General features: G+C 50.3%; 66 protein-coding genes, 1 tRNA gene and 5 pseudogenes (1 of these 72 only partly in view). 48 read left to right on the top strand and 24 right to left on the bottom strand.

Annotated features, from left to right (window positions below):
- From CXB77_RS08140 to CXB77_RS23740, 8 genes are all read left to right on the top strand, one after another.
- Positions 1-187: hypothetical protein (locus tag CXB77_RS08140; protein WP_242445563.1), on the top strand; the 187-nt coding region annotated here is incomplete at its 5' end.
- A 25-nt stretch (positions 188-212) separates the two neighbouring features.
- Positions 213-488 carry a hypothetical protein gene (locus CXB77_RS23710; RefSeq protein ID WP_146108767.1) on the top strand — a complete coding sequence of 92 codons (276 nt, stop codon included), beginning with the start codon at positions 213-215 and terminating at the stop codon, positions 486-488.
- On the top strand, positions 440-712 hold the full coding sequence (locus CXB77_RS23715; RefSeq protein WP_347338085.1) for a cache domain-containing protein: 273 nt from the start codon (positions 440-442) through the stop codon (positions 710-712). Before CXB77_RS23710 ends, CXB77_RS23715 begins: the two co-directional genes overlap by 49 nt.
- Positions 709-930, top strand: a complete 222-nt coding sequence (locus CXB77_RS23720) for a hypothetical protein (protein WP_146108769.1) — start codon at positions 709-711, stop codon at positions 928-930. Before CXB77_RS23715 ends, CXB77_RS23720 begins: the two co-directional genes overlap by 4 nt.
- Entirely contained in the window at positions 911-1087 is a 177-nt protein-coding gene (locus CXB77_RS23725) for a hypothetical protein (RefSeq protein ID WP_347338086.1), read from the top strand. Before CXB77_RS23720 ends, CXB77_RS23725 begins: the two co-directional genes overlap by 20 nt.
- Positions 1088-1092: 5 nt before the next feature.
- Positions 1093-1413 (top strand): HAMP domain-containing protein, encoded by a 321-nt coding sequence (locus CXB77_RS23730; RefSeq protein WP_347338087.1) that lies wholly within the window; start codon positions 1093-1095, stop codon positions 1411-1413.
- A complete protein-coding gene (locus CXB77_RS23735; RefSeq protein ID WP_347338088.1) occupies positions 1362-1856 on the top strand; it encodes a methyl-accepting chemotaxis protein in 495 nt (164 codons plus the stop codon). The genes CXB77_RS23730 and CXB77_RS23735 overlap by 52 nt, the downstream gene beginning before the upstream one ends.
- A complete protein-coding gene (locus CXB77_RS23740; protein WP_347338089.1) occupies positions 1835-1996 on the top strand; it encodes a hypothetical protein in 162 nt (53 codons plus the stop codon). The genes CXB77_RS23735 and CXB77_RS23740 overlap by 22 nt, the downstream gene beginning before the upstream one ends.
- 112 nt (positions 1997-2108) lie before the next feature.
- Here CXB77_RS23740 and CXB77_RS08150 read toward each other — a convergent pair whose 3' ends face one another.
- The 12 genes from CXB77_RS08150 to CXB77_RS08205 all read right to left on the bottom strand — a co-directional run bounded on the left by CXB77_RS08150 (position 2109) and on the right by CXB77_RS08205 (position 13299).
- Positions 2109-3581: a glycogen synthase gene (locus CXB77_RS08150; protein WP_105073509.1), complete on the bottom strand. Its 1473-nt coding sequence runs from the start codon at positions 3579-3581 to the stop codon at positions 2109-2111.
- A 41-nt stretch (positions 3582-3622) separates the two neighbouring features.
- Positions 3623-3832 carry a hypothetical protein gene (locus CXB77_RS08155; protein WP_146108764.1) on the bottom strand — a complete coding sequence of 70 codons (210 nt, stop codon included), beginning with the start codon at positions 3830-3832 and terminating at the stop codon, positions 3623-3625.
- Positions 3811-4167, bottom strand: a complete 357-nt coding sequence (locus CXB77_RS08160; RefSeq protein ID WP_105073510.1) for a hypothetical protein — start codon at positions 4165-4167, stop codon at positions 3811-3813. The genes CXB77_RS08155 and CXB77_RS08160 overlap by 22 nt, the downstream gene beginning before the upstream one ends.
- Positions 4168-4253: 86 nt before the next feature.
- Positions 4254-4769, bottom strand: a complete 516-nt coding sequence (locus tag CXB77_RS08165) for a hypothetical protein (protein WP_146108663.1) — start codon at positions 4767-4769, stop codon at positions 4254-4256.
- A gap of 176 nt (positions 4770-4945) precedes the next feature.
- Positions 4946-5455 (bottom strand): LEA type 2 family protein, encoded by a 510-nt coding sequence (locus CXB77_RS08170; RefSeq protein WP_105072740.1) that lies wholly within the window; start codon positions 5453-5455, stop codon positions 4946-4948.
- On the bottom strand, positions 5455-6639 hold the full coding sequence (locus CXB77_RS08175; RefSeq protein WP_105073511.1) for a pyridoxal phosphate-dependent aminotransferase: 1185 nt from the start codon (positions 6637-6639) through the stop codon (positions 5455-5457). The genes CXB77_RS08170 and CXB77_RS08175 overlap by 1 nt, the downstream gene beginning before the upstream one ends.
- Positions 6640-6931: 292 nt before the next feature.
- On the bottom strand, positions 6932-7777 hold the full coding sequence (locus CXB77_RS08180) for a phage antirepressor N-terminal domain-containing protein (RefSeq protein WP_105073512.1): 846 nt from the start codon (positions 7775-7777) through the stop codon (positions 6932-6934).
- Between the two features lie 256 nt (positions 7778-8033).
- Positions 8034-8453: a hypothetical protein gene (locus CXB77_RS21590; RefSeq protein WP_105073513.1), complete on the bottom strand. Its 420-nt coding sequence runs from the start codon at positions 8451-8453 to the stop codon at positions 8034-8036.
- Positions 8440-9600 (bottom strand): DNA adenine methylase, encoded by a 1161-nt coding sequence (locus CXB77_RS08190; RefSeq protein WP_105073514.1) that lies wholly within the window; start codon positions 9598-9600, stop codon positions 8440-8442. The genes CXB77_RS21590 and CXB77_RS08190 overlap by 14 nt, the downstream gene beginning before the upstream one ends.
- A gap of 1 nt (position 9601) precedes the next feature.
- The gene (locus CXB77_RS08195) at positions 9602-10345 is read right to left on the bottom strand and encodes a hypothetical protein (protein ID WP_146108771.1); all 744 of its coding nucleotides are present in this window, start codon (positions 10343-10345) and stop codon (positions 9602-9604) included.
- A 132-nt stretch (positions 10346-10477) separates the two neighbouring features.
- The gene (locus CXB77_RS08200) at positions 10478-10888 is read right to left on the bottom strand and encodes a type IIL restriction-modification enzyme MmeI (RefSeq protein ID WP_197711030.1); all 411 of its coding nucleotides are present in this window, start codon (positions 10886-10888) and stop codon (positions 10478-10480) included.
- A gap of 194 nt (positions 10889-11082) precedes the next feature.
- Positions 11083-13299, bottom strand: a complete 2217-nt coding sequence (locus CXB77_RS08205; RefSeq protein ID WP_105073516.1) for a RelA/SpoT family protein — start codon at positions 13297-13299, stop codon at positions 11083-11085.
- Between the two features lie 110 nt (positions 13300-13409).
- Here CXB77_RS08205 and hypD point away from each other — a divergent pair, with 110 nt between their 5' ends.
- From hypD to CXB77_RS08220, 3 genes are all read left to right on the top strand, one after another.
- Positions 13410-14525: a hydrogenase formation protein HypD gene (gene hypD, locus CXB77_RS08210; protein WP_242445564.1), complete on the top strand. Its 1116-nt coding sequence runs from the start codon at positions 13410-13412 to the stop codon at positions 14523-14525.
- Positions 14526-14587: 62 nt separating this feature from the next.
- The gene (locus CXB77_RS08215; protein ID WP_105073517.1) at positions 14588-14827 is read left to right on the top strand and encodes a DUF4160 domain-containing protein; all 240 of its coding nucleotides are present in this window, start codon (positions 14588-14590) and stop codon (positions 14825-14827) included.
- Entirely contained in the window at positions 14787-15050 is a 264-nt protein-coding gene (locus tag CXB77_RS08220; RefSeq protein WP_105073518.1) for a DUF2442 domain-containing protein, read from the top strand. The genes CXB77_RS08215 and CXB77_RS08220 overlap by 41 nt, the downstream gene beginning before the upstream one ends.
- Before the next feature lie 100 nt (positions 15051-15150).
- Here CXB77_RS08220 and CXB77_RS08225 read toward each other — a convergent pair whose 3' ends face one another.
- From CXB77_RS08225 to CXB77_RS08235, 3 genes are read right to left on the bottom strand one after another with little or no spacing between them, the layout of a single operon-like run.
- On the bottom strand, positions 15151-16137 hold the full coding sequence (locus CXB77_RS08225) for a hypothetical protein (RefSeq protein WP_105073519.1): 987 nt from the start codon (positions 16135-16137) through the stop codon (positions 15151-15153).
- A 1-nt stretch (position 16138) separates the two neighbouring features.
- The gene (locus CXB77_RS08230) at positions 16139-17461 is read right to left on the bottom strand and encodes a GH1 family beta-glucosidase (protein WP_242445565.1); all 1323 of its coding nucleotides are present in this window, start codon (positions 17459-17461) and stop codon (positions 16139-16141) included.
- Entirely contained in the window at positions 17448-19256 is a 1809-nt protein-coding gene (locus CXB77_RS08235; RefSeq protein WP_172452599.1) for an ABC transporter ATP-binding protein/permease, read from the bottom strand. Before CXB77_RS08235 ends, CXB77_RS08230 begins: the two co-directional genes overlap by 14 nt.
- Before the next feature lie 335 nt (positions 19257-19591).
- Between CXB77_RS08235 and CXB77_RS19675 the strand changes: the two genes are divergently transcribed.
- The 9 genes from CXB77_RS19675 (at position 19592) to CXB77_RS08275 (ending at position 27227) form a co-directional block, all read left to right on the top strand.
- Positions 19592-19732, top strand: a complete 141-nt coding sequence (locus tag CXB77_RS19675; RefSeq protein ID WP_172452600.1) for a hypothetical protein — start codon at positions 19592-19594, stop codon at positions 19730-19732.
- A 128-nt stretch (positions 19733-19860) separates the two neighbouring features.
- Positions 19861-20775, top strand: coding sequence for a hypothetical protein (locus CXB77_RS08240; protein WP_105073521.1), 915 nt, complete (start codon positions 19861-19863; stop codon positions 20773-20775).
- A gap of 364 nt (positions 20776-21139) precedes the next feature.
- Positions 21140-21334 (top strand): ORF6N domain-containing protein, encoded by a 195-nt coding sequence (locus CXB77_RS24580; protein ID WP_105073522.1) that lies wholly within the window; start codon positions 21140-21142, stop codon positions 21332-21334.
- Between the two features lie 274 nt (positions 21335-21608).
- Positions 21609-22364: a KilA-N domain-containing protein gene (locus CXB77_RS08250; RefSeq protein WP_105073523.1), complete on the top strand. Its 756-nt coding sequence runs from the start codon at positions 21609-21611 to the stop codon at positions 22362-22364.
- A gap of 121 nt (positions 22365-22485) precedes the next feature.
- Complete coding sequence (locus CXB77_RS08255) at positions 22486-23811, top strand: protein kinase domain-containing protein (RefSeq protein ID WP_105073524.1); 1326 nt, start codon at positions 22486-22488, stop codon at positions 23809-23811.
- Positions 23812-23843: 32 nt separating this feature from the next.
- Positions 23844-24692: a DUF1566 domain-containing protein gene (locus CXB77_RS08260; protein WP_242445566.1), complete on the top strand. Its 849-nt coding sequence runs from the start codon at positions 23844-23846 to the stop codon at positions 24690-24692.
- Between the two features lie 43 nt (positions 24693-24735).
- Positions 24736-25437: a vWA domain-containing protein gene (locus CXB77_RS08265; protein WP_105073525.1), complete on the top strand. Its 702-nt coding sequence runs from the start codon at positions 24736-24738 to the stop codon at positions 25435-25437.
- A gap of 4 nt (positions 25438-25441) precedes the next feature.
- Entirely contained in the window at positions 25442-26320 is an 879-nt protein-coding gene (locus CXB77_RS08270; protein ID WP_172452601.1) for a PP2C family serine/threonine-protein phosphatase, read from the top strand.
- Between the two features lie 298 nt (positions 26321-26618).
- Positions 26619-27227: a GIY-YIG nuclease family protein gene (locus CXB77_RS08275; protein WP_105073527.1), complete on the top strand. Its 609-nt coding sequence runs from the start codon at positions 26619-26621 to the stop codon at positions 27225-27227.
- Between the two features lie 167 nt (positions 27228-27394).
- Here CXB77_RS08275 and rsmI read toward each other — a convergent pair whose 3' ends face one another.
- Entirely contained in the window at positions 27395-28309 is a 915-nt protein-coding gene (gene rsmI, locus CXB77_RS08280; protein ID WP_431520716.1) for a 16S rRNA (cytidine(1402)-2'-O)-methyltransferase, read from the bottom strand.
- 50 nt (positions 28310-28359) lie between these two features.
- On the opposite strand from rsmI, the gene CXB77_RS08285 reads away from it, so the two are divergent.
- The 9 genes from CXB77_RS08285 to CXB77_RS08310 are packed head-to-tail and all read left to right on the top strand — an operon-like array spanning position 28360 to position 36781.
- Positions 28360-29820, top strand: a complete 1461-nt coding sequence (locus CXB77_RS08285) for a penicillin-binding protein activator (protein ID WP_277949379.1) — start codon at positions 28360-28362, stop codon at positions 29818-29820.
- Complete coding sequence (locus tag CXB77_RS23035) at positions 29793-30167, top strand: penicillin-binding protein activator (RefSeq protein WP_277949395.1); 375 nt, start codon at positions 29793-29795, stop codon at positions 30165-30167. Before CXB77_RS08285 ends, CXB77_RS23035 begins: the two co-directional genes overlap by 28 nt.
- A gap of 51 nt (positions 30168-30218) precedes the next feature.
- Entirely contained in the window at positions 30219-31187 is a 969-nt protein-coding gene (locus tag CXB77_RS21595) for a PAS domain-containing protein (RefSeq protein WP_242445567.1), read from the top strand.
- The gene (locus CXB77_RS21600; RefSeq protein ID WP_242445568.1) at positions 31171-32295 is read left to right on the top strand and encodes a GAF domain-containing protein; all 1125 of its coding nucleotides are present in this window, start codon (positions 31171-31173) and stop codon (positions 32293-32295) included. Before CXB77_RS21595 ends, CXB77_RS21600 begins: the two co-directional genes overlap by 17 nt.
- Complete coding sequence (locus CXB77_RS21605) at positions 32280-33566, top strand: putative bifunctional diguanylate cyclase/phosphodiesterase (RefSeq protein WP_242445655.1); 1287 nt, start codon at positions 32280-32282, stop codon at positions 33564-33566. Before CXB77_RS21600 ends, CXB77_RS21605 begins: the two co-directional genes overlap by 16 nt.
- 22 nt (positions 33567-33588) lie before the next feature.
- Positions 33589-34428 (top strand): shikimate dehydrogenase, encoded by an 840-nt coding sequence (gene aroE / locus CXB77_RS08295; protein WP_105073528.1) that lies wholly within the window; start codon positions 33589-33591, stop codon positions 34426-34428.
- Complete coding sequence (locus tag CXB77_RS08300; RefSeq protein ID WP_105073529.1) at positions 34425-35297, top strand: NAD(P)-dependent oxidoreductase; 873 nt, start codon at positions 34425-34427, stop codon at positions 35295-35297. The genes aroE and CXB77_RS08300 overlap by 4 nt, the downstream gene beginning before the upstream one ends.
- Positions 35287-35664, top strand: a complete 378-nt coding sequence (locus CXB77_RS08305; protein ID WP_105073530.1) for an Hpt domain-containing protein — start codon at positions 35287-35289, stop codon at positions 35662-35664. Before CXB77_RS08300 ends, CXB77_RS08305 begins: the two co-directional genes overlap by 11 nt.
- Before the next feature lie 10 nt (positions 35665-35674).
- On the top strand, positions 35675-36781 hold the full coding sequence (locus tag CXB77_RS08310; protein WP_105073531.1) for a response regulator: 1107 nt from the start codon (positions 35675-35677) through the stop codon (positions 36779-36781).
- 23 nt (positions 36782-36804) lie between these two features.
- Here the strand turns inward: CXB77_RS08310 and orn are convergent, their stop codons facing one another.
- A complete protein-coding gene (orn, locus tag CXB77_RS08315) occupies positions 36805-37350 on the bottom strand; it encodes an oligoribonuclease (RefSeq protein ID WP_105072716.1) in 546 nt (181 codons plus the stop codon).
- 168 nt (positions 37351-37518) lie between these two features.
- Here orn and CXB77_RS08320 point away from each other — a divergent pair, with 168 nt between their 5' ends.
- From CXB77_RS08320 to CXB77_RS08355, 12 genes and pseudogenes are all read left to right on the top strand, one after another.
- Entirely contained in the window at positions 37519-37881 is a 363-nt protein-coding gene (locus CXB77_RS08320) for a gamma-butyrobetaine hydroxylase-like domain-containing protein (RefSeq protein WP_105073532.1), read from the top strand.
- Positions 37882-37944: 63 nt separating this feature from the next.
- A pseudogene (gene ubiE, locus CXB77_RS08325) lies at positions 37945-38692 on the top strand (bifunctional demethylmenaquinone methyltransferase/2-methoxy-6-polyprenyl-1,4-benzoquinol methylase UbiE).
- Positions 38689-39330, top strand: a complete 642-nt coding sequence (locus CXB77_RS08330) for a ubiquinone biosynthesis accessory factor UbiJ (RefSeq protein ID WP_105072719.1) — start codon at positions 38689-38691, stop codon at positions 39328-39330. The pseudogene ubiE and the gene CXB77_RS08330 overlap by 4 nt, the downstream one beginning before the upstream one ends.
- A 110-nt stretch (positions 39331-39440) precedes the next feature.
- Positions 39441-39827: pseudogene (locus CXB77_RS23040) on the top strand (AarF/UbiB family protein); the annotation flags it as partial.
- Between the two features lie 68 nt (positions 39828-39895).
- Positions 39896-40522, top strand: a complete 627-nt coding sequence (locus CXB77_RS23045) for an AarF/UbiB family protein (protein ID WP_277949380.1) — start codon at positions 39896-39898, stop codon at positions 40520-40522.
- A complete protein-coding gene (locus CXB77_RS21610; protein ID WP_242445569.1) occupies positions 40492-40899 on the top strand; it encodes a hypothetical protein in 408 nt (135 codons plus the stop codon). The genes CXB77_RS23045 and CXB77_RS21610 overlap by 31 nt, the downstream gene beginning before the upstream one ends.
- Before the next feature lie 125 nt (positions 40900-41024).
- Positions 41025-41294 (top strand): hypothetical protein, encoded by a 270-nt coding sequence (locus CXB77_RS19195; protein ID WP_146108772.1) that lies wholly within the window; start codon positions 41025-41027, stop codon positions 41292-41294.
- A pseudogene (locus tag CXB77_RS23745) lies at positions 41254-41852 on the top strand (histidine kinase dimerization/phospho-acceptor domain-containing protein). The gene CXB77_RS19195 and the pseudogene CXB77_RS23745 overlap by 41 nt, the downstream one beginning before the upstream one ends.
- A pseudogene (locus CXB77_RS08345) lies at positions 41779-42257 on the top strand (ATP-binding protein). The pseudogenes CXB77_RS23745 and CXB77_RS08345 overlap by 74 nt, the downstream one beginning before the upstream one ends.
- Positions 42247-42372 (top strand): hypothetical protein, encoded by a 126-nt coding sequence (locus tag CXB77_RS23050; RefSeq protein ID WP_277949381.1) that lies wholly within the window; start codon positions 42247-42249, stop codon positions 42370-42372. Before CXB77_RS08345 ends, CXB77_RS23050 begins: the two are co-directional and overlap by 11 nt.
- A 5-nt stretch (positions 42373-42377) precedes the next feature.
- Positions 42378-42893, top strand: coding sequence for a response regulator (locus CXB77_RS08350; protein ID WP_105073535.1), 516 nt, complete (start codon positions 42378-42380; stop codon positions 42891-42893).
- Positions 42881-43531, top strand: a complete 651-nt coding sequence (locus CXB77_RS08355; protein WP_105072721.1) for a response regulator transcription factor — start codon at positions 42881-42883, stop codon at positions 43529-43531. The genes CXB77_RS08350 and CXB77_RS08355 overlap by 13 nt, the downstream gene beginning before the upstream one ends.
- A 55-nt stretch (positions 43532-43586) precedes the next feature.
- Here CXB77_RS08355 and CXB77_RS08360 read toward each other — a convergent pair.
- The 6 genes and pseudogenes from CXB77_RS08360 to CXB77_RS23055 form a co-directional block, all read right to left on the bottom strand.
- A pseudogene (locus tag CXB77_RS08360) lies at positions 43587-44965 on the bottom strand (V-type ATP synthase subunit B).
- A 75-nt stretch (positions 44966-45040) separates the two neighbouring features.
- Positions 45041-45742, bottom strand: a complete 702-nt coding sequence (locus CXB77_RS08365) for an SDR family NAD(P)-dependent oxidoreductase (RefSeq protein WP_105073536.1) — start codon at positions 45740-45742, stop codon at positions 45041-45043.
- Complete coding sequence (locus tag CXB77_RS08370; protein WP_105073537.1) at positions 45739-46242, bottom strand: 6-pyruvoyl trahydropterin synthase family protein; 504 nt, start codon at positions 46240-46242, stop codon at positions 45739-45741. The genes CXB77_RS08365 and CXB77_RS08370 overlap by 4 nt, the downstream gene beginning before the upstream one ends.
- Positions 46243-46267: 25 nt before the next feature.
- Positions 46268-47653, bottom strand: coding sequence for a sodium:proton antiporter NhaD (nhaD, locus tag CXB77_RS08375; RefSeq protein WP_105073538.1), 1386 nt, complete (start codon positions 47651-47653; stop codon positions 46268-46270).
- Between the two features lie 30 nt (positions 47654-47683).
- Complete coding sequence (locus tag CXB77_RS08380) at positions 47684-48256, bottom strand: ankyrin repeat domain-containing protein (RefSeq protein ID WP_105073539.1); 573 nt, start codon at positions 48254-48256, stop codon at positions 47684-47686.
- A gap of 38 nt (positions 48257-48294) precedes the next feature.
- Entirely contained in the window at positions 48295-49410 is a 1116-nt protein-coding gene (locus tag CXB77_RS23055; RefSeq protein WP_146108774.1) for a hypothetical protein, read from the bottom strand.
- Positions 49411-49840: 430 nt separating this feature from the next.
- Between CXB77_RS23055 and CXB77_RS08395 the strand changes: the two genes are divergently transcribed.
- The 7 genes from CXB77_RS08395 (at position 49841) to CXB77_RS08425 (ending at position 56225) form a co-directional block, all read left to right on the top strand.
- Positions 49841-49916, top strand: a tRNA-Thr gene (locus tag CXB77_RS08395).
- 82 nt (positions 49917-49998) lie between these two features.
- Positions 49999-50493 (top strand): thermonuclease family protein, encoded by a 495-nt coding sequence (locus CXB77_RS08400; RefSeq protein ID WP_105072729.1) that lies wholly within the window; start codon positions 49999-50001, stop codon positions 50491-50493.
- A 4-nt stretch (positions 50494-50497) separates the two neighbouring features.
- Entirely contained in the window at positions 50498-50989 is a 492-nt protein-coding gene (gene tadA / locus CXB77_RS08405) for a tRNA adenosine(34) deaminase TadA (RefSeq protein WP_105072730.1), read from the top strand.
- Positions 50986-51510 (top strand): TRAP transporter small permease subunit, encoded by a 525-nt coding sequence (locus CXB77_RS08410; protein ID WP_105072731.1) that lies wholly within the window; start codon positions 50986-50988, stop codon positions 51508-51510. The genes tadA and CXB77_RS08410 overlap by 4 nt, the downstream gene beginning before the upstream one ends.
- Position 51511: 1 nt before the next feature.
- Complete coding sequence (locus CXB77_RS08415; protein ID WP_105073542.1) at positions 51512-52963, top strand: TRAP transporter large permease; 1452 nt, start codon at positions 51512-51514, stop codon at positions 52961-52963.
- A gap of 348 nt (positions 52964-53311) precedes the next feature.
- Complete coding sequence (locus CXB77_RS08420; RefSeq protein ID WP_172452602.1) at positions 53312-54523, top strand: O-antigen ligase family protein; 1212 nt, start codon at positions 53312-53314, stop codon at positions 54521-54523.
- Positions 54524-54554: 31 nt separating this feature from the next.
- Entirely contained in the window at positions 54555-56225 is a 1671-nt protein-coding gene (locus CXB77_RS08425; RefSeq protein ID WP_105073544.1) for a DNA methyltransferase, read from the top strand.
- 52 nt (positions 56226-56277) lie between these two features.
- On the opposite strand, the gene CXB77_RS08430 is transcribed toward CXB77_RS08425, so the two are convergent.
- Positions 56278-56526, bottom strand: partial view of a DUF2202 domain-containing protein gene (locus tag CXB77_RS08430; protein ID WP_105073545.1) — the 3' portion only. 480 nt of this gene lie beyond the right edge of the window; the window shows 249 of its 729 coding nt (coding positions 481-729); its start codon lies off the right edge, out of view; it ends in the stop codon at positions 56278-56280.

Genomic DNA, 56526 nt, shown 5'->3' on the forward strand with positions numbered 1-56526 from the left:
TCTGGAGATGCTGCGTAACGGCGCATTTTTAGAAGGTTTTTTTGATAAAGGGCGCATGACGCCATTGATGCAGCAAAATGCCAGTACGGGTTATTTTACAACCGCACACGCCATTGCTAGGCGCAGCCCGATTTGTTGCTGCGCAATAGGCGGAATCCGCCGTTTTATGCGGCAAAAATTAAATTAAAAAAGATGAGGAGATACAATTTAACATGCTGAAAAACTTAAAAATTGGGGCGAGAGTGCTCATTGGCTCAACCCTATTGCTGGTGCTCACCATTGGCATCAATTTGCCGCTCGTGTTATCGCAATTAACCACGCTGACTGACCATGCCGAACGTCGTCATCTTGACGATTTATATTTTTCTCTGAGCAATGCCATCATCGAACAGGGTGAACGCGCTCAAGCATTGAGTGCTGCGGTAGCGCAAATTCCAAAGTGCAACAAGCCTTTGCAGAAGGCGACCGCGCTCGCCTCGCCGAATTGACCCTGCCGATGTTCAAACACATGCGCGATCAAAATGGGGTGCGGCAATTCCAATTTCTCACTGCGCCAGCAACTTCCTTTTTGCGGGTGCACCTGCCGGAAAAATTTGGTGATGATCTGTCCGCGATTCGCCAAACCATCGTTGAAGCCAATCGCACTCACAAACCGGTGAGCGGTTTAGAAAATGGCGTTGCTGGGCTAGGTGTGCGCGGCGTGGAACGGTGAATTATCAAGGGCATCCGGTTGGCGTTGTGGAATTTGGCTTGTCGTTCGATCAAACCTTTTTCGAGCGGTTTAAACAGAATTTTAATGCCGATGTAGCACTGCAAGTGATTGATAAAAATGGCTTAAACCTTTTGCCGGAACGATTGACGGCGGTAGCGCGTTTACTGCGGAACAGTTGCAAAGCGGCATCACCGGCGAATGCTGCTGCGCCAGCTTGATTATCAGGGGCATCCGGCAGGTGCTTACGGGCGCGTCATCAATGATTTCTCTGGCAAACCGGTCGGCATTTTGGAACTGCTCATTGATCGCAGTGCGGCAGTAGCAGCGCACCAGCACACGCTGCTGTATATCCTCGGCACGGGCGGCTGCTGCTGATTGGATTGGCGCTGGCTGGGTTAATTGCTCGCACCATTACTGCGCCGATTCGTCTCACTGTGGCCAATTTGCAAGCGATTGCGCACGGCGATGGCGATTTAACGCGGCGCTTGGATGTTGATGGTCGCAATGAACTGGCTGAATTTGCCCGTGCGTTTAACTTGTTTGTCGACAAAATCCACCAGCTCGTGATTCAAACTGCTGGCGCAGCGGCACAGATGGCGCAGCAGCAGAAGAACTCGCAGTCAACAGCGCCGAAACTAATCGGCAAATCGTGGCAGAACAATCAGAAACGGATCAGGTTGCGACGGCGATTAATCAAATGACGGCGACGGTTGAAGAAGTAGCGCGTTACACCGCCACTGCCGCGCAAAAAGCCAAACAGACCGCGCAGGCAGCGGAGGCTGGCGATCACATGGCACAGCAAACCATCGTTGCGATTGAAATGCTGGCAGCAGAAATTGCGCAGGCTGGAATCGTCATCGCGCAGTTGTCGGATGACAGCCGCGAAATCGGTGCGGTGTTGGATGTCATTCGCGCCATCGCCGAGCAAACCAATTTGCTGGCGCTCAATGCAGCGATTGAAGCAGCGCGAGCTGGTGAACAGGGACGCGGTTTTGCAGTCGTTGCCGCAGAAGTGCGAATGCTTGCGAGCCGTACCCAATCATCCATTGCGGATATTCAAGCCAAAATTGAGCGGGTGCAAAGCGGCGCAGTAGGTGCAGTGGCACGATTGCGCGTAGTCAAATGCAGGTTGGTTGTGGCGTGAATCAAGCGCGTCAAGCGGGAACTTCTTTCAAAACCATTAGCGATTCAATCATTGAAATTAACGACTTAAATACGCAAATTGCCAGTGCCGCTGAAGAACAAACGGCAGTCGCTGAAGAAATCAATCGCAATATCCATTGATTTCTGGCACGGTCGATCAAACTGCTCACGGCTCAAAGCACATTGCTCAAGCCAGCGATGCGTTGACACGGCTGGCAGTTGAATTGCAAATCAGTATTGGACAATTTCGGATTTAAACGGTCGCTCGCAATTGCGCGTAAATCGCCAGATAACGCTGGGCAGGTCGTCGCCACGATAAATCACTACGCATTCCATTCACGCGCAATTGCCAAAAGTATTCCGGGTAGCCATGCCATAAACCCAGCGCCCGGCGCAGCGCACTTTCTAATCCGGCAGCAGTTAATTCATCAAAGACATAACCATTGCGCAGTTCAAACGGTTGATCCGAATAGTTCGCATCAAATACCGTATCCGCTAATCCACCTGCTCGCCGTACCACTGGAACCACGCCGTATTTCATGGCGATCATTTGGGTTAAACCGCAGGGTTCATAACGGCTGGGAATTAACATTAAATCCGCGCCAGCATAAATAAGATGCGCCAGCGTTTCGTCATAACCCAATTCGAGATGACAGTCTGGATTCGCCGCAGTGTCCTGTTTTAATTGTGCAAACTGCGCCGCAATTGCCGGATCAAGTGCCGTGCCCAAAAGCACAATTTGACCGCCGTGTGCCAGCGTGTCGTGAATTCCATGTGCAATTAAATCGACACCTTTTTGATAATCCAAACGGGTCACAATGGCCATGATGGGTTTGTCCACTGTTTGCAATCCCAGCCGACTGCGCAGTGCTTGTCGATTGAGTGCCTTGCGCGGCAGCGTTTCCACGCCGAAATTGGTCGGAATGAGCGGATCAAGTTCAGGATTCCAAATCTCTTCATCAATGCCGTTGAGCACGCCGCCGAATTTGTGCGCGTAGGTATTGAGCAATGGCTGCAAACCCATTCCCTGCTCGGTGTGCTGAATTTCCCACGCATAACGCGGCGATACCGTATTCACAAAATTGGAATAGACGATGCCGCCTTGCAGCAGATTTGCCAATCGTCCGTCTTGCGAATCGCGCAGCCGATCTGCGGTCATCACGCGCTGCGGATCAAGTCCGACTTGCCGCAAAATGGTTTCGCTGACGCGCCCTTGATAACCGAGATTGTGTAGCGTGTAGCAAACGCGAGTGCGATTCATACCAAGTGCTTGATAAACTTCATATAACAGCACTGGAATCAAGCCGGTTTGCCAGTCGTTGCAGTGCAAAATGTCCGGCTGTCGCCCAGATTGCAGCATGAATTCCAGCACTGCTCGCGCAAAAAAGGCGAACCGCTCGGCGTCATCTTGTTCGCCATAAATGCGGCGGCGCTGAAACAAGCCGTGCACTGATTGCGGGTCAATGAACAGGCAATTCACCTCGGTTAATTTGCCGCCAAACACACGGCAAGTAATCCATTCGTTGTGAAAAGGTACGCGCAATTGCTCATAAACTACTTGCAAATCAGCAAGCGGCGCTATGTCCAGCACGTCGTAATACGGCAGCACAATTTCTACGGTTTCGCCGCAGCGCACCAATTCTCGCGCCAGCCCCAGCACAAAATCGCCGAGGCCGCCAGCTTTGGCGATGGGAGCGCATTCGGCGCTAATCAGGGCGATGTACATGGTGTGAAATCCGCAATATGGCAATGAAAATGCGTGGTTAATCAGGAACGAGCGCAGGTTAATTCTGGTGGTGGATGCTGGCGCAGCATTTCCGCCAGTAATGCTGCGTCATCCACGCGCAGCAGCAGTTGAAAACGTCCGCCGGGTCCGATGCGATACCGCTGCCCGAACAGATCAATATCCGAATTGGGCGCACCCCAGCCGTGAATGCGCAATTCGGCTTCAATCATCACGCCTGCGCTCGGTGACACAGCGCGACCGTAGCGCAAAGTCGGAATAAGCGATGGTGCTGGCGCAGTGCTGGCGCTTGGTTCGGGATATGAATTGCTGGCGCAGTGGATAAATGCAGTTGTGAATCAACGGCGCTGCTGCTGTCGTCAGCAACCGCCAGCGGTGCGGCAATGATGGGCAACGGAAACGTTGGCGCGAGTGGCATCTGCGGCGCATCTAAACGCGGATCACCGGGCAGCGCAGTTGCCGTCGCAGTGATGAGGACAGGAATGGCTGAAATTGCGGCAGCGGTGCAGCATTGACCATGGCAACGGTGCACTTGGCGATGCTGCGCTTCCAAATGTGGCAACGGCATTTCCTGCGCGAGCGGTGGCGCAGTGCCCGCGCCGAGCAGTAGCCGATTGGAACGGGCGAGTAACAGCCAGCCACCAGTGGCGTTGGTTAAACCGAGTTCTGCTTCAAACTGCGCGTTTCGTTTCCCACCACAAAACTGCGATCACCGCTGCCTTGATGACTGGTCAGATGCACTGGCGCTTCGGCGGCAGCATCAGCGCCTCCATCAGCACGAACACGGCGCAGACGTAATACCGCTGCTGGCGCAGGGCTCGTCACCGCAAAGGCTTGACTTAAACCAATATAATCATCTGCTTCCACATGCCAATGCACCAATGCTTCGCCAGACGCGCCAGCTTCCAACACCAGTGCGGTGTCGTGAATCACCAGTGGAAATACGGAAATGAGTGGTTGTGATGGCGGCGCAAGATCGGGCGCAGTCAAGTCAGCGTTGAGCACTGGCAAAGCGAGCGCGTCTGATGACGCAGTAGCAGGACAGTCACACATCAAGACATCGGCGCAGTCTGAAATGCGATCCACTTGGCTGGTGATGGCAAAGTTCCTCGGTAAACAAATGCGGCAGCAGGTCGGTTTTAGTGGGCAGTTTTCAGTTGTCAGTAACAACGCTGTTTTTACCGACAATCGTCAACTGATAACTAATGACTTTTTTCAACTGCCTCGCTCCTCAAAGAATAATTTCTCAGCTTCCCATGAATTCATTTCAAGCAATAGACGTAACTTGAAAGCTGAATAGACTCAATCGCTTCTAGCGCAATACTAGAAGCGATTAAAATCCGTCGTTATAACGTTGGTTTAATTCCGGTGCGCAATTGCTGCGGATCAATTTTACCCGAATAGCGATAAGGCAGAGTGATTAAGCCGTCAGCAATGGTTACAGTGCCCGCAATGTTCCAATCAAGTGGACGGTTTTTCAGTGCCAATACCGGCAATTGCTGAATGAGCGTTAATAAACTGCCATTCACTTCCACGTCCACCGTTGCCGAGCCAAATGCCGGAATTTGTTGCGCCAGCGCCCCGCCACCTTCGGCTACATCCTGTCCTTCCAAACCGATGCGATAAGTCATCGCTTTGATCGGCAGGGTGCGGTCGTTGGGATTTTTGACGGCGAGCGTTGCGACCAATACCTGCCGCGTCAGTCCCAACGCTTTCGGTTGCAATTGCAGCAGCGCCACTTCCGGCGCAGTCCACGGGCGGGTGAGATTGGTCAAACCAGCGCAGCCCGCAAGCTGGCTCATCACCACTATCAACCCGACTAATCGCCATGCCGAAACCAGCGGGAGTGTGTTCATCAACCGACCATCCGCGCAATGCGTTCTAACGCTTGATCTAAATTGCTTTGACTGGTGGCGATGGAAATACGGATGTGACCGGATAAACCAAATTCAGTGCCGGGAACCAGCGCCACGCCCGCGTTTTCAATCAAATGCTCGGCTAATTCCACATCGTTATTGATGCCGGGCAATTGTTCGATCATGCCGTGAACGCTGGGAAACACATAAAACGTGCCGTCGGTGGGCAGGCAGTTGATGCCGGGAATTTGGTTGAGTCGCTCAACGACGACATCGTGACGCGCTTTGAATGCGGCAAGCATGACGCCGATGCAGTCTTGTGGACCTTGCAGCGCAGCGAGTGCGGCAACCTGAGAAATGGACGTGGGATTTGAGGTGCTCTGCGACTGGATTTTAGTCATCGCTTTGATGATGTCGGTCGGTCCCGCAGCGTAACCAATGCGCCAGCCGGTCATCGAATACGCTTTGGACACGCCGTTGAGTACCAAGGTGCGCGGCGTGAGATCAGGACACACATGCAGAATGTTGACAAATGGTTCCGTGCTCCAGCGAATGTGTTCGTACATGTCATCAGTGGCGATGATCACATTCGGATGTTCGCGCAGCACTGCGCCGAGCGCGGCGAGTTCGTCGCGGGTGTACGCCATGCCAGTCGGATTCGATGGGCTGTTGATAACAATCAATCGCGTTTTGGCGGTGATTGCTGCTTCTAATTGGTTCGGTGTGATTTTGAATGCTTGATCTGCGCCAGCGTGAATGAGCACGGGAATGGCGCTCGCCAATAGCACCATATCGGGATACGACACCCAATAAGGCGCAGGAATAATCACTTCATCGCCGGGATTGAGCAGTGCCTGCGCGAGATTGAAGAAACTTTGCTTACCGCCGCAGGAGACCAGAATTTGCTCGGCAGCGTAATCGAAACCATTCTCACGTTTGAATTTATCAATCACCGCTTGTTTGAGTTCGGGCGTGCCATCGACGGCAGTGTATTTGGTAAAACCTGCATTGATCGCAGCGATGGCAGCATCTTTGATGTGTTCTGGCGTATCAAAATCGGGTTCACCGGCTCCCAGTCCAATCACATCTTTTCCGGCAGCGCGAAGAGCTTTGGCGCGAGCGGTGATAGCGAGAGTGGCGGAGGGCTTGACGGCCTGAACGCGGGCAGCGAGTGTCGTGGTCATCGGCGATAATCTCTTGAAATTCCTAAAGGTGATTAGATGCGTGTTGTACGACTGACAATCATAGCGAAACCCTGAAATCTGAGCACGTTGATTGCGCGTTGCTGGCGATTTAAATCCCCCCTGCCCCCCTTTTTCAAAGGGGGGAAAAGAAAAGCCTTTTTCACAGAGTGAAATAATCGCCTGCATTTTCGCTAAAGAGAGAAATAAAAGCCCAGCGAAAAATGAGGAATAAAAGCCCATCAGAAAGCGGGGAAATAAAAGCCCCCCTTTGAAAAAGGGGGTTGGGGGGGATTTAAAGCGGCAAGGATTGTGGATTGATATACGCATCCAATCGCGCTAATAACTCAGGAAAACGCTCCACGAAAAACAGCGGCTGCGTCTCGCGGGGATTATTCGGACTGGTTTCATTGCGCCCGTATTTCAAACCCTCCTCGGTCAAACTCCAGAACCATTTAATCTTGTTGCCGGTGCTCTTGCGGGAAAGATGTTCCAGAATGCCCATTGCTTCTAATGCGGGATTCACAGTCTTGGCAACGTGATGACCGAGCGGACTCTCCATCTCTTTCAATAGCGGCGTAATTGCTCTGACCAGTGGTTCATCGACATAATCCGGTAAAAAAGCAGGTGAAATGTGTTCACTCTCAGCGATCTTCTTCAGCATCCGAATCTTACTCGTATCTGACATGCGCAACATTCGCGCCGCCGCTTCAGCAATATAAATCGCAATAGCCAGTTCTCTGCTAATGAAAGCGTGATCTGATGTTGTATTGCGTGGATTGATTGCCTGCCCCTGCGTCCAATAATCCCAGAGCGCATCATCACATTCATTCTGATAAGCAATGACGGTCTCACGAATGTCTGCCTTTACTTTATTCGAGTGAATGGTCATCAGCCAGCCGGGGAGCTTGCGGAGCGGAAGGCAAAACATCTCCTGTTGTCCACCTGACGTGGGTATCAAGATAATCTTGACACCCCATCGCCCTTTGTTTTCATTAAGTTTTTCATGCTGCCCTTGCCATGAAATTCCCATGCCCTCGACGATGGGTTTCATCGGTGTGTACGGAACGCCGTCGATGTCAACGAGGAAAAGGGTTGTATTGCGGAATGGAACGGGAATGAGAGTATTACTGGTTTCCATAACGGAACCTCTGTAATTGTTTCGACACAATGGTTTATCCAAAATGGCTTGGACTGCCGGGAGGGTCGAAACGGCTACAGAACCGTGTGGCTATTTCTGAGTTCTCAGTTATTTACCACACTCCCGACGTTCAAGAGCTTAAACTGAGAAGGTATAAAAAGTCGCTTATCTGACGAGTGCGAGTTCCGCTGCATGAAGTTTCGACACCTCTTAATAAAGAGCAAACCACGCCAACAAACCAATGTCAACCACTAAATCAAGCGCATTTCCCCCACGTCAGATTCAACGCCAATAACCGCTGCAAAATCTCCGCTTCATTCAATTCCGCTGCGTCATTTTCCCAGCCATAAGCTGCTGCGACCGATTGATCTAATTTGACATGTGCATTCACCAACCACGCCGGTTTTTTATTATACAAATTGGTCAGAGTGCGTTGTTTTAGTTGCGCAGCAAATGCGGGTTTAGCAATGATTCGATCAGGATAACCCGCCACCACTTCCGGCACTCGCTCAATCCATTCTGGCGGATTTAACCAATTCTCACGCAATTGATTGAGTTGAAATGCTGCCTCAGCAATAGCGATTGCATGATCTCGATATTCTGCTGCAACTGTCGGAATGATTGCGCCGCTGGTATCAATAAACGTTAATTTTATGTATATGCTACTTTGTCTCAATCAGAAACAAAAACTCCTTATTAGGAATCTCTGCATCTTTAACCCACTCATTTGTCCATCTCATATTAGCCATGACGTTTTTTTTGTAATCAATTTCCAAAAACTCGATGAGCTTTCCACTTTCAGAAATAACTGCGTTGAGCTCTTCGGCAGTAGCGCGACCACCAGAACTATAAGAAAGCAAAATGTGTTTTGCTTTTGTTTCTTTCAATAATTTTCTAATTGCTTCAACTGCAATTAGACGATCGTTTTTATCTCTTCTAAATTCCTCAAAAATTGAAGAGCCAATAACATCTGAAGTATCTACTCTACGTTTTGCTTTCCCAAATACTTCCGGTTGATCATTCAAACATACACTTGTCCAAACGTGGTAATAGGCTGAATAGCGAACACGTGAAGGAGGCATTTTTTCGTTATTTGAACCATAGGGCGGATCAAAATATGCTAAATCCACTTCGGTATCAGGCAGCAAATCAAATATATTTTTACGATGTACCTGATGTGGTGCAAGTTTGAATGAAATTGCTGGCAATTTTAGACGCAACGTTTTGTGTGATCGCGCTGACCATTCATTTAAATAAGAAGCAAAGTGCCCAAGCGTGTTATCAACCGCATCAAGTGCATGAATAAGACTTGTAACAAGCACTGCTTTCTCAATTGAAGATAGCCCCAAACAATCTATTTCATGCCTTATTGCATCAAGTCGCCGAGTATTTTTTCTTTGCCATGGTTTTTTAAGTCCGTCAGCTCCAATTGATGATTTTGCTTCAGGGTCTCCACCATAATTCTTGGTAAACCAACCATCTTCCGGCGGAAGATTATTGAGATGTTCAATAAGAGGGATATAGTGTAATTGCGGGTATTCATTAAGAAGATAGCAGATTGCAAAAACTTCTGACCACGCAGATATATCATTTGCAACAACGGTATAGCCCCTTTTAGCAAGTGCTTGAGAAACCCTCGTCGTTCCAGCAAAACCATCGAGAACTGTTCTTGGCTTGACTTTGCTAATTAAACTTAATATGTGCGGCAGAAGTTTTAGTTTCGATCCAGCATATTTAATACCCTCTGTTTGTGGCGTATTTAATCTCTGCGTATCCGTATTCTGAAAATCCAAATCATCGGCAAATAGCGAGAGTGTGTTCATATCAATAACGCACCGCTTTTTGCTTCTCAAGTTCAAGGTCTTTTTTTATTTCTTCTAGTGCCGCTGCGTGACCAACTGATGTGGCTATTAAAGCATGTGAAAAGAGCTTTAATAACACTAAATTATGTGCGTAGTTGACCCAGCCATCAGTGATACTATCGAAATATTTCAATCCATTTTTTGTATGCGTCCAAAGACCTCTTTGAAGCGCATTCGCAGTTCCGCTGCCATAGCGCACTTCACAGACATAATCGCCGTTATTGTCATAAAACCGATACACTGGATGCTTCCGACCTTTTCCCTTATTTTCATACACAACTTTCGTGATTTTCTGTTGCGCTCTCTCATGGTCAAATACGAGAATATTGCAGCATTGCTTTTTTTCGTTATAGATTAATGGTAGAACATTTAAACTGCTAAATTCAGCGAACACGGGATCATGCCAAAGTGCTGAGATGGATTGTTCACCTTCGATTAAATTTCCCATTTCTTGGAGTTTGGGAAACATTTGAAAATTTTTATCTGTAGAAAGTTGTAGCGGCCCATCCCCATAAGCCTTGAGACTTAGTGGAAATTCAATTTTTGTTATTTCATTGATGATCTTGATATCTTCTTCATGCTCTTTTGCGCGGTAGAGGTCTTTTCCAACGTGGATAGATTTGAAGTCATACATATACTGGTTAATAAATTCTGCTATGGCAATTTCTGCGAGGTCTCCATGAGTTTTATTACCAATGAGACGCATCGTGAAAATGTTGCTCAGAGTAGTCGTAATCAAATGAGGATTCTTACTAATTAATAATTTGAATCGTATTATAAACTCTTTATATGGCGTCATTTTAAATTCTCTACAGATGTGGATGAGTGATTATAGTGCTTAAACTAGGTGGAGTACAATTTTTGAAGTGTTACGAACCTTCTTAGATGGCACAATACCATTAAATGCGGTATGAATAATAATTCGTTCCATATCGGAAACAATTAACAACGGCGGATTTTCTAATGCTGGAGCGTAGCGATGCAGTTGGACAAAGGCTTCATTCAAGTTTTTGCGTTTGCCTTTGTATTCCCAACCAAAGCAATTGCGTTTCCACACATCCGCCCAGCCATCGCTACCCGTGGTTTTTTTCGCTCCGCGTTCAAAGCAATAACACGCGCCAACGGGATCAATTTCTGCTGGCGTTGGCTCATTTAATAATCGACACAAATCAATAAAATGCTCCTGTGAACCAGAGCGTTCTTTCAGGGTGGAGATTTGCCATTTGGCAATGAATTGTTCTGGCGTCATAGAAATAATGCTCTATTAGCAGATTGTAGGTTAGGTTAATGCAGTCAACCCAACATAACCAACCGCTGAGGCATGAAAAAACTGCCTTGATTGCTCAATGACAGTTCAATTTATTCGTATTGATGTTAGCGCAAGTTGTTGGGTTGCCAACAGCGGCAACCCAACCTACCGTTGTTCAAGAAAAAGTATCGGATTTAAGACCGCCGCACTTCCAATACATCTGGAATCTGCTGCAACCGATTGTTGAGTTGACCGAGCTGCTGCATATTCTTGATTTCAATGATGAAGTGCATCGTCGCGCAGGCAGTGCTCCGATCCGAATGGGTATTCACGCCCACCACGTCCACATCCGCATCCGAAAACACCGACGACACATCGCGCAATAACCCTTTGCGGTCGGCAGCAATCACAAATAAATCAACTGGATACAGCGCCTGCGTCGGCTGCGTTGCCCAGCGTACTTGCAACAATCGCTCGGCCTCGGCGGGCGGTAAGTGACGCAAATTGTGGCAGTTTTTCCGATGAATGGTGACGCCGCGCCCGCGAGTCACAAAGCCGATGATGTCGTCATAAGGAACCGGCTTGCAGCACTGCGCGATCTGCGTCATCAAATCATCAACGCCTTCTACCACCACATCGCCCGCGCCGGTTTTTCGCGCCGCGCCATTGGTTTTAGGTTTCGGCAGACGCGGTTCGAGGTCTTTCGACGGCTCTATTTTCGGTTCAAGCTGCCGCGCAATGTGCCCCGCTGCAACATCGCCGCTGCCAATTGCCGCTAATAATTCGTCACCGCGCCGATAGTTAGACCGCTGCGCCAGCGCATCCAAACGGGCTTTATCCGGCAACCCAGCGCGTCCCAATTCCAGCGCCAGCGCCGCTCGCCCATCCTGAACATGCTGATCGAAATGCTGCTGTTTGAACCACTGCCGCACCCGATTCCGCGCTCGCGCCGTGGTGAGATAACCGTGATGCGGACTGAGCCAATCGCGGCTGGGCGCGGCGTTTTTCTGGGTCAGAATCTCCACTTTATCGCCGCTATTCAGCGACTGATTGAGCGGCACAATCCGGTCATTGACCCGCGCACCTCGGCAGCGATTACCGATCTCAGAATGAATCGCGTAGGCAAAATCAAGCGGCGTCGCGTATTTCGGCAGCTCGATGACTTTGAATTGCGGCGTCAGCACGTAAATGTGCACCGGCTCGAATTCAGCCTTAAACCGATCCAGAATGCCGCTGGCGTTATCGCCTTCGTTCTTTAATTCCAACCAGTTACGCATCCACACCACGCGGCGCTGAAACGCAGCATCGTGACCTTTCGCCTCTTTGTATGCCCAGTGCGCAGCTACACCGAATTCCGCGTGGCGGTGCATGTCATAAGTGCGAATCTGCACCTCCAGCGGCTTGTCTTCAGGGCCAATGACTGCCGTGTGTAGCGATTGATAAAAATTGCCCTTCGGCGTGGCGATGTAATCGTCAAACTCTTTTGGAATGTGTTTCCAGCGCCCGTGCACCAGACCCAGCGCTGCATAACAATCGGCGACGGTCGGAACCAAAATGCGCACGGCGCGTAAATCAAAAATCTCCGCAATATCAACTGCTTTGCGGCGCATCTTTTTCCAAATGCTGTAAATATGTTTCGGACGTCCAGTGATTTCCGCCGTAATGCCAACTTCAGCAAACGCGGTGCGCAGCGTCTCAATCACGGCAGCGATGTAGTGCTCGCGCTCAGTGCGGCGCTCCACCAGTAAACTGGCAATGCGTTTGTATTCATCCGGTTGCAGATAACGCAGACTGAGGTCTTCCAATTCCCACTTGATTTGCCAAATGCCGAGCCGATTCGCCAGCGGCGCATACACGCGCTGGGTGTCGCGGGCGATTTTGAACCGCTGCTCCGGTTGTAAATGCTTGATTGCGCGCATTAAGTGCATCCGCTCGGCGAGCACGATCAACACCACGCGCACATCTTCGGCAATCCCGAGCAGCAGTCGCCGCAGATTTTCCTCGTGCTCTTCCTGATCTTTCGCCGCGATGATCGCGTTCACGTTGGCAAGCTGCCCAATCCGCGCCAGATCGCCGACCATGTGCGCAATTCCTGCACCGAAGCGCGTGGTCAATTGCGCAGTAGTCAGCTCGCTTTGATTCAGGCAACCGTTGAGCAATGCCGCAACCAGCGTTTCGGCGTCCATCTGCAATTGCACCAGAATGTCCGCCGTTGAAAGGATGTGGCGAATGTGAGTTTCGCCGGTCTCGATGCGCTGATTGCCGCGACACTGCGCCAGCGCGGAACAGGCAGCGGTGATTTGCGCCAATTCAGTGGTGGGATAATGCGCCGCCAGCCGCTCGAGCCAGTGCGCAATAGCAGCTTCATCGCTGGTCGTGGGTTCAGGTAAATTGCCGGTGGATTTGACCATTGGTTATTGAACCGTGAAACAAATCAGACATTTCATTATATTCATAATGGTGTAACCATACGTTTTAACAAAGCATTTTTATGTGCCAGCACCAAATTGGGGTGATGCGCGTGACACTCAAATTCCTTGACGAATTCCGCGATCCGGCGCTGGCGCAGCGGCTGGCAGCAGCGATTCATGCCGAAGTCGATCCCGCTCGCGCTTACCGATTGATGGAGTTTTGCGGCGGTCACACGCACGCCATTTTCCGTTATGGCATCGCGCAATTGCTGCCGCCGAATCTGCGTTTTATTCACGGCCCCGGCTGCCCAGTGTGCGTGTTGCCAATAGCACGACTTGATCACGCGCTGGCGCTGGCGACCGAGCACGATGTCACCTTGTGCAGTTATGGCGATTTGCTGCGCGTTCCAGCCAGTAAACGACGGAGCCTGTTGAAAATTAAAGCAGAAGGTGCGGATATTCGCGTCATCTATTCCACGCAAGATGCGCTGCAAATCGCTCGCGCCAATCCCGACCGCCAAATTGTTTTATTTGCTATTGGCTTTGAAACCACCACGCCACCAACTGCCGTGGCGCTGCATATTGCTCGCGCCGAACAACTGCGCAATTTCTCAGTATTTTGCAATCACGTTCTGACGCCGGCGGCGCTGCGCTGCATTCTTGGCGATGTTGCGCCCAATCGCGTGCAACTGGACGGTATTCTCGGCCCGTCGCACGTCAGCGCGGTGATTGGAACGCATCCCTATGATTTTGTTGCACAAGAATATCAGTTGCCGGTGGTGGTGACGGGATTTGAGCCGCTGGATGTGTTGCAAGCGGTGTTGATGCTGGTGCGGCAATGCAACGCCGGACGTTGCGCAGTTGAAAATCAATACACCCGCGCCGTGACTGCCGAAGGCAATCGCAAAGCGCAGGCATTGATGGCAGCAGCGTTTGACATCCGCGAAACATTTGCATGGCGCGGGCTGGGTGAATTACCGCGCAGCGGGCTGCAATTGGCAGCGGATTTTGCAGATTTTGATGCAGAACAACGGTTTGCAGTTACGCCCGGCGCAACCAAAGAAATCGCGGGCTGCGAATGTCCGGCGATTTTGCGCGGAATGAAACAACCGCCGGAGTGCAAATTGTTTGGTCGCGTGTGCCGACCAGAAAATCCGCTCGGTGCGTGCATGGTGTCATCGGAAGGAGCCTGCGCCGCGTATTGGCGTTATCGTCGATCAGAATGAGAATTGAATTTCGGAGATGAGTTGATGAATAGCGTATCTTACAATAATTCGCGGAGAATTGAATGAGTCCAACGGTATTCCAAGAAAATGGATTTCGCTTCTTTTTCTTTTCCCGCGAAGAACCGAGAATGCATGTACATGTTAATTGCGGGCATGGCGAAGCTAAGTATTGGATGGAACCAGACATCGAATTAGCAAAAAACTATGGTTTAACTAGCAAAGACCTGTACATTGTCCGACAACTCATAGAGGTACATGCAGATGCAATCCGCAATGCTTGGCAAAAACATTTCGGCAGTTGAGGTCACACATATTTCCCAACATGGGTTTTGGTTGTTGCTAGACAATAAAGAATTGTTTCTTCCTTTCATGGAATTTCCATGGTTCAAACATGCGCCATTATCAGCAGTGTTTAATATCGAACGACCACAGTCGCACCATCTCTACTGGCCTGATTTGGATGTTGATTTGACGATTGAATCTATTGAAAATCCACAACATTTTCCACTGGTTGCCAGCGAATAGCTTAAAAACTGTTTATCTAACTATTGTTGTCTTGTTGTCTGCAAAACCAACGACAGCAACCGCAGCACAGCATGAAAAAAACGTCTCGCTTTAACGACGATTACTGCGAACGAGATTTCAGCGGATCATCATCGCGTAGCGCCTCAAAAGCATCTTGATTCGGTGGAGATTGCAGTGGGTTTTGATTGCGCTTCTGTTCATCGACTTGGCGTTGATTATTATTACGCTGTTCATTAGAACGATCCCGATTTAACTCCGGCTGCGAATACGTTTGTGGTGGATTATTATTGCGATTTTGGTTCTGTCCATCAATTTGGCGTGGGCGATCATTGTGTTGCCGATTCGGGCGATCTTGATTCGGCGGAGAATAAGACTGCAACGGTGATTGATTGCGATTCTGCCCATCAAATCGGTGTTGGTTATTATTACGCCATTCATTAGAACGATCCCGATTCAAATCCGGCTGCGAATACGTTTGTGATGGATTGTTATTGCGATTTTGGTTCTGTCCATCAACTTGGCGTGGGCGATCATCGCGCTGCCGATTCGGGCGATCTTGATTCGGCGGAGAATAAGATTGTAGCGGATTTTGATTGCGATTCTGCCCATCAAATCGGCGTTGGTTATCATCGCGTGGTTTATCAAAACGTCCCCGATACCAATCTTGCCGCGAAGGAGATGATGGTGGATTTTGATTGCGCTTGTTTCCATCAAATTGGCGTGGTCGATCATCACGTCGCCAATCGTTATCACGCTTATTTCGATCATTAAAAAAATGATTATTATTGCGGCGATACCAATTGCGATAATCCGATTTATGATGACGCCAATGTTCGATATAACGAGCGCGAGCGTGATGCGGAACCCAATGTCTTACTCCACCGTATAAATAATATGGAATCCCACTATCAGCAAAATAAACCGTGTAGCCATTATAAAACAATGGACGATAATCCACTGCAACTGGTTGCGAATAAGTAACTGGAAATGCTGGTTCAGTAATGGTCATTAAACAGCCGGGTGTCGTTAACATCACAACTGCTAAAATACTGAGTATTGGTAGCGATTTAGTAATTTTTGTGTTCATCTTAAAATCCGCCGCGTTGAATAAACTCACGATACCAATGGGCGCTACGCTTGAATGTGCGTTTTCCATGATGCGAATCAATATGAATCATTCCGAAACGTTGCGCATAACCTTCCGCCCATTCAAAATTATCGAATAGCGACCACACGAAATAACCGCGTAAATCGACACCCTGCGCCAGCGCCATTTGCGCAGCGCGTAAATGCGTTTCTAAATAATTCACTCGCGCTGCATCGTTAATCACGCCAGCTTGTAAATCCGCATCAATAAATGCCGCGCCGTTTTCGGTGATATACAGCGGCACTTCGCCATAACGTTCGCGCAATCCCAGCAGCGTTTCCGTCAATCCCGCCGGATAAATTTCCCAGCCCATCGTCGTACACGGCGCATTCTGCGGTTTGATCCGGCGAGCGCCGAGCGTTTGCTCCGTTGCATCCGCTCGCACCAAACCGCGAGAGTAATAATTGACGCCGATGAAATCGGGAATGCCGTGAATTCGCGCCAGCTCATTGGCGGGAAAATTCGGCCAGTCCGCGCCGAAAATCTCCTGCAATTCCGGTGGATAGCTGCCAAGCAGCAGCGGGTCTAAAAACCAGCGGTTGATAAACGCATCACGGCGGCGGGCAGCAGTTTGATCGGCAGCGGACGCGCTGGCGGGAAATTGCGGTTCCAAATTGACCGCCAGCCCGATCTGATGGCGACCGAGTGCGCGATACACCGTCACTGCGGCGGCATGTGCCAGCAACAGATGATGTGCAACTCGCGGCGTGGCAGCGCGATTTTGCAACCCCGGCGCGTGTATTCCTTCCAAATGTCCGGGCACGGTCACGACCCACGGCTCGTTCAGCGTGATCCACAGCGGCACGCGATCATCGACGGCGCGAATCAGCACCTCGGCATAATCCGCAAACCACGCCGGACTGTCGGGATGTTGCCAGCCACCGCGCTCCTGCAACGCTTGCGGCAAATCCCAGTGATACAGCGTCAACATCGGCGTGATGCCGCGTTCGCACAGCGCGTCAATCAAACGCCGATAAAAATCCAAACCGGCTTGATTCACCGCGCCGCTGCCGTTTGGCAACACGCGCCCCCACGCCACGCTGAACCGATACGCGGTCAAACCCAGTTCCGCCATCAGCGCCACATCTTCTGCCCAGCGTCGGTAATGTCCGCAGGCAATGTCGCCGGTGTCGCCATTGGCGATGCGCCCTGGCTGATGCGCAAATTGATGCCAAATGCTCGCGCCCGCGCCAGCGGCGAGCGGATCGCCTTCGATTTGATAGGCGGAAGTTGCTGCGCCCCAGAGAAAATTAACGGGAAACATCAGTGGAATCCTTTTTGAATACAACAACATCTTCGCTGCGGCGGCTGGGTGTGGGCACGATGGACGGACGTTGGGCAATGCGCCGATCACCGGGCGGGCGCAATTGCCAACTGCCGTCGTCGGCGATGGTCAGCAAGCGGTCGTAAAAACGCGGGTCGTCCGCCACATCGCCGAGCGTGAGATAGGTAATGTCGTGATGACGCAGCAGGTTGAGCAATTCACCGACTGCGCATTCGCTGAGGCTGCGGCTAGGATGATCTAAAAACACGAATTGCGGCGCAGCCAGCAGCACTCGCGCAAATGCCAAACGCTGCTGCTCGCCGAGCGAGAGAAGATCGCTCCAGTTTTGTTCCACGTCGAGACCGCCAGCCTTCACCAGCGCGTGTTCCAAATTCAAACTGGCAAGGCTGTCGCAAATACGCCAATCGGGAACGCCGCGCTCCTGTCCGGTGCGCAACAGCACTTCGCGCAACGTGCCCGGCGGTAAATAGGGGCGCTCCGGCAGGAAAAAGATTTCATCGTGACCGGGATGCAAAATTCGCCCTTTGCCGTGCGACCACAAATCAGCCGTCGCACGAAACAGCGCCTTTTCTGCCGATTCACTGGTGGAGCGCACCAGCAAACACACGCCAGCCGGAATCGACAAACTGAGGTCTTGCACCAGCGAATGTCCGTCGCGGGGGGAATACAGCGTGAGTTGCTCAAATGCGACACTGCCGCCAGCCGGACTGAATTCCACCGTCGGCGAACTGCTCAGGCGCGGTTCCTTCATCGCATCGCGCAGCGCGTTGAGCCGAGAAACGACGGCGGTATAAGCGGAAATCGATTGGAACTGGGTGATGATGAGCGAGAACGCGCCGAGCAGATGCGCAAATGCAACAGCAGATTGGGTGATGACGCCAAAATCGGCATGTCCGGTGATAAACAGCGGCGCGACGATAAACGCCGGAATGAGTTGAATCAGGTAGTTATAGCCGGTGGTGAAAAATCCGAGATTGCGGTTAATCACGATGATGTGCTGAAAATTGGCAGTCAAATCATCGAGCCGGTCGCGCAGCCGTGCTTTTAAGCGCCCTTCGCGCCGCAGCAGCGCCACTGATTCGGCGTTTTCGCGGACGTGCACCAGCCGCGAGCGGAAATTGGCTTCGCGGTCGAGTTGGTCATAATTGAGCTTAACCAGAGGCTTGCCGAGATAAATCGCCAGCAATGAGCCGAGAATGGCGTAGGTCACGGCGACGAGAAACAGCAGCGGGCTGATGCTCCATAACACGCCGGAAAACGCGACCACCGTGAAGCTGGCGTTGAGAAACATCAGCGTGAATGACAGCGTGGTTGCAGTCAGGGCGCGAATGTCTTCAGAGATGCGTTGATCGGGATTGGATAGAGTTTCGTTGCTGTGCAATCGAAAATAGGTGCGGTCGCTGAGATAGCGGTCAATCGCGTGTTGCGTCAACCACTTGCGCCACAGTAGCGCGAGGCGTTCCTCGGCGTAGCGATACAACACTGCAACCACGGTGGCCACGGCAATCACACCGAGATAAAGCAGCGCATAAAACACAAAACTGTCCATGTTTTGATGTTCTATTGCGGTCATAAAATCGCGGTTGACGTAGCTGTTTAAGACGTTTAAGCCGTTAATTGAAAACATGAAAATAATTAACAGCACAAACAGCATTCGTGCTTTGCCGCCCACCTCGGAGCGGTTGAGATCGGCAAGCATCTGAAAAAAACGGTTCCAGACGGCGCGACTGATGGGAACGCCGAGTGTCTTCAAAAGGGACCAGAAATTAGGCATCGCGGGAATTCTGAGTCGGTGTGAAAAATAGGTTTAACGCAACAGGAACAAATTTGAGTACAGTAATAAATAAAAAACATAGTAATATATCTGCATTAAATAATCAAACTATAGCGCAGAATGAAGTCGCTTTAATGTGGGACTAATCCCTCATGCGAAAAACCTCATTTCAGAACGATTGTTATTGAACAAAAATGATAATCAAAACGTATAAGTATCGGATTTATCGGACTAAACAAAACTTTCGGTTGTGTGCGTGTGTGGAATCATCAGGTTGAAGCATTCAATTATTTCGATAAAAATAACTACTCATTAATAAAAAATTAGCACAAGAATTGAAGCGTGACTATCATGCTATTCAAGCGGATATTGCAGCACTATTGGCACTTGATTTAATCGCAAAAACGCCGGAAGGCGTAGCAGTTCCTTGGGATGCAGTTGAATGGCGCTTAACAACAATCGCTCAGGTAGATTGAACTTAAAATCAATTGATTCAGTATTCAATTATTGAAGATTTGATTGCCGTTGCAAAACGCTTTTTTCATTTAATCGCCGACATCTTTTTGGCGCTGCGCGATGAATACTTTGCCAATGGGTTTTCATCATGAATCATTCAAATGAGCAACCTGAAATCATCCAACACATTGACGTCTATTCAGACACGCAAAAACGCGATAAAGCAACGGTTGTGGGCAAAGCGGGTAGCGCAGCCATTGGCGGAACGCTGGGTTGGCTTGCCGCGCCGACGACGCCAGTGGGCAGCATCGCCATTTGTGCGGGACTCGGTTACAGCGTTTATCGGTTATCGCACAGCGGTGGTAAAAACGACGAGAAACGCTCGGTGCTCGGCAAGGGAATTCTTAATAAAATCCAAGCGTTATTCCAAGCCAAAGCGCAGCCTGTCGCCACGCAGCAACCGGCATCACTCGCCGATCAAACGGCGCAAGTTGAGGCGCTATTTCGGGAGTTGGGACAAGAAGGTGCTATTGCTGCCAATAAAGTTGATTATTTTGTTAATAACCTGCGCTCTGGACAATTACCCATTGATGATGCTATTGCCATTTTGCAGGAATACGGCAAGGAATTGAGCCATTCCACGCTCAATCCAGCGGCTCCCAATGCCAAGATCGCGTTGCAACAAGCTGCATCTGCTCGTGCTTTAACCGTCATGCACAAAGGCGTATTAAATCATCCCGATCAGCCCAACGAGAGTTTTTTAATACAAATGCAGCAACGGTTTGGAATTGACCGCGAACGCGCTGTGGAGTTATACCGCGATGCGCCGCTTGATTCCAATCCCACCGCAACAGCGCGGCAATTAGCCGATCTTTTCACCCAAGAGATCATGCGCGGCGCATTAACGGCATTAGAAGAAACGGCGCAGGATATGCAGCAAGGGCAAGCAGCATTTGTACGGTTTTTAGAAATTCAACAGACGTTACAACAGCAATTTAATACACAGATTGCGGAAATTGATCGTGCTGGTGAAGATGCAATGGCGGCAATTAACCGTATTTAATTCATCATCGCCACATCATTATTGAGAAAAAAGTTTGTTATTTTCAGCATTAAATAAAACTTGTTATATGCTCTAATGATAGTTTGAACACAAATAATTATCACTTGACACTACTGTCTAATTCGTGTTTTTATTTGTCGCAAGAGGCAACAAAACCTCGTCTAAGCGGAAACGCCCCCGACAGTCTGGCGCGTTTTTTTACCCGAACGGTTATGATCAACGGAGCCGATCGGGAGTGTGCGAATAACTAGTTTAAGCTAGAAATAACCACGCGGTGACTTAGAGCCGTTTTGTTCCTCCTGGTCGACCCAAGCCTTTATTTGGGGAATCCCTTTGCAACAAAGCAAATCTAAGAGACTCCATTATGGAAACCTGCAACACTCTATCCGCAGTTCGTGTCAACTCGATCGAAGTTAATCCAATCACCTATCGCGGTCAGCGCGTTTTAACACTCGCTCAGATTGATAAAATTTATGAGCGCCCCATAGGAACAGCCAGCCGCAACTTCCGAGAAAATAAATCTCGCATTTTATTAAGGTGCTGCTGCGTTTTTAATTAAATAAATGCTTAATTAAAATTATTATTTGACATCGCCGCTCAATTCGTGTTTTTATTTGTTGTAAGAGGTGTAAGACCCTCGACTACAGGCGGAAACGCCCCCGACAGACAGGCGGTATTTTTTTGCCCACCGGTTTTCGATTGCGCTGGTTGGGAGTGTGGTGAATATAAAACCGATGCAAATCGAGAATAGCCACACGGTACCTGTAGCCGTCTTACACTCCCGACCGGCGTAGTCTTTACGCCCTTTTGTAAGAAAAAGGCAGGTGAATACGATGGAAACTAACAACACGCTCCCCGTTATTGCCGGAGTAGAAATTCCGGTCGATTCTGAAGGTCGTTACAACCTCAACGCACTGCATCGCGCCAGCGGCGAAGGTCAGAATAAAGCACCCGGGCAATGGCTACGCACCAAACAAGCACAAGAGTTTGTTTCTGCTGTAGAAAAAGAAACTATGCAAATCTGCATAGTTTCCGTAGAAGGACGCAACGGTGGCACATTTGCCCACGAACTTGTCGCTGTTGAATACGCTGGTTGGATCAGCCCATCATTCCGCATTAAAGTCAATCAGACCTTCATTGACTATCGCAACGGCAAATTACAGCCCACCACGATCACCGATCCAATCATTGCTGCGCTGGTGCACGGTTTAATGGAGATTGACGGAATTAAACAGCAGCAGGTGGTGATTGTGCGCAAAACCGAGCAGCTTGAATCCCGCGTGGAACAGGTTGAATTGCAACATCGCAATGGTGTTCCGCAAGGTTATTTATCTCGATCTCAGGCGCATGTATTACACGGCATCGGTTTATCCTCAGAAGTATTTCATCTCGCGTTACATCAACTTGAAGTGCCGACCACGCCGTATATTCATCATGCTGAAGATGGCAATGACGTTGCGACTTTTGCTTATTTGGAGAGCGATATTGCCGATGCAGTGCGAACATTTCTGAATGATGCGATTCAGGTCACGCGCTGCATGTGTGAATCGCCATTATTGAATGGCAGACGCTTTCGCTATTCTAAATAGCCACTCACACACGCAACAGCATTAATAGGAATGGCGTTGATTTTGTGAAGCAACGCCATTTTTATTTGAGCTCGGTTGGGTTATTATTTACACATGTTCATTCATTTTGAGGTTATTACAGATGCACCAACTACTCAAACTCGGTTCCACTGTACACACGGTTTCTGGTCATGCCTGTACGATTAAAGATTTTATTGGCGGCGGCGGACAAGGCGAAGTATATCGCGCTGATTTAGATGGTAAAGAATTGGCGTTGAAATGGTATTTTTCCGAGCAGGCAACGCCCGCGCAGAAGATTAATTTAGAGGCGTTGATTCGCGCCGGTGCGCCCAGTGCGCAATTTCTTTGGCCGATGGATTTGGTGTTAGACAATTATGCTACTGCGTCCGGGTTTGGTTACATCATGCCGCTGCGCGAGCCGCGTTTTAAGGGCATTGTTGATTTAATGAAGCGACGGATTGAGCCTTCATTTTATGCGCTATCGACTGCCAGTTTGCAGTTGGCGCAGGCGTTTTTAGAACTCCACGCCAAAGGGTTATGTTATCGGGATATTTCCTTTGGAAATGTGTTTTTTGATCCCAATAGCGGCGATATTCAAATCTGTGATAATGATAATGTGGCAATTGATGACGGCATGGCGATCAGTGGCGTTTTAGGAACGCCGCGGTTTATTGCGCCAGAAATCGTGCGCGGTGCGGCAGTGCCGAGTACGCAAACGGATTTATTTTCGTTGTCGGTGTTGTTGTTTTATTTGCTGCATATTCATCATCCGCTTGAAGGTCAGCGCGAGGCAGATATTAAATGCTTTGATCTTCCGGCAATGACGCAGCTTTATGGCATCAATCCGTTGTTTATTTTCGATCCTACGAATAAAGCAAATTATCCGGTGCGCGGTATTCACGACAACGCTTTGGAATACTGGCCGATGTATCCGACTTTTTTACGCAATCGGTTTATTCAAGCGTTTACGGGTGGTTTGCACGATCCGCAGGCACGCATTCGGGAAAGTGAATGGCGGGCAACTTTAATGCAGATGCGCGATTCTATTCTGTATTGTGGCAGTTGTGGGGCGGAAAACTTTTATGATGTTGAGGCGTTGCGGAATAATAACGGGCAGCCGTATCCCTGTTGGTCTTGTCAGCGCAATTTAACGCTGCCATTTCGATTGCGTGTAGGGCGTGAGATTGTGATGTTGAATCACGATACCAAACTATTTCCGCATCATATTGATCCGCAACAGCGTTATGATTTATCGCAATCGGTGGCTGAAATGCAGCAGCATCCGCAACAGAAAAATGTTTGGGGATTAAAGAATCTGTCAGACGCAAAATGGGTGGTGACTATGCCAGATGGTGTCGTCCGCGATGTGGAGCCGGGGCGCAGTGTGTCATTGGTGAGCGGAGTAAAAATTCAGTTTGGTCATCAAGAAGGGGAGATTCGGTTTTAATAACGAGGAGAATTAACGAGGAGAATAAAACCATGCACGATGAACCCCGTAAAAAGCTCTGTGAATTGATCTTGAATTATGGACATCCTTTATGCAACGATTCGCAGCGTTGTGAGGCACTCTTAAAAGATTCTTGTGGTCAATATCGCAAAGAGATTTTTGTATTAACCACCGCTTTGAAGAATAAAGTTACGGATGAATTATTGAAAAATTCCGCTGGAATTCCGCCCACTTTATTATCAGCGCGTTTAATTAAACGGCTAGAAGATGATGCGGCGTTAAATTCAGAAGCAGCGCACTGGGCGGTAGAATCGTGGATGTTGGCGTTGGACATTATTACGCAACCTTTACCAAACACAACTTCAGCATCGCAAATTACTACTGCGGCTGTAGAGACAATTTTGTTGGGAAATCGTTATTTATACAACAATGATGCTACAGTAACCGATTTAATAACTGACTTACAATGGATGCGGTTTTCATTAGGGCAAAAATGGGAAAACGGAACTTGTGTTGGCGAAGCTAAAACATATACTTGGGAGGAAGCAAAACAAGCGGCAGAACTAATCAATAAACATGGTGGTTATGCCGGTTATCAAGATTGGCGACTACCAACAATTGATGAATTAAAATCGTTGGTTTATTGTTCCAGTGGTCAACCTAAAACTTGGAACGATACTGGCAAAGAATGTGAGGGCGATTATGCGAATCCAACCATCGATTCAGGAGCTTTTCCGAATACACCAAGTTCGTGGTTTTGGTCCGTTGCTTACGGCACGAACTACGCATGGCACGTGTATTTTTACGATGGCTACGCCCACTACATCAGTCGGTTCAGCAGCTACCCCCACCGCGTCCGGCTCGTCCGCAGCGGACAGTGATTTTGATCCTTTTGATTTTTAGTTTTTTATTCAGGAGTGTTGTATGGCAAAACGTCCCGGTGGTGAATTAGCAACCCGCCCGCTGCATTTCATTTGGATTGCGGATTGTTCTGGCTCAATGTCGATTGATGGCAAAATTCAGGCGCTCAATAATGCAATCCGCGAATCATTGCCGCACATGCGCAGCGTTGCCGATGAAAATCCCAATGCGGAAGTATTAGTACGCGCATTGGCATTTTCTAGCGGTGCGCAATGGCATGTCTCACAACCGACGCCAGTTGATGAATTCAAATGGAATAATTTAGCAGCCGATGGTGTGACTGATTTAGGACGCGCATTAACTATGTTGGCGGAACAATTGCGGATTCCACCAATGACTGATCGCGCTTTACCGCCGGTGCTGGTGCTTATTTCTGACGGTGAACCAACTGATGAGTTTACGCATGGGCTGCAAATGTTAATGGCAGAACCTTGGGGTAAAAAAGCGGTGCGCATTGCGATTGCAATTGGAGAAGATGCCAATCTCGACGTATTGCAAAAGTTCATTGGTCATTCTGAAATCAAACCGCTGCAAGCCAATAACCCCGAGGCGCTGGTGCGGCATATCAAATGGGTTTCGACAGCTGTGCTCAAATCCGCCTCCGCGCCCGCCAGCCAAGTCACCGGTTTGCCCCCTGATCAGAACGTGCCGATTCCCACGCCGCCGAGCGCCGCCTATCCGCAAGCGGCTGATGATGTGTGGTGATGTTGTGAGCGATTTTTGCGCCCCAGAGTGGCAGTTACTCCGCGCCAGCGTGCGGGGCGCTGCGCATCACCGCAGCGGTCAACCCAATCAAGACGCGGCGCGGCGCTTCCAGTTGGCGGGGCAGGCACAAATGCTCGCGCTGGCGGATGGGCACGGCAGCACCAAGAGCTTTCGCAGTCAATGCGGAGCGCGGTTGGCGGTGCTGGCGGCGCAACAGGTGTGCAAGCATCTGGTTGAATTTGAACATCTTTCGCAGTGCAAACACTGGGCGGAAGAGCAATTGCCGGTGGCGGTGGTGCGGCAGTGGCAGGAACGGGTGGAACGGCGGCTGGCGCGGCAACCGTTCACCGCTGCGGAATTGGCACCGCTCAATGATGCAGCGCGGCGGCAATTAGAAAACCAGCCATTGATTGCTTATGGTTCGACCTTATTGGCGGTGATTGTTGCGCCCAAATTTATTCTATATCTGCAATTGGGCGATGGGGATTTGCTCACGATGACAACAGAAGGAAACATCGTGCGCCCATTTGCTAAAGATGCGCGATTGATTGCGAATGAAACGACGTCGTTGTGCTCAGAAAAAGCGTGGAATGAAATGCAAATTTGCTTTCAACCCTTAGCTGGCGCTCCGCCGACATTGATTTTAATGGCGACCGATGGTTATGCGAACTCTTACCGCGACGAGGAGAGTTTTCAACAAGTGGCGCGAGAGTATTGGGAATTGTTGCGCGGCACAGATCAAGCAGCCGTGAAACCTTATTTGCGCGACTGGTTAAATGACATCTCACAGCATGGCAGCGGCGATGATATTAGTTTGGGGCTAATCTGGCGCGATGAAACGATGCAGTTTTTAATTGATATGCGTTCAGAATCGGGTTGTTAAAAATGCTGCTTCAATTCCTTAATTGAATTGCAGTAGGATTATCGCTTGACGCTGCTGCTCTATCTATGTTTTTATTTGTTGTAAGAGGCGTCGAACCCTCGTAAAGCGGATTCCGCACCCGTCAGACATGCGGTGTTTTTGCCCAACGGTTTCAAGATTTTTTAATCGCTGGGAGTGTGGTAAATATCTGAATAATCAGTAATAACCACGCGGTTCTTTACGCCGTTTCGACCCTCCCGACCGTCCAAGTCTTATTTGGATAAATCAATTGTGTCGAAGCAAATGTAAAGAGACCATCATGGAAACCAACAACACTCTCACCCTCACGCCAATCAACGGCGAACTCCGTATTCGTGACATTGATCTAGCCGAACGGCTTGGGTTCGCTGATCCGCGCATGATCCGTAAGCTCATTAAGAGCAACAAAGAAAAACTCAGTGAATTCAGTGTTCTTAAAGTCGCTACGAAAAACTTCGGCGACCAAGGTGGACGCCCTGCGACAGAATACTACTTGGATCAGAATCAGGCGATTTTCATCTGCATGAAATCAGAGACCGACAATGCAAAATCGGTCCAGATTGAAATTGTGAAGATATTTTCATCACATTTACAGTTGTTAGATGTCCTTCGTGCTTTAGATGAGTTTGAAGTCCCTGACGATTTGCCGAATATGTACGTTTATGCCATTAAGGAAAAGAGTACCGGAAACATCAAGCTAGGTATCAGCAGAGACCCTAAATCTAGGTTAAGACAACTACAAACAGGCAATTCCAGCGAGCTTGAACTAATAGCTTATCGTAAAGCTGAGAATAGATTTCAAGATGAGAAAGACCTTCAGCAATTGGCTACTGATTATCATATTCGTGGGGAATGGTTTTCTCCTTCTGCATTAGAAGTAATGCAATAAAAGGCAATGCTGGAACCGAGTAGATAATTTGACTAAAAGCGATATTGCCGAGGCAGTGCGAACATTTCTGGAGGATGCGATTCAGGTCACGCGCTGCATGTGTGAATCGCCATTATTGAATGGCAGACACTTTCGTTATTTTAAAGCGTAGATAACCCGGTGATCTCTTACTGATGTCGCGCCGCAGTGCGATTTTTATTACGGTGCTGCGGCGAGATAAAACGAGTACTGAATAAACTTTTATTCGTCCAATGCAAGTCCCAATTTATACAACAGATTCTTTTTAATTCCCGTGATTTGCACTGTTGCATCGACTGCCTGACGCAGCGGTAAATGCGCCAGCAAAATTTCAATACTCGCGCTGCTTCAATCATCTTGGCATCGTTCGCCGGCGCCCGACCTTCCATCACCATCACCAATTCGCCGCGCTGTTGATCGGGATCGCTCGCCACTCGCGCCCTCAGTTCCTCCGCCGATCCACTCAAAAACGTCTCAAACCGTTTCGTCATTTCCCGCGCCAGCACCACGCGCCGTTCGCCCAACACCGCACCAATATCTGCCAGCGTTTCCAGCACCCGTTTGGCGCTTTCATAAATAATCAGCGTTCCCGGCTCCTCGGCTACTGCGGCGAGCCACGTCCGCCGCTGCGCACTGGTGCGCGGCGGAAAACCCAAAAATAAAAACCGATCGGTCGGCAACCCAGCCGCTGACAGCGCACAAATTGCCGCACACGCACCCGGCACTGGAACTACCGCCAGCCCGCGTTCTCGCGCTGCGACCACAATGCGATACCCCGGATCACTCAACAACGGCGTTCCGGCATCAGACACCAGCGCCACCGTTTGCCCAGCTTCCAGCGCCGCGACCAAACGTGGCACTGCGCCAGCTTCATTGTGATCGTGATATGCCAACAATCGCGGCGCATTGATTCCGAAATGACTCAATAAATGGAGGGTTTCGCGGGTATCTTCCGCCGCAATCAGATCGACTTTTGCCAGCACCAATCGCGCCCGCTCCGTCATATCCGCCAGATTGCCGATTGGCGTTGCCACTACGTATAGTGTTCCGGGTTCCAGTGTCATTTTTTGCCTTCCGTTACTTACCCAACAGCCGCCACAGCGGAATAAAAATCATGTTAAAACATTATATTACTGCACGGCGTGCTGCCGTCGCTGTCTGGTTGAGCGCACTCTTAACCAGCGTCTTACTCACCGCTTGCAGCACCAATCCCAGCACACAACAGGCGCACTATCTCGCCCCCATTCCCGCAGCCAAACTCGAACGCGCTGCTGCCCTTGAAACACAAGGCAAATCCGCTGACGCAGCGGCGCTATATCTCAATTTAGCCAGCAAAGTGAGTGCGCCAGCGCGAACCCAATTACAACTCAACGCTGCTCGCGCCTATCTCAACGCCGGTCAAACCGCCGCTGCGCAGCAAACTCTCGACGCCATTGCTGCGCCTTCGCAGCTTCCCGCCGTGCAACAGGCACTGCTGCAACTCACGCAAGCAGATTTGGCGTTACTTGACGACCGCCCGCAAGACGCGATTGCGCTGCTTAAACGGCTAACAGTGTCGGCACTGTCGCCGGAACAGCAACGCCAGCGCCTCGGCAGTCTGGCGGCTGCGCAGCGTCTCAGTCATCAGCCGCTCGCAGCCGCGAAAACGTTAAGCGTTCTCAATCAACAACTTGATGATCCAAATGCGCGATTGCTCAATCAGGTATCGCTGATTTCCACGCTCAACCAACTCAGTGATGCCGAGCTGCAAAACATCGTTCACGACGGCGATGTGCGGCTAAAAGGCTGGGCAGAAATCGCCCAACTCGTCCGTGACGCTGGCGACAATCTTGCCGGATTGCCCAGCACCTATCGGCAATGGCGACAAACCCATCCGCGTCATGCGGCGCTGCCCGGGCTGGCGCGAGCTTACGTTGCCACACTTTCCGGCGGTTACGCACCCGGCGCTCAAGTCACCATCATGCTGCCGCGCAGTGGCTATTTTGCGGCGGCAGCTAAAGCCATTCGCGCTGGCATCACCGCTGCGTATCAAGCCGATGATCCGCAGCAGCGCCCAACGCTCACTTTTGTTGATAGCACGCAAGACAATCGTTTGCTCGCCATTCACGCCAAAGCCATTGCGGATGGCGTCGATTACGTCATCGGTCCGCTGCAAAAATCAGCGGTCGATGATTTGGCAGCGCAGCGCATGTTGACCGTGCCGACGCTGGCGCTCAATGAAACGACCCAAATTGATAAACGCGCCGACAATCTGTTTCAGTTTTCGCTGTCGCCCGAAAACGAAGCGGCAGAAATCGCCAATAAAGCCTACGCTCGTGGGCTGCGGCAGGCGCTGCTGTTGTATCCAAATGATGCGTGGGGCGAACGGCTGGCGCAGGCGTTTTTGCAAAAATGGGGCGCATTGGGTGGTGTCATGCGTGGGCAAGCGCGATATGCCACTGCCGAGCCTAACGCTGCGCCGCTCGGCAAATTGCTGGATGACAACGCCGCTGATCTGCTGTTTTTAGTGCGGCGACACCAGAAACAGCGCGTCAACTTTATCCCAGCATTCATCTTGCTGCGCCGCCGACACTGACGGTCATGGCGACTTCGCATGTTTACAGCGGGGATGCTGATCCGCAGCACAACGCCGCATTGGACGGACTCTGTTTTGTGGATATTCCGTGGATGCTGACCGCACATCAGAACGTCACGCATGGGCGAGTGGATGCGCTGGCGCGGCTGTATGCGATGGGCATAGATGCGTATCGACTGCTGCCGCGTTTGACGGGTTTGGCAAACAATCCCGGCGGCTATTATCCCGGACAAACCGGCGGACTGTCGGTTGATCAAGTGGGACGGATTCAGCGCCAGCTCCGCTCAATTGTTTCAGTGATGGCGGCGAGGTCATTCCCGCCCAATGATGCGATATTTCAGTCTTGAGAAAAGTTTAGCGATAATGTTTGGTTCTATTCACAACAGCCGCTGCCGCCTATGAATTTCCTCGACGCCATCGACATTCACAATACCCAGCAATTGGACGCGCTCTCTGGGGAACAACTGGATCAATTGCCATTTGGAAGTATTCGCGTCAATGCCGCTGGCGTCATTCTGTTTTACAGCCGCGCTCAAGCCAAACTGGTGAATCGAGAACCAACGGCAGTGCTCGGACGTAATTTTTTCTCCGAAGTTGCGCCCTGCACGGTAGTTCCAGAATTTTACGGACGCTTCCGCCAAGGAGTGCTCACCGGCAACTTGAATACAACGTTTGAATTCGTCTTTGATTTTGAAATGCACCCAGTGCAAGTGCGTATTCGTATGCGGGCATCGAATCGTGCTGGCGAATTTTGGATTCTCATTGAGCCGTTGCGCCAGCTCGCACCACGCAATGAAAACGTGGCTTATGAATTGATTGCTGGCAAATTCTGCGAATCAATTGCTGCGCTCTCCGCAGTTTCATTCGACTTTTCGCAATGCGATCGTGAGCCCATTGCCACCTGCGGCATGATTCAACCCTTTGGTTGTTTATTGGTACTTGATCCGCAAACCCTGTGCATTGATGCCTGCAGCGCCAATACCGCGATGTATTTGGGACAGGATCCCGGAACGCTGCTCGGTGCGCCAGTGAGCGAAGTTTTGACGGAATGTGATACTGATTTACACGCTTGTCTGAGCGCAACCGGCAGTGACGTTGATTTTTGTCCGTCATTTTTTCAAGCCGCCGCGACTGCCGATGCACAACTGCTGCTCGATGTTCGAGTGCACCGCTGGCGCGGACGCTTGCTGCTAGAAATGGAGCCGCATGGCGACATGGCGATGGATATCCGTCTGCGTGGTTTCGATGTGGAATCGTTCCAGCGCCGCCTGCGTACCAGCACCGATACGGCTGCCGTGTGTCACGAAGCAGTCACTGCGCTGCGTTATCTCACTGAATTTGAACGCGTCGTTGCTTATCGGTTTTGAACCGGAAGATGACGGCATCGTGATTGCGGAAAGTGTGTTGCCGGGCGCTTGGCCGCCAATTATCGGACTGCGCTATCCCGCCACCGATATTCCCCGTCAAGCGCGGGCGCTGTATCGGGAAACGCCGCTGCGTTATGCACCCAGCCGCGATCATCCAGACATACCGCTGTTGAGTCGCACTCTCGCCACTGACAGCATTGACATCGGCATCGCCCATTTACGTGCCCAGTCGCCAATTCATCGCAACTATTTGAAACGCTTCGCTGTGAACGGTTCGATGTCGCTGTCCATCATGGCGGAAGGGCGGTTGTGGGGATTGATTATCTTTCACCATCGCGCTCCGCATCCCGTGACGACCTACACGCGGCGGCGCTTAAACGAATTAGCGGGTTGTTTATCGGCGCGGCTGGCGCTGATCGAAGAACGCGACCGCAATCGTGCGACCGAGCAGGGCATGGCAGAAGTCAACGGCGTCGTCAGTGAAATCGACATCGAGCAGCCGTTTCCAGAGAATTTCATCGGCAAGGGGCAATTGCTGTGCGACCTCGTCGATGCCGACTTGGTGCAGATTTACCATCACAGCCAGCCGCTGTTTTTGGGACAAGACTGCAATTTGCCGGCTGAACATAACCAGAAACTGCTGGATTTTTTGCGCACTCATCCCGGTCCGCTGTGGTGCTCCGATTGTCTGTCCAGCGAGTTCGAGCCAGCGGCTGCCTATCCCGATCGGCTCGCTGGAGTCATGGCGATCTTCATCGACAATCGTCACGAAGATATTCTGCTGTTTGGGCGGCGGCGGATTAAATACACCGTCAACTGGGGCGCTGATCCTTCATCGCTGCCTTTTGCCAGCGACGACAACGAACCACAACCGTTTGGCTGGCCAAAACGCAATTTTCAAGTGTGGCAGGAAGAACGGACGCATCATGCTCGTCCGTGGTCGGCAGTCGCACAAGCCACTGGATTGGCACTGAAAAATCTGATTCAGCAGGTCATCGTCGCCAACGCTGCCATTTTGAGCGGTTGGCGCAATCGCTGGCGCGGCAACGCGATCAACTGCGTGATTCGCGTGAAGAAATGTGTCATCGCGCCATGCACGACAGCCTGACCGGATTGCCGAATCGGGCGCATTTCCGCGATGCACTGAATCACGCCATTGAAATCTGCCAGCGCGAAGGCACTGAATTTGCGGTGGCGCTGCTCGACATCGACCATTTCAAAACGATCAATGACACGCTCGGTCACGACAAAGGCGATGTGCTGTTGTGTGCGTTGGCGAATCGCATTACCGCCATTCTTCCGCAATCCGCGATGGTCGCTCGGTTGGGCGGCGATGAATTCGCGCTGATGCTGCCGCAACAGATGGACGTCGAACCACTCGATCAAGCCGAGCAATTGATCGAAGGCTTGCGGCGGTTGATCGTGATTGACGGCGATAATTTTTCCATTAGCTGCTCGCTCGGGCTGGCGCTGGGTTCCTGCGATTCCGAGCCCGGCGATCTACTGAAACAAGCCGATCTCGCGCTGTATCGCGCCAAAGAAGAAGGGCGCAATTGCGCTCGTCCGTTCGATAAACGTCTGGAATCACAGGCACATCAGCGATTGGAAATTGATCGCATTGTGCTGGGACGTTCGCCGATGGACGCGATTGAAATCGTGCTCCAGCCGCAAATCGCCATCTGCGCCGCACATCCGCATTGTCGTTTTGAAGTGTTATCGCGCTGGCGCACCAGTGATGGCGGTCTCATCATGCCCAACGATTTCATTCCCGCAGTGGAACGCAACGGCTTGATTCGTGCTGTCACTGCGGTTGTATTGCACCAATCTATTCGTCTGCTGCGCGAGCGACTTGAAAATCATGGTTCGGATATTCGGCTGGGCATCAATGTTTCCGCTGCCGATTTGGAAGAACGCAGCTTTGCACGGCGGCTGCTCGAAGACCTTCACGCTGCCGATGTGCCGCCAGATTTAATTGAAATTGAAATCACGGAGTCGATGCTGCTGCGCATGACCGCCAGCGTTAAAGCCTCGTTGAATACCTTGAATCGCGGCGGCATTCAGTTATCGCTGGATGATTTTGGGACGGGGTTTAGTTCGATGGTGTATCTGCGCGAGTTACCGATTTCCAGTTTGAAAATCGACCGTGATTTTATTCGTGGGATTGAAACGTCGCGTGATCGCAATCTCATTGCTGGAATGATTGCGATGGCACATTCCATTGGAAAAGAAGTGATTGCTGAGGGCATTGAAACACCGCAGCAGTTGGAATTGCTTAAAACGCTTGGTTGCGATTGGGGACAGGGTTATCTTTGGTCGCGTCCCATTCCACCCATACCGGCGTTGGCACAGTTTGCTGCGCCTATTCCTCCGCTGACATAAATCACACGACGCACCATTCATCATGCCTGATCGCTACGCCGTTATCGGCAACCCCATTTCTCACAGTAAATCGCCGCAAATTCACGCCGAATTTGCGCTGCAAACCTGTCAATCACTTGAATACAGCCGCTTGCTCGGTGATCTCACCAATTTTAATGGCGATGTGCGCCAGTTTTTTGCCAACGCAGGGCGCGGGCTGAATGTCACGGTTCCATTCAAAGCGCAGGCGTGGGCGCTCGCCGACGAACGCAGTCCACAAGCCGAACTTGCTGGCGCAGTCAATACGTTGACGCAATTGCCCAACGGTAGGTTGCGCGGCGATAACACCGACGGCGTGGGCTTGGTGCGCGATCTCAGTCGTAATCATGGGTTTGAGTTGCGCGGTGCACAGGTGCTGCTGCTCGGCGCGGGCGGCGCGGCGCGAGGCGTGATTCAACCGTTGCTGGAAGCGAGCGTGGCGCAGTTGGTCGTCGCCAACCGCACTGCGGTAAAAGCAGTTGAATTGGCAGCGCAATTTGCACCAATTGGCGCAGTGCGCGGGTGCGGATTAGAAGCGCTCGCTGGTCGCCAGTTCGATCTGATTATTAACGCCACTTCTGCCGGGTTGAGCGATGCAGTGCCCGCAATCCCAGCGGAATGTTTGACTGCCGGCGGGTGGATTTACGACATGCTCTACAGCGACCAATGCACTGCCTTTCAACGCTGGGGACAGACGCACGGCGCAGCGCGAGCACTGGATGGTTTGGGAATGTTGGTGGAACAGGCAGCGGAATCATTTTGGTTGTGGCGCGGAGTGCGCCCGGACACTGCGCCGATCATCACGCAATTGCGCGGCACAGCAGCAGCGGGGTCACGCGGATGAAAGTTGCAGTGCTGGGAATTGGGTTGCTGGGTGCGGAAATCGCGCTGCGGTTGCAACAGCAAGGACATGAAGTGATTGGCGTTAATCGCGGTTGTGAACGCCCGCGTTTTGACGCAGTGCGCCAGCGCGGATTGACCGTAACAGCGGACACCGCAGCGGCAGTGGCGAATGCCGAATTCATTCTGTTGCTGTTGAGCGATGCAGCGGCAATTCAAGAAATGCTGTTTGCTTCTGCAACACCAATCGAACTGCGCAAGCGTTTGGTGGTGCAAATGGGCACGATTGCGCCAGCGGAAAGTCGGGCATTGGCTGCGCAGATTGCCGCACTCGGCGGCGCGTATGTGGAAGCGCCAGTGCTCGGCAGTCTGCCGGAAGCGCGAGCTGGCACATTGATCGTGATGGCGGGCGGCGCGGGCGAATTGTTTGCGCGTTGCCAGCCGCTGTTGACGGCGCTGAGTCCACATCCGCAGCACATCGGCGCAGTCGGTCAGGCTTCCGCGCTGAAATTGGCGATGAATCAATTGATTGCCGGATTAACCGCCACTTTTGCGCTGAGTTTGGGATTGGTGCGGCACGAAGGAATTGCGGTGGAGCAGTTTATGGCGCTGCTGCGTTCCAGTGCGTTGTATGCGCCGACGTTTGATAAAAAACTGGACAACTATTTGACGCACGATTACAGCGGCGCGAACTTTCCGCTCAAGCATTTACACAAGGATGTGCGGCTATTTCAACAGGTTGCAGCGGAGAGCGGTTTGGATTCCAGTGTGCTCGCAGCGATTGCTGCCGGCTGCGTTCGTGCTGAATCCGCCGGATGTGCCGATCAAGATTATTCCGTACTTTATGAAGCACTGACCAACAATGACCACTGAAGAAATTGCTCCACCCCGCATTGCCGTAGATGTCGCAGTGCTGACGGCGCTGCTCGGCGACGATGATCCAGTATTGATACGGGAATTGCTCCAAGTGTTTGCGCGGAGTGCTGCCGCGATTGCGCCGGAATTGACTGCCGCCTGCATCGCGGGCAATGCCAAAGAGGTCGCAACGCTGGCGCATAAACTGAAATCCCCGGCGCGAACACTGGGCGCACTCGCGCTCGGCGACTGTTGCGCAGCGTTGGAAGCAGCGGGCGCTGCACATGCAGTGACTGAGTTTGAAACATTGCTGGCGCAGTTCGCAGTGGAAATGACAGCGGTTGAAACAACACTCGCTGAGTTAATGATGCAATCAACCGCTTGAGTCGCTTTTTGTGTCTGTACATCAATTCAATCTCGCAGCAATTTTAATTGCGACTGATGAAGTTGCCCGCGCTAATTTAGTTAGAAATATCCTGCTGGATGAATTCAAAACGGTGTCTGTGTCAATGGATCCGCAATTAATTGCGCAGGATTTCAAACAAGCGCGTCCGGCAGTGCTGGTGCTGGCGTTTGCGACACTGGAACAATCAGAACAGTATTTTCAAAAGCTCTATCGCACCTGCAAAAGCGCGTTGCAGCATCCACACCGTACGTTAATTTTGTGTGGTCACAACGATATTAAAACGGTTTATACGCTGTGCAAAAAAGGTTATTTCAACGATTACCTGCTGTTTTGGCCACGCCCAGATGATCCATTGCAATTTTGTATGTCGATTTATCACCTGCTGCGCGAATTGGAGGCAATGACTGATTACACGCCATCAGCCGCACGATTTGCGGCACTATCACGCGGATTAGGCGGACAAGAATCGCTGCTTGATGCGCAGTTAGCTAAATTAAATCAATATATTGCGCTGGTAGAGCGCACATTGGAACGCTCCGAGGAGGAATTGATTACCGACGTGGATCACACGCCAAACTCCGAAGCCTTGCGCGAGGGCATTACTGCGGAATTTCGCCGTATCAATAGCGCGTTATTACCATTACGGCGCTGGAGCGATGAGTTAAAGCGGGCGCTGACGCCATTAACGACGGTGATCCGCAACCTAAATGCGCTGGCAAAACAAGTGCAGCCGATGGTGTTAGTCGTTGATGATGATGAATTGCAGTGCAAAGTCATTGAAACGGTACTTAAAGAAGAAAATTACCGGCTGGTTTTTGCGGCGAGTGGTTTGGAAGCCTTATCACTGCTGCGCCAATTACGCCCGGATGTCGTATTGATGGATGTGCGAATGCCGGATATGGACGGAATTACGGCGACGCAGCGATTAAAAGCGTTGCCGCAATTTGCGCAATTGCCGGTGATTATGATTACCGGTCACAGTGAAAAAGCAGTGGTGGTTGATAGTTTGCGTGCTGGCGCGACGGGTTTTTTGGTTAAACCGTTTGGACGTGACACGTTAATCACTAAATTGCGCGAGGCATTGGGAGCGCCGTGATGTCATCGCGGCGCTCGTTTGGTTTAGTCGCGCAGCAGGTGGCGACGATAATGGCGCAGTTCGTTGATTGATTCGCGGATGTCTGCCAGCGCAAGATGTTGATTTTCTTTTTTAAAACTGTCGGCAACTACTGGCGCCCAGCGTTGCGCGAGAATTTTTAGCGTACTCACGTCGAGATTGCGGTAATGACAGTAAGCGTCAAATTTTGGCATCCAATGGGCGAGAAAACGCCGATCCTGACAGATGCTGTTTCCGCACAACGGCGAAGCGCCAGCCGGAACCCATTCCGCTAAAAACTCAAGTGTCGCTGCTTCGGCATCGCTGACGGTGAACGCACTGGCATTGACCCGCGCCAGCAAACCCGATGCGCCGTGATGGGTGCGATTCCATTCATCCATACCATCTAAAATTGCTGCTGGCTGGTGAATTGCGATGACCGGTCCTTCTGCCAAAATAGTTAATTCGCTATCGGTGACGATGGTGGCGATTTCTAAAATAGAATCCTGTGCTGGGTCTAATCCGGTCATTTCCAGATCAAGCCAAATCAAATGATTTGCGTGTTGTGTCATGGGTTTTTCATTCTCGTTTGATGATGTTAATACACAGATGCGCGACGTATTGATTCAATTTTCAAAGTAGGTGTTCACTGACCACTGATAACTTTTTTCAACAGACTAGAAAACGCGCTACAACACAACCATATTCATTGCCCTTATCAATCACACGAACCATTAATCATGCCAAAACCAACTGAACTCAATCTGCATCGTCAATCCCGCGTGTTAGAAATCCGGTATGAAGACGGCGCACATTTCACGCTGTCTTGTGAATATCTGCGGGTGTATTCGCCCTCCGCAGAAGTGCAGGGTCACGGTCCCGGACAGGGCGTGTTGCAACTCGGCAAGGAAGATGTCGGCATCGACCGTATCGAACCAGTCGGCAATTATGCCGTGTGTTTGCATTTTGACGACGAACACAACACCGGTATTTATTCTTGGGATTATCTCTATCGGCTCGGCACGGAGCACGAAATGCTGTGGCAGTCTTATCTCGCAGCGTTAGAACAAGCCGGACAACCGCGCAAAATCAAGCCATCCTGAGCGTTGATCGCTTTGATGTAACATTATCCTTTCCGCCATTTTAATCACGATCAGGGACGCAGCATGTCCAACGAAAAAACCACTCATTTTGGTTATCAACAGGTTCCCGTTGCGGAAAAAGCCGTGCGGGTGCGCGAAGTGTTCGATTCGGTCGCCTCGCGCTACGATTTGATGAACGATCTGATGTCGCTCGGCATTCATCGGCTGTGGAAACGCCATGCGATTGAATGGCGGGAGTGCGCCGAGGACAACGGGTGCTCGATTTAGCCTCTGGCACGGGCGATCTCGCCGACCGTTTTGCGGGCATCGTCGGCGCAGAAGGCTCAGTGGTGATGTCCGACATCAACGCTGCGATGCTCAACGAAGGGCGCGGGCGAATGCTCAACCGAGGGCGCGTCGGCAATCTGCACTACGCGCTGATTAACGCCGAGCAAATTCCGTTTGATGACAATCACTTTGATTGCGTCACCATCGGCTTTGGGCTGCGCAACGTCACCGATAAACAGGCAGCGATCAATGAAATGTATCGCGTGTTGCGTCCGGGCGGTCGGGCGTTGATTCTGGAATTCTCGCATCCAGTCAGCAAATCGTTGAGCAAAGTTTACGATCTGTATTCGTTCTCAGTGCTGCCGACGCTGGGGCGGTTGGTCGTCAATGATCCGAACAGTTATCGCTATTGGCCGAGTCGATTCGAATGCACCCGGATCAAGACACGCTGCGGTCGATGATGGAAACCGCTGGGTTTGAACGCTGCGAGTATTTCAATCACAGCGGTGGCATCGTCGCCATTCATCGGGGGTACAAACTGTGACCGAGGGCATTCAGATTCCAGACGCACTGCTGGCGGTGATCGAGCAGGCAGTGAATCGTTATATCGCGCTTGATGCGGCGCAGGGCGCAGGATTTGCCGCGCTCACCGGGCGCATGATTGCGATTGAACTCAAGGGTTTCGGGACTCGCGTCACCGTGATTCCGAACGCGCATGGCGTGCAACTGTTCGGTGATTATGACGCGCCGCCAGATTGTTTAATTCGTGGTACGCCGCTGGGTTTGGCACGCATGGCGATGACCGAGCGCAAGGAAACCCAATTGGTTTCTGGCGAAATCGAAATCAGTGGCGATACTGCGCTGGCGCAGGCATTTAACACCGCGCTGGCGAATCTCGATGTCGATTGGGAAGAGCAATTGGCGCAGATCATTGGCGATCCGTTTGCGCGACAAGTCGGCAAACAATGCCGCGAAGCCGAGCATTGGCAACAGCGCACTTCCGAATCCATGACCGCTTATTTGAAAACCTATTTGCAGGAGCAGCGCCGATTGGTGCCAACCCGCGACGAGGTGGAGGCGTTTTTAATGCAAGTGGATTTACTGCGCGATGACTGCGAACGGGTTGCAGCGCGCATTGAACGGCTGGCGCAACGGGCAGCAGCGGTTGGCGTCCATTTATGATGGGACCGCGACAAGCGTTGCGGCTGTTCCGCATCAATTGGGTGTTTCTGCGTCACGGTCTCGACGAAGTGGTTTTAGCGACCCATCTGTTTCGACCCCTGCGTTGGATCATGTATCTGCTGCCGTGGCATTGGGTGGAGCGCGATTTGCCAGCCTATCCAGTGCGGGTGCGGCAGGCGCTGGAAGATTTAGGACCGATTTTTGTCAAATTCGGACAGATTCTCTCCACCCGCCGCGATTTACTGCCCGACGATTTGGCGGTGGAGCTGGCGAAACTTCAGGATCAGGTTCCGCCTTTTGATGGCGCAGAAGCACGGGCACTCATTGAAAAGGCTTGGGGTTGTTCGTTGATAAGGTGCTGGATGAATTCAATCCAATTCCGCTGCTTCTGCTTCGATTGCGCAGGTGCACACCGGACGCTTAAAAATGGCACTGAAGTTGTCGTTAAAGTGCTGCGCCCCGGAATTGAACGCACCATTCGTCAAGATTTAGCCTTGATGTATACGCTGGCGTATTTCGCCGAACGCTATTGGAAAGAAGGTAAACGCCTGCGTCCAATTGAAGTGTGCGCGAATACGAAAAGACCGTTTGTGACGAATTGGATTTGCAACGCGAAGCCGCCAACGCTTCAAAAATTCGGCGCAATTGGCAGAACAGCGACATGCTGTATATTCCAGAAGTCTATTGGGATTGGACGCGCCCAACAGTCATGGTCATGGAGCGGATTTATGGCACACCAGTGAGTGATGTTGAAACGCTCAAAGCGCAAGGCGTGAGCATGAAATTATTGGGTGAACGCGGCGTTGAAATCTTTTTTACGCAGGTATTCCGCGATAACTTTTTTCATGCCGATATGCACCCCGGCAATATCTTTGTTGAACCGTCTGGGCGTTATATTTCAATTGATTTCGGAATTGTCGGAACGCTCACCACCGAAGATCAGCGTTATTTAGCCGAGAATTTGCTGGCGTTTTTTGAACGCGATTATCGGCGCGTTGCTGAATTGCACGTTGAATCGGGCTGGGTTCCACATGGCACTCGCGTTGATGAATTTGAAAGCGCAATCGTACCGTCAGCGAACCGATTTTTGAAAAGCCGCTGGCAGAGATTTCATTCGGGCATTTTCTGGTGCGGCTATTCCAAACCGCTCGGCGTTTCAATATGGAAATTCAACCGCAGTTGGTGTTGTTAGAAAAAACGCTGTTGAATATCGAAGGTTTGGGGCGAATGCTTTATCCAGAATTGGATTTATGGACAACCGCCAAACCGTATATGGAACGCTGGATGAAAGATCAGGTTGGCATTAAAGGCTTATTTGATCGCACCAAACGCAATATCTATTCCGTTGCCGATCAAACGCCAGAATTGCCGTTAATTGCGTATCGTATTCTCATGGCGTATGACAAACGGTTGCGCACGATTGAGCCAGTCAATAAACCAACCACTCAACCAGCGAGTGCGCCAGTGTTGAGTCAAATCATTAGCGGTGCAACGTTGTTAATTTGTGGAACGTTGGTGCTGTTATTTGGTCCCGGTCAATGGTGCCAGAAACAACAGGAATGGCGCTGATGATGAGTTGTTATATTGCTGGTGGGTTGCTGTTATTGCTCGCTGCGCGTCGTGCTTAATGAATAAAGCTGTTTCATTGTGATTGATTGTTTCAACAATTATTCTGAAATCTTGTATTGGACGCCATGCCTACAGCAGCTCCACTTGATCCTGATGCTGAATTCTGTTTGCGCCAAGCAGTGAAACACATTTTCACTCTAGCGCGAGACGGCATTGTGATTACTGATCGTATTCCGCGTATCACTGCGGTAATCCGTCTTTTACGCGCATTACCGGTTATACCGAAGCCGAAGCGCGTGGACAAAATCCCAGCATTCTCAAATCCGGTCATCATCCCCGGAGTTTTATCAAGAAATGTGGGACACGCTGGCGAAAACTGGATGCTGGCGCGGTGAAGTGTGGAATCGGCGCAAAACTGGTGAGGAATATCTGGAGCTGTTGAGCATTCAAGCCATTCGGAATAATGACGGCGAAACCGTTGGTTATCTTGGAGTTTTTGGTGATCTCAGCAGCGCAAAACGCGAAGAGGAATTAGAGATTGCGCGGCAAGCGGCTGAAGATGCCATGCGCATGAAAACGCAGTTTTTGGCGAATATGAGCCACGAAATTCGCACGCCATTGACTGCGATCATCGGCTTTGCGAAACCATGACCGACAGTCGGCAAACGCTCGCCGAACGCGCTCATGCGGTCGATACCATCATCCGTAACGGTCGGCATCTTCAGGCGTTACTCAATGATGTGCTTGATTTTTCAAAGATTCGCGCCAAACGCATCGAGCTGGAATATCTCCGAACTTCGCTGCCGGAGCTGTTAGCGGGAACGGTAGACTCGCGCGAGCGCAAACTGAGAAAAACAACTCGAATTTGGTGTGCATTTCATGCCGCCGCTGCCATTGCACATTTACACCGATCCTACGCGAGCACGGCAAATCATCTTCAATCTGCTCAGTAATGCGATCAAATTCACTGATGTAGGCGCAGTACGCTTGATTATCAGCTTTATATCGGAACAAGAGCTACTGGCAATTTCGGTACAGGACACCGGCTGTGGCATTGAAGATGAGCACATCGAGGCACTGTTTGAGCCTTTGCGCAAGCAGAGCGTTCCACCACGCGGCGTTTTGGTGGCACTGGCTTGGGGCTGTCGATTTCCAAAGAATTGGCGGAACAACTTGGCGGCGAAATTCAGGTCTCCAGCGCAGTCGATGTTGGTTCGTATTTACTGTCACGCTGGCAACTGGACCGATTGATACAGCAGATTTGGTGTGGGACCTGCACGAATTTAATCAATCATCTGGTGTTCGTCCGGTGCGCACCGTGCGCGCACCAACGCTATTCGGCACGTCTTGCTGGCTGACGATAATCGCGCCAATCAAGATTTAATTGCACTGTATTTGCGCCGCTGCGGGCTACAGGTGAAATTGCAAAAAATGGTCAGAAGCAGTGAAAAAGCACAACAAATTTCGATTTAGTCTTGATGGATATGCGAATGCCGGTAATGGGCGGATTAGATGCAACTGAATTATTGCGGTTGACTGGTTTTGACAAACCCATTGTGGCATTGAGTGCAAATGTTGAGCGCAGCGATATTGAAGCTGCGCTGGCAGTGGGTTGTGATACTTATTTACCCAAACCAATTCATTTGGATGCGTTTTATCAAATGCTGATGCACTATTTGCCACAGGGAGAACATGCGCATCACGCAGTGAAAATCAATTCGTTACAGCTTGAAAATGATCCTGAACTAGCGCAGTTGCAGCGCCAATTTCATGCTGAATTGCCGCAGCGTTTAGCGAGAATGCGTGCTGCGTATATCGCTGCGGATTGGGATGAATTACGTTCACAAGCACATCAAATTAAAGGTGTCGGAACCAACTTTGGAATGCCCGAATTAACGCGTTTAGCTGGCGCGATGGAATTTCAAGTGTTACGGGGTGATATAAGTGAGGTCGCCGATTTAATTGAGGATATGGCGCATTTATGGCAGCAATGACGTTAATGGCTCCAGCAATTGCACTCGACATCATAGCTGGCGAGCCAATGCCTTATAACCTGTATTTAGCTAACGGTGTTCCGCTTGTCAGTAAAGGACAGATTTTTGATGATGACGATCAATTGGAAATTCTGCGGCGGCAGGGCTGGCGAATGCTCAATGCGGATAATACGACGAACGTACCGCCTAATGCGGTCACGCCAGAAGACGCAGCGTTATTTATGGATCAACAGCAGCGTGTGCGCTTTCAATTCCGCCCGCGCATTCCATTAAAAGAAGCGATCGCGTTGGTTGCAGATGATATGTCATTATCATTGAAATTATTGGTGCGCCTATTACGCGAAAAACAGCTCAGTAAAATTATTGAAGCAGACAATGGACGGCAGGCATTGGTACAGTTTTTCCGGCAACGCCCATATTTAGTGTTTCTCGATATTGAAATGCCGGGTTTAGATGGTATGGATGTCTTAAAACAAATTAAATCGTGGTCGCCGGAAACTTTCGTGTGTTTGGTGAGTGGCAATGCGACGATGGTTAATGTGAAAACTGCAAAAACCTATGGCGTTGACGCTTTTCTGGTTAAGCCAATTAGCGGATTAAATCTACAGCGCGTGTTATCAATTTATATGCCGGAATGATATAGAAAAAGTTAAAGCTCGCTGCAAACAGCGAGCTTCAATGCTGTCAAAACTGCTATTCGGTTTCTCGATAATACTTCGCTAAATCAGTCTCTTTCATTCGCGTCAGCGTATCGCGGGGAAAATGGCTCATCAATTCCCACGCCAGATTTAATGTCCCTTCAATTGAACGATCTTCAGATTCACCCTGCCCGACAAATTGCGTATCAAACGCATCCGCAAAACTGAGATAACGTTGATCACGTTCGGATAATTCATCCGCACCCACAATTGAAGCTAAATTGCGCGTTTCCTGCGCCCGCGCATACAGTGCGTATAATTGAGCAGCGACTCGCGGATGATCTTCGCGGGTGTCGTCTTTACCAATGCCATCTTTCATTAACCGCGATAAACTCGGTGAAATATGCACCGGCGGATAAATGCCCTGATTGTGCAATTCCCGCGATAACACAATTTGCCCTTCGGTGATATAACCGGTTAAATCGGAATTGGATGCGTAATATCATCGGATGGCATCGACACCACCGGCATCATCGTAATTGACCCATGACGCTCGTGAATACGCCCGCAGCGTTCATAGATTTCCGCCAAATCTGAATAGAGATAACCGGGATAACCTTTGCGTGCTGGCACATCGCCTTTTGCGGTCGCTACTTCGCGCAATGCCTCGGCGTAATTGGTCATATCGGTTAATACGACGAGCACATGTCGATCTAAATCATAAGCCAGATATTCTGCCGCAGTTAATGCGGTGCGCGGTAAAGTTAATCGTTCCACTGGTGGATCATCAGCGAGATTGATAAACATCACCACATTGCGCAATACGCCGGAATTGGCGAATTCATCGCGGAAGAATTTAGCATCCGCATACGACACGCCCATTGCCGCAAACACAATTGAAAAACTCGATTCTTGATCGACCAATTTGGCTTGCCGCACGATTTGCGCAGCCAATCGGTTATGCGGTAATCCAGAGCCAGAAAAGATCGGTAATTTTTGCCCGCGCACCAAGCTATTCAATCCATCAATCGTGGAAATACCCGTTTGAATGAACTCACGCGGATAAGTCCGTGCTGCTGGGTTAATTGCCGCACCACTTACCGGACGGCGTAGGCTTGATAACACTGGCGGACGTCCGTCACGCGGAACGCCTAAACCGTTGAATTCGCGTCCTAAAATCTCTGGTGACAGCGCGATTTCGACCGGTTCATCCAGAAACCGAATCCACGTATTTTCGAGGTCGAGATCGTCAGTGCCCTCGAAAACGAGAATCAATACCTCGTTGTCGGCAGCGCGAATGACCTGCCCGTTGCGCATCTGACCGGCGTGATCTTCGATTTGCACACGGTCGCCAAACGCGACGCCGGGCGTATTTTTAACCACGAGCAAACCGCCACGGGCTTCAATTGCAGTGCGATATTCTTTGATACTCATAGGCTTATCATCAGTGCTGAATCGCGTTGGTTGAAATCAAAAGTATAGCGCGGCGCTGGCTGCTGCCGAATGTCGTTACCGCTCGCGCTGACCGAGATTGGCGTGAATCACTGCGCCGTTGAGCACTGGCGCTTGCGCAGCAAACGCGACTGCTGCGGCAATTTCTGTCGGCTCAATCAATCGGTTAAATGCCGACAGCGCGGTGAACGCCGCGAGCATGTCTGGATTGCTGGCAATCAAATCGCGTACTTGTCGAGTATCGGTCACGCCGGGGCAAATCATGCAGGTGTGAATGCCGCGTCCGGCTAAATCCTGACAGGTCGCTCGCATCATGCCGACCAGCGCGTGTTTGGCGATGACGTAACTAGCGACACCGGGCACGGCTTTTTCCGCCAGCGTGGAGCCGATATAAATCACGCTAGATTCCGGTTTTAGGTGCGGAATCACGAGTTGATTCAGCGTATTGGCGGCGACGAGGTTTAATTCCAACACGCGGCGCAAATCGGCAGACGGCAAGTTGTCAATCGGATGACACTGCATCACCGAGGCGTTGTGCACCAGACAAATCCGCGTTGCAGCAGTCAATTCTGGTTCCAACGCGGGCTGCAGCGCCAACACTGCATCCGGTTCCGCCAAATCACAGGGCAAATTGATGACCGCTGCTTCTGGACACGGGCTGCGCGAAATGTTGATGACGCGCCAGCCGTTGCCACTAAATTGCTGGGCAATCGCTAACCCAATGCCAGAACTCGCGCCGGTAATAATTAACAAATTCATGCGGTTTGCTGCTCCCAAGATGAAAACGCCCATTGTCCCAGCCCAGACGATACGCCGAGTTCAATGGCGCAAATCTCGTGAGCAGCTAAATCTGGATGCTCGCGCAGCCGCGCCAGCAACAGCGCCGACAATTCTTCGATGGTGACATTGCGCAGCGGTAGCGCCAGCACATCGCGGTGGAGAAAGGGAATCTGCTCATCGGCAAAATGCGCGAGCAGCATTCCGTCGCGCTGCTCCAGTCGTAAATACGGCGACTGCTGCGGCAGCAACACGCGCTCATCTAATTGATCGCACAAGGTTTTTAATACCCGTTTAAGCAACACATAATCAAACGCCAGCCCGTCTGCGCCAACGGTCGTTGTCACCGCTGCCTGCACTTGAAAATTATGCCCGTGAAGATTTTCGCGTTCGGTCGCAGAAAACAGCGTGAAATGACCGGCGCTGAAATTGAGATATTCCTTGCTAATTTCGATGCGAATCAATGGTTTTTGGTTTGGCATGAGCGCGATACTGCTTCTGAGTGATCTAACTATTCAACCACAGGTGCACGGCGATACTGGCGGCATAACCGAGCGCAATCGCTGGCATCCATTTGAGATGCCCGAAAAAGGTGTAAGCGCCGCGAGCCTGTCCCATCAGCGCCACGCCCGCTGCCGAGCCAATCGACAGCAATGAACCGCCCACGCCAGCCGTGAGCGTGACCAATAACCACTGCGTTTCGTCCATATTCGGATTCATGGTCAGCACCGCAAACATCACTGGAATGTTATCGACAATCGCCGACAGCAACCCGACGGTAATGTTGGCCAGCGTCGCGCCCCACTGGGAATAGATGACATCTGACGCCAGCGCCAGATAACCCAACTGCCCCAGCCCGCCGACGCACAAAATCACGCCGTAGAAAAACAGCAGCGTGTCCCATTCCGCCCGCGCCACCTGATTAAACACATCAAATGGCGTCATCTCGCCAACCAACGCGACTTGATGGGCATGTCCGCGTTGATGACTGCGACGCAGATAAAACCCGAACAGTTGCAGATAACCCAAACCGGTCAACATTCCCAACACTGGCGGCAGATGCAGGAAGTTGTGGAAACTCACTGCCGTGATAATCGTTAATAAAAACAACGCAATCATCCGCCGTGCACCGCGCTGCATCGGCACAATTTCAGTGCTCGCAGCGGGTTTGAGGTTCGGAATGGCGAAGTGCATCAGCAGTGCTGGAATCAAGAAATTCACGACCGCTGGCACGAACAGCTTGAAAAAAGTGAAAAAATCAACGATTCCGCGCTGCCACACCATCAGCGTGGTGATGTCACCAAACGGACTAAATGCACCGCCAGCATTCGCAGCGACCACGATATTGATGCAGGCCAGCATGACAAAACGCCGGTTGTCACCGCCGACTGCCAGTACCACCGCACACATCAATAGTGCCGTCGTCAAATTGTCGGCAATTGGCGAAATCAGAAATGCCAGCACTCCGGTCATCCAAAACAGCGCCCGAAAATCAAATCCTTTGCGAATCAACCAACTCCGCAGCGCATCGAACACCCGTCGCTCTTCAAGGGCGTTGATGTAGGTCATCGCCACCAGCAAAAACAGCATCAACTCCGAGTATTCCAGCAGGTTATGCCGCGCTGCTGCTTCGACCAACGCCGACTGACCGTTTTGGGCGTAAACATACGCAATCAGACACCAAATGACGCCGGCAGCGATGATGACCGGCTTGGATTTGCGCAAATGCACAAATTCTTCTGCCATGACAAATAGATACGCTAACGCAAAGATCACCAGTGCCAAATAACCCACTGGGTGCGCAGTCAAATCAGGTGCGCCGGTGAGCGTCGCGGCCACTGTGGTTAACGGCAATAAACACAATGCAATCAAACTGATAATGCAAGCAGTCATCGTTTTGAACCTCACCGGCTGAACTTCCATTCAACTCGCTTGCAGCAACGCCACGACTGCGGCATGACCGCCTTCAGTCGCCCACTGCAACGCAGTTTTGCCACCAAAATCTTTCAAAGTGCGATCCGCGTGATGACGCAGCAGCGTTTCTACTGTTTTGGTATGACCTTGTTTTGCCGACCAAATCAGCGCCGTCCAGCCTTCAGTGGATTCTTGATGATCGACCATCGCGCCGCGCTGCAACAGCAAATCCACAGCAGTCGCGTGATTGTTGGAAGCAGCCAACATCATCGCGGTGTAACCACCTTTATCCACTGCGTCAATTTTCGCGCCCGCATCGAGCAGCCGTGCTACGACTGGCGTGTGTCCGTACAGCGCCGCTTTCATCAAGGGCGTCCAGTTGCAACTATCGCGCACATCGGGCTGGCGCTGAGTCGAAAGCAGTTGATTAATTCCCGTTAAATCGCCCGCTGCTGCTAAATCAAGCATTTCTTCACTCGCATTCGCGTTAGTCGCTGTAGCGGTTTGCTCAGATTCCGAAGAGTTGCAGGCAACAAGACCGCTTATAAGAATGGCATAAGCGATGGTGTAAGAGATTTTCATGCGCGTTGTTTTCTCTAATGAAGACAAATGGATCACCGTTATAACAGGCTCTTACAGCTTCCCTTTTGACATTTCACAAGCACGCTATCGGTGCCAACACAGGGCACTTTATGGATTTCGCCATCTTTGCGCGATTCAATCAAATTGGTGCCTTTACTGCCGACTTTGCAACCGCGCTGCTTCGCGTATGCCTCAGCCTGCGCCGCAAAACTGACCGAGCTGGTGAGTGCTGATTTTGGTTTAGGCAGTTCCATCATGTTGTTGGCTTTGGCAACGGGTTTAGTCACGACAGGTGCGGGTTTTGCTGCTGGTTTCGATGTTGTTGATTTATCTGGTGATTTAGCAGAGGCAGTCGCTGCAACTTTGGCAACTGGCGCGGGCGCAGGTTTTGCTGCGGCAACTGGTTTTGCGGACGGTGCTGTTTTTGCCACAGTTTTTGATGATGCAGGTACGGGTTTTGGAGCAGATGACGCAGCAGTTGCTGCGAGTTTAGGTGCGGGTTTTGCCGCAGGCGGAGTCACGACCGTTGTCGCTGGCGCGGATTTTGTCGCAACGACTGGCTTTGCGGGCGCTGGAGTCACTTTTGCCACGCTCGGCGGAGTCGCTGATTTAACAACCGCAGCAGGCGGTAGATTCGGTTTAGGAGCCGGTGGCGGTGCAACTTGCATCACTGGTGCTGGCGGCGACACAGGACGCACTGGCGGTCGGGCAACTGGAGTCATGTCCGGTTCAACCGTTTCATCAGACTCCGCAGATGCTTCGTCTGCGGTAGCCACTGAGGAAACAACGGGCTGGGCTGGCTGACTGGGTTCTCGAATCGTGCGACTTTCGACTGGCGGCGCATCCTTTGCCCACGCATCTTTGAATCCTTCCGCAGGTGGAGTGGCGCGAGCCAATCGACTGCGATTTTCTGCCCAAGATTCACGCAGTGACGACAGCGATTCGGTCAACGCAGCGTGAAGATTTTCAGTGTAATCAGTGCGCTGGGCGGGTTTGTCGCTGATCGCAGGAGCGACTAATTCGGCTTTGGTCGCCACCTTAGTTCCGCCACCCTGTTCCACAAAATAAGACGTGATTTCAAGCACTGCGCCGGGTTTGAATTTGGCATCTGCTGCAAGATCAGCAAGCGCATTAGCATCGAGCTGGCGCTGCACGATGAAACGATCTTCCGTTGAACGACTGATGACCAGCCTTTGCTGCGTGCCGCACCCATCGCGACCGATTTCGCTTCAGCGCGGGGCGCATTCGACAGCACAATTTGCGGAAATGCCTCAAGATTCATCGCCTCGGCAGCAATCTCATCTGTGCGCACATTTTTGGCATTCCCCGCACAGCCGCTCAGATTTGCGCCAAGTAGTGCCAAACCACAAATCACGGCAAGTAAACGCACATTCACCCCAAATTCCTCATCCCAGTTCATCATCAAAAATCAGCGACGCATCGCAGCAGGTCGCGCCCAGAAAAGTCTTCAGTTGCTGAATGTTAGCATAGCCATTTGCGTTCAATTCTGGCAGAGGCAGCGCAGTGCGCAGCAACGATCACTTGAGGATAACGCCAACAACCTTTACAATTCCGCGCTTATTCGCCGATGTAGCTCAGTTGGTAGAGCAACGCATTCGTAATGCGTAGGTCTGGGGTTCGAATCCCCATCTCGGCTCCAACATGAAAAGGCGGTTATGGTTGTTACCATAACCGCCTTTTTTTCGTCTCGTATTTCTCTCACCAACGCAGGTCATGTCTCCATGTCACGCAAAACATTACTTATTTTTTTAAGTTTATTCGTTTGCAGTACGGTCGCGTATTGGAACAACAGCGCTTCCCAGCGCCAGCGATGCCAACTCGAAAAGGTGGTCGATGGCGACACGCTGCGCGTGAACTGTCGCGGAAAATCAATCAGCGTTCGTCTGCATTGCATTGATGCACCTGAAAAAAGCCAAACACCGTGGGGCGCACGTTCCACTGCGGCGCTGCGGCGGCTCGCGCCATCACAGTTGGAACTCGACATCACCGATACCGACCGTTACGGACGCACCGTCGCGGATGTGTACATGGGCGGCGCCGATCATCGAATGCTCAATTTAGAACAAGTGAGAAGCGGCAACGCTGCCGTTTATGCCCGTTATTGCGACGATGATCGCTTTGTGCGTGCCGAACGTGAGGCGAAATTGGCGCGGCGCGGCATCTGGAGTCGCGCTGGCGACCAACAAACGCCGTGGTCATATCGGCATCAGCGTTAATGCCATGACCGACGCAGACTGGATGAAATTGGCGCTGGCGCTCGCCGAACGCGCCGCGAATCTCGGCGAAGTGCCGGTTGGCGCAGTGCTGGTGCGCAACGATGAGCTCATCGGCGAGGGCTGGAATTGCCCGATTGCGCATCACGACGCCAGCGCCCACGCCGAAATTCAGGCGCTGCGCGATGCTGGGCAGCGCGTCAGCAATTATCGCCTGCCGAATACGCGGCTTTACGTCACCTTAGAACCGTGCGTCATGTGCGCTGGCGCGATGATTCACGCCAGAATTGACACCGTTATTTTTGGCGCATTTGATCCGAAAGCTGGCGCTTGCGGCAGCGTATTTAATCTATTGCCATCTGATGCGCGTTTTAATCATCGTACTGCCTGTTATGGCGGTATTCTTACTATTGAATGCGCGGAAATGCTGCGCCAGTTTTTTCGAGCACGGCGTCTGCGTTCTCATCAACCAATGTATTCGGAATCAATTGCACCATGAACCGCTTATTACAGTTCGCGCATTTCATTGATTTATGCAACCGCCAAATAGGTCGCGCCAGCGTTTGGCTCATTCTCGGCGCAGTGCTTCTCAGCGCACTTGCTGCAACATTGCGTTATCTTTTCGATTGGGGCTCAAACGCGATGATTGAAGCGCAGTGGTTTTTATTTGGACTGGTGTTTTTATTATGCGCACCGTGGACGCTGCAAGAACAAGGACATGTTCGCGTTGATATTATTTATACCCGCTTATCAACCCGCTGGCGAGCAATCGTTGACATCGTTGGCGGACTGCTTTTTTTATTACCAGTGTGCATTTTAATTTCAGTGAACGCTTGGGATTATTTTCTGTTGTCATTTCAGCAAAATGAATCTTCAATGAATCCCGGCGGATTACTCTGGTGGCCAATGAAACTCGCCATTCCCATTGCCTTTAGCCTGCTCGCAGCGCAGGGCGTTGCAGAAATCATTAAAGCGGTTGCCGTATTACGCAATCAGTCTGCTTCAAAACACGGAGATTGAAATGGAAACTTGGGTCATTGCAAATCTTGCCCCGATGATGTTTACCGCATTGGTGCTGTTTTTACTCATTGGTTATCCAGTCGCTTTTTCATTGGCAGCAGTCGGAATACTCTTCGGATGGATCGGCATTGAATTTGGCTTATTAACACCAGCACTATTGCAAGCATTACCCGATCGTGTATTCGGCATCATGCGCAACGAAATTCTATTAGCCATTCCTTTTTTTACGTTTATGGGCTTGATTTTAGAACGCAGCGGAATGGCAGAAGAATTACTCGACACTGTGGGGCAAATGTTCGGCAGTATTCGCGGCGGTTTAGCGTATGCCGTGATTATTGTTGGCGCATTGCTGGCAGCAACTACCGGCGTCGTTGCGGCATCAGTCATCGCAATGGGTTTAATTTCATTGCCAATTATGTTGCGCTACGGCTATCACGCACCGTTTGCAACCGGCGTTATTACCGCCAGCGGCACGCTCGCGCAAATCATTCCACCATCATTAGTATTAATTGTGATGGCCGACGTATTGGGGCGCTCAGTCGGTGCGATGTATCAGGGCGCATTATTGCCCGGATTGCTGTTAACTGCGTGTTATTTAATTTATGTTTTTGGCGTGACGGTATGGCGACCAAATCACGCACCAGCATTGCCATTAGCAGCACGAACGCTGCATGGTTGGGCGCTGGCAGTGCGCGTATTAATTGCGTTAATACCGCCGTTAGCCCTGATTTTTCTCGTATTAGGAACAATTTTCATTGGCTGGGCAACACCAACTGAAGGCGGCGCAATGGGTGCAGTGGGTGCATTGTTATTAGCGATCATTAAACGACGACTCAATTTAGAAGTTTTAATTCAATCATTGACGGCGACTGCAAAAATCACCAGCTTTGTCGTGTTTATTTTAATTGGATCAAGTGTGTTTAGTCTGACTTTTCGCGGGATTAACGGCGATTTATGGGTTGAGCAATTATTGACTGGCTTGCCGGGTGGTGCGCTGGGTTTTTTAATTGTCGTGAATCTGTTGGTTTTTGTGCTTGCATTCTTTCTCGATTTCTTTGAGATTGCATTTATTATTCTGCCACTGCTCGCGCCCGTTGCCGCTAAATTGGGCATTGATTTAGTGTGGTTTGGCGTGTTATTGGGTGTGAATATGCAAACCAGTTTCATGCACCCACCATTTGGATTTGCACTATTTTATTTGCGCTCAGTTGCACCGCCGCAGGTGCGTACTGTAGATATTTATTGGGGCGCAGTGCCTTTCCTCGTCATTCAAATCATCATGGTTATTCTCATCATTACTTTTCCGCAAATCGTGAGTTGGGGTTTAGATGCTTCAACCACAATGACTACACCAGTTGAAATCACCGTGCCGGAGCAAAGCGGATCAACGTTATTGAATAGCGATGATTTTGGCAATTTGTTTAGTCCGCCAGAACAACCAACACAGCAGTAATGTGCAATGAAGAAAAATAAATTGGCTAGAAACGCATCGCCAAAACGTGATGCGTTAACAACATTTCAACCGTTAAGCGGCAAGGTTAATCAACAATTACCAAATGCGTTTGCAGTGCTGCCACTGTTAATTGCAATGGGGATTGTGCCGCTGATTGTCTTGTTAAAAGTGATTCCAATTCCGCCGGATTACCAACAATTTTGGATCACGGAATACGTTTTCGATTTCTTTTCATATTATAAAGCGCAAATAATCATTTTTTGCGCAGGGTTTATTTTAGTCAATGCGTTAATAATAAATCATTTGGGTCAATTACCGCGCCGACAGTTCAGACTTAAAATTCCGCTCATGATTTACGCAATGATGATCGTGTTCAGCACACTATTTTCTGCGCATCATCCAATTGCATTTAGCGGTTTTTTTGAACGTTATGAAGGTATGTGGGTTTTGCTATCCTATTTGATTTTAATGCTCGGAGCCTATCTTTTTATCAGCACACTAAAACAACTGTGGTTAATTCTCGGAGTATGGTTAGCAGCACTCTGTATTATTTCTATCATTGGCTTATTCCAATTCATTGGCGTTGACATTTTTCAAACCACTGCGGGGCGGTTTTTAATTTTGCCCAGCCAATACCAGAGTATTGCAAATAGTTTAGATTTTAATTTTCCAAAGTATTGGATTTACGCAACGCTCTATAATCCCAATAATGTCGCCAGCATGATGGCGCTTGCTTTGCCAATGACTGCCGTCTGTTTTTTTCTTTCTCAATCGAAAATTCGCCGCATTGGATTTGGTGTATTAACAGGATTATTTGCGCTGGTGCTGGCAGGCACTCATGCGCGAGGCGGATGGATTGCTGTCATTTGTGCTGCGCTTTTATTGTTTGGCGTTTTCATGCGGCATGACTTATTGCGCTATTGGAAATGGTTGAGCGCATTGAGTTTGGTTGCAGTGATAGCGTTTGCAGTGCTGATTTTCTGGGGAGTGCAGCGGGCAAATACTGTCACCTTAGATCAACATCATGCTGATTATTCAATACAAGTTGCGCCAGAACATTTGAGTGAACGCCTCATTCGTCATTATGGAACGCTGGGATCGGGAAGGCTGTATATTTGGATTAGATCACTGCAAATGGCGAGAGAAACTGTTTTATTGGGACGCGGACCAGATACCTTTGCGCTGTATTTTCCAAATCAGGATAGCTATAAACGCTTTTTTAATCAGCCAGAGGCTTTTGTTGATAAGCCTCACAATCTGTATATTCAAACATGGTTAAATCTCGGTGGTTTGGCAACCTGCGCATTTTTGGCAATGATTATTTTACACGCAGTGCGCACTTTTCAGTTATTAACTAAGGCGCAGCCAAGCGGTGAATTTTATATGTTATCATCTGGACTGTATGCAGGTTGGTTTGCCTATCTTGTTGCAGCGATGTTTTATGATAGCGTGGTATCAGTTGCGCCTGCATTTTGGATTATTTTCGGTTTGAGTTTGGCAGTTAATCATCAATTAGACAGCGCGATCAAGTCAGAGAATCCCGCTGCACTTTCCATCTAACAATGTATTCACCATTAACCGGGCATTAAATATGAATAACGAACTCTATTATGGCGATAATCTGGAAGTGCTGCGCAACAAGATTGAAAAAAACAGCATTGATTTGTGTTATATCGATCCGCCGTTTAATTCTAAACGCAATTATTTCCAGATTTATACCAATGTCGGTAAGGAAGATCAGGCGCAAGCACAGGCATTTATTGATACTTGGACGTGGAACATGCTGGCAGAACAAGCCTTGCGTGAAATTAGCTGCAATGAAAATGGGCGCTATACCACGCAAACGGTTGATTTAATGAAAGGGCTTCATGCGGTATTGGGCACTGGCGGTTTGCTGTCTTATTTACTCAGCATGACGCAGCGGGTGAATGAAATTCAGCGCGTATTGAAACCGACCGGCAGCTTTTATTTACACTGCGATCCCACTGCATCGCATTATTTGAAATTGATTTTAGATAGCGTGTTTTGTCCGCGTGGTGGGGATTATGTGAATGAAATTAGTTGGAGAAGAACAAATACGAAGAACGACTACAAACAGGGTGCGCAAAATTGGGGTAGAGTTAGAGATGTTATTTTTACCTATACTAAAAACGCGAATTTGAAAAGAACTTTTAACCAACAATTTACCAAATATAGTGATGACTATTTAGAGAAATTTTATAAACACCAAGATGTAGATGGAAGACGATATACGCTTAGTGATCTTGCTGCTCCTGGTGCTGGGAGTCGTGGACATCCAAGTTATGAATTTATGGGAGTCACTAGATTCTGGCGATATAACAAGGAAAAAATGGAGCTGCTGTTACAAGAGGGAAGAATCATTCAGAGCAAACACGGAGCTGTGCCTAGATATAAACGCTACTTGGATGAAATGAGTGGTGTATCTATTTGTGATGACTGGGGCGATATACCTTCAATTCAAGCTCAATCTAAAGAACGCCTCGGTTATCCCACGCAAAAACCAGAAGCATTATTAGAGCGCATTATTCAAGCCAGCAGCAATGAAGGCGATGTGATTTTAGATGCTTATTGCGGTTGCGGCACGACCGTTGCCGTTGCGCAGCGATTAAAACGCCAATGGATTGGTATTGATATTACTTACCAAAGCATTGCCGTTATTCTTAAACGAATGACAGAAAAGTTTGGCGCTGAAATCGCAGATGCAATCACGTTATCTGGTATTCCGAAAGATATGGCATCGGCGCAGGCGTTGGCACTCAAAAAAGATGATCGACTGCGCAAAGAATTCGAGAAGTGGGCGGTGTTGACCTATACCAATAATCAGGCAGCGATCAATGAAAAGAAGGGCGCAGATAAAGGAATTGACGGCGTTGCTTATATTATCACTGGAAATCATAGCAGTGAAAAAGTCGTGTTTCAGGTGAAATCAGGCAAGGTGGGGCGTGGTGATATTGCTAAATTGAGAGGCGATCAAGCGCGAGAACAGGCAGTGATGGCATTTTTAATTACGCTCAATGATCCAACCAAAGATATGCTTGATGAAGCATTAGCGGCTGGCATTTATCATTATCCATTGCTACGTCGTGATTATCCCTGTATTCAAATTGTCACCATCCGCGATATGCTTGAACAAAAACAGTTGTTTGATTTTCCGCATAAGCACGATGTTTTGAAAACATCAGATTTGGTCATTGAAGATACGCAAAAAGAATTATCGTTAGATGAAAGCGACGAGGAATAAAAAACGCTGGCGGTTTATTAACCGCCAGCGTGATTATTTCATTCGTTCTGCATTAACGCCGCGAGCCATTTGCTCCATGAGCGCCAGCACCTGTGCCATTACCCGCGCCAGCTCCATCGCGTGGACCGCCGCGTTCCATCGGTGCGCTGACAATCTCATCCACTGCGTCCTGCGTCAGGTGTTGCGCGACGTAAGCATCGCCACCTTGCCGTTCAATTTCTGCCACAAAAGCGCGAAGATGATTGCGTGAGCCGCGCAGCAAATGACCGTAAACCTGTTGTAAATCAACGTTTTCAGTCGC

It is taken from the genome of Chromatium okenii (genome assembly GCF_002958735.1).
In the GTDB taxonomy this organism is placed as follows: domain Bacteria; phylum Pseudomonadota; class Gammaproteobacteria; order Chromatiales; family Chromatiaceae; genus Chromatium; species Chromatium okenii_A.

Coding starts and splice junctions, on each gene's coding strand:
- CXB77_RS23710 (WP_146108767.1), top strand. CDS start 213: ATGCTGAAAAACTTAAAAATTGGGGCGAGAGTGCTCATTGGCTCAACC.
- CXB77_RS23725 (WP_347338086.1), top strand. CDS start 911: ATGCTGCTGCGCCAGCTTGATTATCAGGGGCATCCGGCAGGTGCTTAC.
- CXB77_RS23740 (WP_347338089.1), top strand. CDS start 1,835: ATGCAGGTTGGTTGTGGCGTGAATCAAGCGCGTCAAGCGGGAACTTCT.
- CXB77_RS08150 (WP_105073509.1), bottom strand. CDS start 3,581: ATGTACATCGCCCTGATTAGCGCCGAATGCGCTCCCATCGCCAAAGCT.
- CXB77_RS08160 (WP_105073510.1), bottom strand. CDS start 4,167: ATGCCGTTGCCACATTTGGAAGCGCAGCATCGCCAAGTGCACCGTTGC.
- CXB77_RS08170 (WP_105072740.1), bottom strand. CDS start 5,455: ATGAACACACTCCCGCTGGTTTCGGCATGGCGATTAGTCGGGTTGATA.
- CXB77_RS08175 (WP_105073511.1), bottom strand. CDS start 6,639: ATGACCACGACACTCGCTGCCCGCGTTCAGGCCGTCAAGCCCTCCGCC.
- CXB77_RS08180 (WP_105073512.1), bottom strand. CDS start 7,777: ATGGAAACCAGTAATACTCTCATTCCCGTTCCATTCCGCAATACAACC.
- CXB77_RS08190 (WP_105073514.1), bottom strand. CDS start 9,600: ATGAACACACTCTCGCTATTTGCCGATGATTTGGATTTTCAGAATACG.
- CXB77_RS08195 (WP_146108771.1), bottom strand. CDS start 10,345: ATGCGTCTCATTGGTAATAAAACTCATGGAGACCTCGCAGAAATTGCC.
- CXB77_RS08200 (WP_197711030.1), bottom strand. CDS start 10,888: ATGACGCCAGAACAATTCATTGCCAAATGGCAAATCTCCACCCTGAAA.
- CXB77_RS08205 (WP_105073516.1), bottom strand. CDS start 13,299: ATGGTCAAATCCACCGGCAATTTACCTGAACCCACGACCAGCGATGAA.
- CXB77_RS08215 (WP_105073517.1), top strand. CDS start 14,588: ATGAGTCCAACGGTATTCCAAGAAAATGGATTTCGCTTCTTTTTCTTT.
- CXB77_RS08220 (WP_105073518.1), top strand. CDS start 14,787: ATGCAATCCGCAATGCTTGGCAAAAACATTTCGGCAGTTGAGGTCACA.
- CXB77_RS08225 (WP_105073519.1), bottom strand. CDS start 16,137: ATGAACACAAAAATTACTAAATCGCTACCAATACTCAGTATTTTAGCA.
- CXB77_RS08230 (WP_242445565.1), bottom strand. CDS start 17,461: ATGTTTCCCGTTAATTTTCTCTGGGGCGCAGCAACTTCCGCCTATCAA.
- CXB77_RS08235 (WP_172452599.1), bottom strand. CDS start 19,256: ATGCCTAATTTCTGGTCCCTTTTGAAGACACTCGGCGTTCCCATCAGT.
- CXB77_RS08240 (WP_105073521.1), top strand. CDS start 19,861: ATGAATCATTCAAATGAGCAACCTGAAATCATCCAACACATTGACGTC.
- CXB77_RS24580 (WP_105073522.1), top strand. CDS start 21,140: ATGGAAACCTGCAACACTCTATCCGCAGTTCGTGTCAACTCGATCGAA.
- CXB77_RS08250 (WP_105073523.1), top strand. CDS start 21,609: ATGGAAACTAACAACACGCTCCCCGTTATTGCCGGAGTAGAAATTCCG.
- CXB77_RS08255 (WP_105073524.1), top strand. CDS start 22,486: ATGCACCAACTACTCAAACTCGGTTCCACTGTACACACGGTTTCTGGT.
- CXB77_RS08260 (WP_242445566.1), top strand. CDS start 23,844: ATGCACGATGAACCCCGTAAAAAGCTCTGTGAATTGATCTTGAATTAT.
- CXB77_RS08265 (WP_105073525.1), top strand. CDS start 24,736: ATGGCAAAACGTCCCGGTGGTGAATTAGCAACCCGCCCGCTGCATTTC.
- CXB77_RS08275 (WP_105073527.1), top strand. CDS start 26,619: ATGGAAACCAACAACACTCTCACCCTCACGCCAATCAACGGCGAACTC.
- rsmI (WP_431520716.1), bottom strand. CDS start 28,309: ATGACACTGGAACCCGGAACACTATACGTAGTGGCAACGCCAATCGGC.
- CXB77_RS08285 (WP_277949379.1), top strand. CDS start 28,360: ATGTTAAAACATTATATTACTGCACGGCGTGCTGCCGTCGCTGTCTGG.
- CXB77_RS21595 (WP_242445567.1), top strand. CDS start 30,219: ATGAATTTCCTCGACGCCATCGACATTCACAATACCCAGCAATTGGAC.
- CXB77_RS21605 (WP_242445655.1), top strand. CDS start 32,280: ATGCACGACAGCCTGACCGGATTGCCGAATCGGGCGCATTTCCGCGAT.
- aroE (WP_105073528.1), top strand. CDS start 33,589: ATGCCTGATCGCTACGCCGTTATCGGCAACCCCATTTCTCACAGTAAA.
- CXB77_RS08300 (WP_105073529.1), top strand. CDS start 34,425: ATGAAAGTTGCAGTGCTGGGAATTGGGTTGCTGGGTGCGGAAATCGCG.
- CXB77_RS08305 (WP_105073530.1), top strand. CDS start 35,287: ATGACCACTGAAGAAATTGCTCCACCCCGCATTGCCGTAGATGTCGCA.
- orn (WP_105072716.1), bottom strand. CDS start 37,350: ATGACACAACACGCAAATCATTTGATTTGGCTTGATCTGGAAATGACC.
- CXB77_RS08320 (WP_105073532.1), top strand. CDS start 37,519: ATGCCAAAACCAACTGAACTCAATCTGCATCGTCAATCCCGCGTGTTA.
- CXB77_RS21610 (WP_242445569.1), top strand. CDS start 40,492: ATGGAAATTCAACCGCAGTTGGTGTTGTTAGAAAAAACGCTGTTGAAT.
- CXB77_RS19195 (WP_146108772.1), top strand. CDS start 41,025: ATGCCTACAGCAGCTCCACTTGATCCTGATGCTGAATTCTGTTTGCGC.
- CXB77_RS08350 (WP_105073535.1), top strand. CDS start 42,378: ATGGATATGCGAATGCCGGTAATGGGCGGATTAGATGCAACTGAATTA.
- CXB77_RS08355 (WP_105072721.1), top strand. CDS start 42,881: ATGGCAGCAATGACGTTAATGGCTCCAGCAATTGCACTCGACATCATA.
- CXB77_RS08365 (WP_105073536.1), bottom strand. CDS start 45,742: ATGAATTTGTTAATTATTACCGGCGCGAGTTCTGGCATTGGGTTAGCG.
- CXB77_RS08370 (WP_105073537.1), bottom strand. CDS start 46,242: ATGCCAAACCAAAAACCATTGATTCGCATCGAAATTAGCAAGGAATAT.
- nhaD (WP_105073538.1), bottom strand. CDS start 47,653: ATGACTGCTTGCATTATCAGTTTGATTGCATTGTGTTTATTGCCGTTA.
- CXB77_RS08380 (WP_105073539.1), bottom strand. CDS start 48,256: ATGAAAATCTCTTACACCATCGCTTATGCCATTCTTATAAGCGGTCTT.
- CXB77_RS08400 (WP_105072729.1), top strand. CDS start 49,999: ATGTCACGCAAAACATTACTTATTTTTTTAAGTTTATTCGTTTGCAGT.
- tadA (WP_105072730.1), top strand. CDS start 50,498: ATGACCGACGCAGACTGGATGAAATTGGCGCTGGCGCTCGCCGAACGC.
- CXB77_RS08410 (WP_105072731.1), top strand. CDS start 50,986: ATGAACCGCTTATTACAGTTCGCGCATTTCATTGATTTATGCAACCGC.
- CXB77_RS08415 (WP_105073542.1), top strand. CDS start 51,512: ATGGAAACTTGGGTCATTGCAAATCTTGCCCCGATGATGTTTACCGCA.
- CXB77_RS08420 (WP_172452602.1), top strand. CDS start 53,312: ATGATTTACGCAATGATGATCGTGTTCAGCACACTATTTTCTGCGCAT.
- CXB77_RS08425 (WP_105073544.1), top strand. CDS start 54,555: ATGAATAACGAACTCTATTATGGCGATAATCTGGAAGTGCTGCGCAAC.